Raw genomic sequence first — 54,554 nt, 5'->3', positions numbered from 1 at the left:
CGGCGGTGGGCGGCAATGCCGGATGAAGCGGCGCCGCCCGTTCGGCAATGGGGAGAGGGGTGGTGGAAAGCCCGTCCACCGCGCGTTCCAGCGCTGCGATGCGCTGCCCCGCTTCGGCGGCATTGCGGCTGGCGATGACGAGGCCGATCGTGGCGACGAGGCTGGCGAAGGTGGCGAGCGCCGCGATGCCGTAGGGCAGGGCGGCCTTCAGCCCGGAAAGCCGGCGACGGCCGGCCGTCGCCGGGCCGGCGGCTTCCGGGGTTGCGGGTTCCGGCCCGGTCGCCGGCGCATTGGCGACGATATCTGCATCGGCGGCATCGGCATTGATCGGGGCGGTGAATTCCACCGCCGTCGCCGGATCGAACGCCTTGCCATCGGTCCGCTTGTTCATGCCCGTTTCCGTCCCGACCATGGGTGGCTGAAAATAGGGAAGGGCCCCGGCGCGTGGGGTGTGCGCCGGAGCCCCGTTTCCTCCTCCCGGAAGTCCCTTTCGCTTAGCGCAGCAGGGTCAGCACGTTCTGGCTGCTCTGGTTGGCCTGGGCGAGCATCGCGGTGGAAGCCTGGGCCAGCACCTGCGCCTTGGCGAGGTTGGTCGTTTCCGCCGAGAAATCCGCATCCTCGATCCGCGAGCGCGCATCGGAAAGGTTGGTGAGGTTCGCGGTCAGGTTGTTGACGGTCGATTGCAGGCGGCTCTGCGAGGCGCCGAGCGTGGCGCGCGTGGTCGCCACCGTCGAGATGGCGGAGGTGAGCGTCGCCAGATCGGTATCCTGAAGATCGCTGACGTCGATGCTGGTGGCGTCGCTCAGGTCGAGTTCGGCGAAGTCGAGCGTCACCGTGTCGCCGGCATTGGCGCCGACCTGGATGTCGACCTTGCCGTCCGCATCCGCGCCGGCCGAACCGTCGAACAGCTTGACGCCGTTGAAGTCGGTCTTGGTGAGGATGTCGCTGATCTGGCTCTGCAGTTCCTTCACTTCGGCCTGCAGGTTGCCCTTGTCGCTGTCCGAATAGGTGCCGCTCGACGCCTGCACTGCCAGCTCGCGGATGCGCTGCAGCATGTTGCTCACTTCGTCCAGAGCGCCTTCGGCGGTCTGCGCCATGGAGATGCCGTCGTTCGCGTTGCGGACCGCCTGGGTCATGCCGCGAATCTGCGAGGTCATGGTCGAAGCGATGGCGAGGCCGGCGGCGTCGTCCTTGGCGCTGTTGATGCGCTTGCCGGTCGACAGGCGCTCCATCGCCGTCTGCAGGGAGCTGTTGGCGACGCGCGATCCGTTCTGAGCCCGGAGAGCGCTGATATTGGTGTTGATGACGGTCACGGTCGTTCCTTTCCCGCTCGATAAGTCAGGCTGTCCGGTCTCGTCCGTGCCAGCCACGATCGGGGTAACGGTGGGGTTTCGGGGAGCTTTAGGGGCGGCGCCCGCAAATTTTTTTCGGAGGCTCGGCCCGTTTTCCAAGGAAACGTCCTACGCGCGTGCGCGGGCCTGCGTAGAGGCGCGGACGGGCCGACAAAGCCATTTAATAAAATTAAGACGATCGTAACCAACCCGGCAATATTTTCCTACCTCGAGGCGCCACCGGATCGGTGGCCGGCACGGTGGGGGCTGTGATGCGGATGATCGGATTGAGCGAAGGGGCGGCGGACGCCAACCCCACGCTCGCGGGGTGGTTGAGGGGGATCGGCTTCGACGCCGCGATCGTCCCCGCCACCGATCCGCGCGAACGCGGCGAGATCCGCATCCTCGACATTTCCGAAACCGCCGCCGCCACCCATCGCGACCTGATCGTGGAATTCGCGGACGGCGCGCCTTTCTATCACCCGGCGGCGGACGGCCTGCCGGCGCGGCTGCGCTTCGGCTTCGCCGACATGGCGTTCGGCAACGCGCTGATCGCCGAGCTGGTCCGTCCCGCCGCCCGGCCCGCCTGCGGCGAGCCGGAAAGCGCGAAGTTCCTGGCGCTCGCCACCAAGGTCGCGCGATCGGATGCGACGGTGCTGGTGCTGGGCGAGACCGGCACCGGCAAGGAAGGCGTCGCCCGTTATATCCATGCGATCAGCCCACGCGCGGACAAGCCGTTCGTCGCGGTCAATTGCGCGGCGTTGCCCGAAACCATGCTGGAAGCCATGCTGTTCGGCCACCAGAAGGGCAGCTTCACCGGCGCCGGCGCGGCGAGCGAGGGCCTGTTCCGCGCGGCGGAGGGCGGCACGCTGATGCTGGACGAGGTGGCGGAACTGCCGCTCGCCCTCCAGGCCAAGCTGCTGCGCGCGCTGCAGGAGCGCGAGGTGCTGCCGGTGGGCGCGACCCGCAGCGTGACGGTGGATGTGCGAATCGTTGCCGCCGCCAACCGCGATCTGGCCGCCGAGGTGGCGGCGGGCCGGTTCCGCGCCGATCTTTACTGGCGGCTCAACGTGATGCCGCTCAACCTGAAGCCGCTGGGCGAACGCCGGCAGGATATCCGCGCGATCGCGGCGGCGCTGCTGGTGCGGCACATGCCGGCGGGCGAGGCCTTCGCCTGGCCCACGGCCGCCGCGCTCGACCGGCTGATGGCGCATGGCTGGCCCGGCAATGTGCGGGAGCTGGAGAATGTCCTCCAGCGCGCGCTGCTGCTGCGGGACGGCGATCGGATCGATGCCGGAGACCTGAGCATCGAGGCGATGGCCCCGGTGATGGCGCCCGCCGCGATGCCCGAGGCGCCGGAAGTCCGGCCGCAGCGCAGGTTCGCCGATATCGCCCGCGCGCTCCAGGCCCGCGCGATCGAGGAGGCGCTGGCGGCGACCGGCGGCCACCGCCTGCGCGCGGCCGAACGGCTGGGGATCAGCGAGCGCACGCTGCGCTACCGCCTCGCCGACATGCGTGCGGCGGCCTGAGGGGCTAGGCGATGACCAGGATAGACAGCTCCAGCCTGCTCCAGATGCGGAGCGCCATCCTCCAGCAGAATGCCGCGCTCCAGAAGGCGGCGCAGAAGCCGGCCGAACAGGCCCCGATCGCGGGGCCCGGGGCTGCCGGGCCGCAGGCGCCGGCCAACTTCACCAAGGCGTTCGGCGACGCGCTTTCCGCCGTCAACGAGCTGCAGGCGAAAGCGGGCGCCGCCTCCGAATCCTACGAACGCGGCGAGACGACCGATATCGCCGCGGTGATGCTTCAGCGTGAACAGGCCAACCTTGGTTTCCAGGCCACCCTTCAGGTCCGCAACAAGCTCCTTGCCGCATACAAGGACATTATGAGCATGCCGGTATAAGCCATGGCAGACATAGCAGTTTCCAACGATGCCGCGCCGGGACGCGCGCTCGCCATCCCCGCCGCCGGGCGCCCGCCCATGGGGCCCATGCTCGATCGGCTGAAGGGCATGATGGAGCAGCCGGCCGTGCAGCGCAGCCTGCCGATGATCGGCCTGGTCGCGATGCTGGGCCTCGCCGCGCTTGCCTGGATGGCCTTTTCGCAGGCGCCGCAGCGCGATCTGTTCCGCGGCCTCGCCGATGGCGACAAGGCGGCGGTGGCCGATGCGCTGAAATCGGCGGGCGTGGATTATCATATCGATCGCGATACCGGCACGCTCACCGTTTCGGACGGGGATTTCTACCGCGCCCGGATGCTGCTGGCGCAGGCCGGCCTGCCCAAGAGCGCGCCGGACGGCGATGCGATGATCAGCGCGCTGCCGATGGGCGCCAGCCGGGCGGTGGAGGGGGAGCGGCTGCGCGGTGCGCGCGAGCTGGATCTGGCCCGCACCATCGAGCAGATCGACGCCGTGGCCGCCGCCCGCGTGCACCTGGCCGTCGAGCAGCCCAGCGTGTTCCTGCGTGAGAGCCGGCAGACGGCGGCGTCGGTGATGCTCCAGCTCCAGCCCGGCCGGTCGCTGGGCGATGCGCAGGTGAAGGCGATCGCCCATCTCGTCGCTTCCTCGGTGCCGGGGCTGAGCGCGGAGGGCGTGTCGATCGTCGACCAGTCCGGCAAGCTGCTGTCCGGCGGGGGCGGCGACGCCGCGACCGACGCGAGCGAGCGCCAGATCGACATCCAGGCGAAGATGGAAAGCCGCTATCGCGAGGCGCTGGACAAGCTGCTGATCCCGATCGTCGGCCCCGGCAACTATACCGCCGAGGTGCATGCCGACCTGGATTTCGCCGAGGTGCAGGCCACGCGCGAAAGCTATCCCAAGGATCTCGCCACCGTCCGCGCCGAACAGGGCGGATGGACCAAGGAAGGCGGGCCGGACGGCCCCGACGCGGTGGGCGGCGTTCCCGGCGCCATCGCCAACACGCCCCCACCGGCGAGCCAGGTGGCCGCCCAGCCGAACGGCGCCATGACGCCGCCGGTGCCCGGCGCGCCCAACACTGGCGCCACGGCTGCCCAGAGCCGCACGACCGAGAATTACAACCGCACCTTCGAGCTCGGCCGCGAGGTTTCGGTGACGCGCAATCCGGTGGGCACGGTGCGCCGGCTTTCCGTGGCGGTCGCGCTGCGCGACGTGAACGGCAAGGCCCGGCCCCGTGCCGAGCTGGTGCAGATCGAGGATCTGGTGAAGGGCGCCGTCGGCTTTGATCAGCAGCGCGGCGACACTATCGCCGTCAACAGCCGCAAGTTCGCCGATACCGATGTGGAGGCGGTGGGCGCCAAATGGTGGGATGCGCCCTGGGTGGGGCTGGCCGCGCGCAACCTTTCCGCGCTGATGATCGCCGCCCTGCTGGTGTTCGGCATCGCCCGCCCGCTGCTGAAGCGCCGCATCGCCGCCGCCGCGCAGCGCGCCAAGGAGGAAGCGGCCGCCCGCGAGGCGCAGCGCGCGCTGGTGGGGCGCGAGATCGCCGCCACCATCGCCGATGAAAGCCGCATCGATCCCAATCGCACCGTGACGCTGGACATGATCGAGGCGACGCCGGGCTATGCCGAGCGCGCCGAGCTGATCCGCGGCTTCGTGCGGCAGGACCCCGCCCGCGCCGCGCTGGTGGTGCGCGACCTGATCCGTGCCGACAACCCTTCGGGAGATGCCCGCAATGGCTGAAGTCGAAACGCTGACCCGCGAGGCGGGCGAGCGCATGCCCGCCGGCTGCGAGGCCGCCGCCATCCTGCTGATGCTGCTTTCCGAGGAGGAGGCCGCCGACGTGCTGGCCCGGCTGGAGCCGGACGAGGTGCAGATGCTGGGCGGTGCGATGTTCGGCGTGGCCGATGTCAGCGAGGGGCAGGTGAACGGCGTGCTCGACCTGTTCGTCCGCCGCGCCCGCGCCCGCACCACCATCGGCTTCGGCGCGGACCGGCATATCCGGGGGATGATGGAGCGCGCGCTGGGCAGCGACCGCGCCGACAACATCATGGCCCGGATCACCCCGCCGACCCGCACCAATACGCTGGACGCGCTGAAGTGGATGGACCCGCGCACCATCGCCGCGCTGATCGAGAACGAGCATCCGCAGATCGCGGCGCTGGTGCTGGCGCATCTCGACCCGCCGATCGCCGCCGACGTGCTGCAGCTGGTGGACGAGGAGGCGCAGACCGACCTCATCTACCGCATCGCCAAGCTGGGGCCGGTGACGTCGGAGGCGCTGGAGGATCTGGAGCGCGTGCTGCTCCGCCAGCTCGGCCATACCATGCGCGGCGGCGCCACGTCGCGGCGCGGCGGGACGAGCGAGGCGGCGAAGATCGTCAACAATACCCGCACCACCGCCGAGCAGCGCATCATCCGCTCGCTCAACAAGCTGGATCGCACGCTGGCCCGCACGATCGAGGACGAGATGTTCGTGTTCGACAATCTCGGCGCGCTCGATGAGAAGAATATGGGCACGCTGCTGCGCGCGGTGGACAATTCCATCCTGGTCGTGGCGCTGAAGGGCGCGGAGGAGAAGCTGCGCGGCAAGATGCTGGGCTGTATGTCCAGCCGCGCCGCCCAGTCGATCATGGACGAGATGATCGAGCGCGGCCCGATGCGGCTGACGGAGGTGCAGGACGCGCAGAAGGAGATGCTGGCCATCGCCCGCCAGCTTGCCGACGCCGGCACCATCAACCTCGGCGGCAAGGACGGCGACTATGTCTGACATGTGGAGCGCCGCCACCGGCATCGCCGCCGCCCGGCTGGGCACCGTCACCCGCGATCCCGCGCTGGCCGTGTTCACGCCGTGGGCGGCGGTCGCCACGCCCACGCCCTTCGTGGCGGACCGGATGGTCTGCCCCTCCAACGACGCGGAGCCGGAACCCGCGATCGATACGGCCGCGCTGGAGGCGGATGCCTTCGCCCAGGGCTTTGCCGAGGGGCGGCGGACGGCGGAGATCGAGATTGCCGAGGATCGCGCCGCGCTGATCCGGCTGGCCGAAAGCCTGCAGGCGCTGCGGCCCGAGCCGCATCACGAGCTGGGCCTGCTGCTGGCCGAGACGGTGGAACGGCTGGTGCGGCAGATCGTGGGCGAGGTGGCGATCGACAGCGCCGCCGTGCTGGCGCGCGCCAATGCCGCCGCCGCGCTGATCGCCGAGGAATCGCGCCCCGCGCGGATGCGGCTCTGTCCCGAGGACCATGCCCGCCTGGCCGATGCCGATCTGCCGGTGGAGCTGATCGCCGATGCCACGCTGGCGCCGGGCACGGTGCTGGTGGAAACCGGCGAGGGCTGGATCGAGGACGGGCCCGAGGCGGGGCTGGAAAAGCTCAGCGCCGCGCTCGACAAGATGGGCGTGCCGCGATGACGGGGATGCTCGCGGGCCGCGCGGCGGCGCTGCTCGATACCATCGATATCGCGCAAGGCGGGCCGCGCCGGATCGGCCGGCTGGCCGCCTATGACGGACTGATGCTGGAGGCGACCGGATTCCACCAGCCGATCGGATCGGGCGCGCGCGTGATCGATGCGGAAGGCAATGCCTGCCGGGCCGAGGTGGTGGGCTTTCGCGGCAACCGCACGCTGATGATGGCATTGGACAGCGATGCCCCGCACATCACCGGCGCGCGCGTGGAGCCGGACAGTCGGGGCGGATCGGTGGCGGTGGGCGCGGAGCTGCTGGGCCGCGTGGTCGATGCGCTGGGCGAGCCGCTGGACGGGCTGGGGCCGATCGCAGCCGCCCATCGCTGGCCGCTGGCCGGGCGTCCGGGCAATCCGCTCAACCGCGCGCGCGTGACCGAGCCGTTCGACATGGGCGTGCGCGCGATCAACGCGCTGCTTACCGCCGGCGTCGGCCAGCGCATCGCCATCGCCGCCGGATCGGGCGTCGGCAAATCGGTGCTGATGGGCCAGATGATCGCCGGCGCCGAATGCGACGTGATCGTGGTGGGGCTGGTGGGCGAGCGCAGCCGCGAAGTTTCCGATTTCCTCGCCACCAAGCTATCCGGCGCCGTGCGGCAGAAGAGCGTGGTGGTGGCGGTGCCGGCGGATCATCCGCCGCTCCTGCGCCTGCGCGCGGCGATGCGGGCGACCGCGATCGCGGAATTCTTCCGCGAGGCGGGCCTGCGCGTGCTGCTGCTGATCGACAGCCTGACGCGCGTGGCCCATGCCCAGCGCGAGATCGGCCTTTCACTGGGCGAGCCGCCGACGATGAAGGGTTATCCGCCCTCCGCGCTTGGCCTCATCCCCCGCCTCATCGAACGTGCCGGCGCCGACGCCCGCACCGGCGGATCGATCACGGCCATCTATACCGTGCTGGCCGATGGCGACGATACCGACGATCCGGTCGTCGATACCGCGCGCGCCATCGTCGACGGGCATATCATCCTTTCCCGCAGCCTGGCCGAGCAGGGCGTGTTCCCCGCCATCGACGTGGGCAAATCGCTGAGCCGGGTGATGCCCGACGTGGTCGAGCCGGATCATCTCCGCGCCGCCGCCAATCTCCGCCGGCTGTGGGCGGCCTATGAGGAGAATCGCGACCTGATCCTGATGGGCGCCTATCGCGAGGGCAGCGATCCGCGCATCGACGAGGCGGTGATGCGGCAGGCGGATATCCGCGCCTTCATCTCCCAAGGCCAGAAGGAACGGGTGGACGGCGGCGAATCCGTCGCCCGGCTGATCGCGGAGTTCGGGGCATGAAGGCGGCGGTGCGGCGGCGCGAGCGGATCGTCCGCGCGCGGACCATCCAGCAGCTTGCGGCCGAAGCTAGGCTGGCGCAGGCCGAGGGGCGGCTCGCCTCGCTTACCGACAGCGCGGACCGGCTCGGCCAGTTGCGCGACAGCCTGGGCCTCGGGCCGGGCGGGTTCAGCGCGGCGGTGCTCGCCAATGCGGGCGAGATGGCGATGCGGCTGGACAATGCCCGCGCGGGGCTGGCCGACGCGATCGTCGGCGCCCGCGCCACCGTGGAGACGTGCACCGCCCAGCGGCTCGAGGCGCGCATCCGCAGCGAAAGCGCGCAGCGGCTGGCGGATAAGGCGGCGGTGGCGCTGGAAGCCTGGCGGGAAAAGCGGCAGGCGGTCGCCTCCCGGCCCCGGTCGCGCCTGGGTGAAGGAGGCGTCGCATGATCGGCGCGGCGATGCCGGCTGTGGCGCAGCCGGCCGCGATTGCAGGGGGGCGGCCCGGGGGGACCGCGCCTTCCGACATGTTCGACGCGCTGATCGCGAGCGTGTGGGCGATCACCCCCGGCGCCGTCACCGCCGTGCCCGTAGGGGGCGCGATGCCGGTGGCGCCTGCCGGGGGTGATATGGCCCCGCCGGGCGAGGATGCGGACGCCGCCCTGCTGGAGGCGTTGCCGATGCTGGCGCCGGGCCGTGGCGGTCCTGCGGGGGCCGTCATCGGCGGCAAGCCGGTTTTCCCGCCGACGATGCTCCCCGTGGGGGAGGGCGTATCGGTCGATGGCGACGGCATGACGCAGGCCGCCGTTCCGGCCCCCGTCGGCATCGATCAGCCGCAAAGCGCGATGGACGCACCGCCGCCCCTGGCCGTCCGCCTCGCGGCCGGCCGGCCGGCCACGGCGATGCCGGTCCTGCGCGTGGCCAAGGACACGGAGGCCGGGCCCGAAAGCGAGCCGGACGCCGAGGGGGACGATGACGGGGCCGATGCCGCTCCCGTCCCGGCCACAAAAGCGGAGCAGGTGGCCCAGCCGGCGGCGCTGCCGATCGCGGCGCTCGCGCCACCGGCGCCGGCCGCATCGTCGCCCGCTGCGCCTCCGATGGAAACGGTCGCGCGCGCGGCGACGCCGCGAGTGCAGCCCCCGGTCGCCGGCCCCGATGCGCCGGAGGCCGGGCCGGTCGTGCAGGAGAAGGTCGCGGTGCCAGCAACGGCCTTCGCCGATCTGCCGGTGCCGGACGATGCGCCCGAAGCGACGGCCGCCGCCTCGCCCGCTGGCGATGTGGCGGAAACGCCGGCACCGGCGCTGCCGCGTGACGCCATGGCTTCAGTGGCGCGGATGCCGCCGCCGACGCTTGTCCCATCGTCACGGCCCGAAACGGCAACCGATGTTCCGGCCGAGCCGCCCATCGCCGCACCCGCGGCGGAGAAGCGCGACGCCGTGGCTCCATCCGCAACCTCGCCGGTCGATAGCGTCACCCCCTTGCCGCCGGCGGACCCCCGGATCGCACCCGCCGTTTCCCCGGCTCCCGCAACGGCCGCCCCGGCCGCTTTCGGGCTGGTGGATGGCGGCGCGGTGGTGGTCGCCCGGCATCTCGATCTCGCGCGGGACAGCGCCTGGCTCGATCAGCTTGCCCGCGATATCGTCGCGGCGGGCGACGGCGGCACCCGGCTGCAATTCCGGTTGAATCCCGAGCATCTGGGCTCGCTGCATGTCGAGCTGACGCGCGGGGACGACGGCGCTTCGGTGCGGTTGACGGCGGAGACCGAGGCGGCGCGCACCGCGCTGGCCGATGCGCAGGGGCGGCTGGTCGCCGAGGCCCGCAGCCACGGCATGAAGATCGCCGAAACCCATGTCGACCTGGGCCAGCAGGGCAGCGGCCAGCGGCAGGCCGGCGACGGCCAGCCCCAGCAGCAGCCGGCCTGGCAGCAGAGGCAGGCCCAGCAGGCCGAAGCCGCGCCCTCCACGGCGCGCGGCCTGCCATGGGATCGAACCGAAGGGCGGGATGCCGCCCATGAACGCTACGCATGACGGGAATTGGAACAGTGAGCGAGGAAAAGAAGCCGGCGCCGGCGCCCCGGAAGGGCAAGCTGAAGATCATCCTGATGGGCGGGCTGGGCGCATTGCTGCTGGTGGGCGGCGGCGTCGGCGCCGGCCTCTATGCGGCGGGCGCGGGGCTGGCCGGCGGCCACAAGGCGGAGCCGGAGGACCCCAACCAGCCCAGGCTCGTCCCCCGCGAGGGCGCGGACCAGACCGCGCATGCCGGCGGCAAGAAGCCGCGCGCGATCGAGGAAGCGCTCGATCCCGGCCGCTACAAGGCGAGCTATTATGATCTCGCTCAGAATTTCACGTCCAACCTGCGCGATTCCGATGGCTTCATGCAGGTGTCGCTGGGCATCTCCACTTATTACGACCAGCGCGTGATCGATCGGGTGAAGGCGCATGAGATGGCGATCCGGTCCGCCGTGCTGATGACGCTGGCCGATCAGGACAGCTTCGTGATTTCGACGCCGGCCGGAAAGAAGCAGCTTCAAAAATCCCTGAAGAACGCCATAAACGAAGTGCTTGTCCAGAAAGAGGGCTTCGGGGGCGTGGACGACGTGTATTTCACCAATTTCATCATCCAGTGACGTCATGACGGATGACGGCAAATCCCTGCTGGGCGACGACGCGCTGGGCGCGTTGATGGCGGAGCTGACGGAGGTCGACGATGCCGGCGGCGGCAACGGCGCCGTGCGGGATTCGGTCGTCCGCCCCTATACGTTCGGGCAGGACGGCTATGCCTCCGCCGACAGGCTTTCGGGCCTGGCCCGCATGGCCGAGCGGCTGGCGCGGCACCTGCGCTCGGTGATCGAGCCTTTCGCCGGCACCAAGGTGCAGGTGGCGGCCGAGCATCACCAGACCATGCTGTTCGATCGCTGGCGGGCCGAGCTGCCGAGCTTCAGCAGCATCAGCCTCTATCGCCTTCGCCCGCTGAAGGGCGGCGTGCTGGCGGTGATCGAGCCGGAATTCGTGACCGCGATGGTCGATGCCTTCTACGGCGGCAGCGGCGTGGCGGTGAAGCACCGCGCGCGCGAATTCACGCCCACCGAGGAACGGCTGCTCGGCCGGCTGACCGACGGGATCATGGAAGGCGTGGCCAGCGTCTGGTCCGATGTCGGCTCCTTCCTGCCGTCCTTCGTCTCGCGCGAAACCAACGCCGCTTATGCCAGCCTGGTGCGCGCGGACGAGCCGGTGGTGGTGCAGCGCTTCATCGTGACGCCCGGCACCGGCCGCTCCTCCGTGGTGGCGATCGTCTATCCGCTGGGGTCGCTCCGCCCCTATGAAAGCCAGCTCGCCGCCAAGGTGCATGCCGATCCCGGCCCGGTGGACGGCGAATGGCGCGGCCGCCTGGCCCGCGCGCTCACCCATGTGCGCCTGCCGGTGCGCAGCGTGCTCGCCCAGCCGGAACTGACCGTGGCGGAACTGATGGCGCTGAAGCCGGGTGACGTGATCCCGATCACGCTGGCGCCCAAGGTGCCGCTGATTGTGGCGAACCGCAGGCTCGCTTATGGGACGATCGGGGAACAGGAAGGCAGGGCGGCCTTGATGGTCGAGCATGTCGAACAGGGGACTATGAAATGAGCGAGACCAGCGAGACCGTGCCCGCCGCGGCCGATCCGCTTGCCGGCCGCAACCTCCGGCTGCTGGCGGATATCCCGCTCAGGCTTTCGGTGGAGGTGGGATCGACGTCGCTGAAGCTGAGCGAGCTTCTCGACATTGCCGAGGGCAGCGTGGTGGAGCTGGACCGGCAGGCCAACGAACTGCTCGACATCCTCGTCAACGGCACGCTGGTGGCCAAGGGCGAGGTGGTGACGGTGAACGGCCGCTTCGGCATCCGCATCGTCGATGTCGTCGCCGCCGACGCGCGGCTGGCGGGGATCGAACGCCGGGCATGATGACCGCCTATATCCTGCGCCTGCTGGTGCTGCTGCCGCTGGTGGCGGGCATGGCCTTCGCCACCCTCTGGCTGTGGCGCCGCTTCCAGCCCGGCATGACGATCGGCCCGCGCGACCGCGCCGTGAAGGTGGTGGATGCCGTGCCGATGGGCACGATGGGCCGCCTCGCGGTCGTCGAATTCGATGGCAAGCGCTATCTGGTCGGCGTGTCGCGCGGCCGCATGGACCTGCTCGCCGAAAGCGACCAGCCGGCGGGGTCGGGCCGTGAGGGCTGAGGCGGGGCGTTCCTCCCTCCCTTGTCACCCTGAACCTGTTTCAGGGTCCACCGTGCCACAGGCGCCGTCGCTCTCGTGGAGGGGTGGATGCTGAAACAAGTTCAGCATGACGGCGGGAATATGGGGTGCTGGCTGGCCCCTGCATCTCAGCGGGGGAAAGCCGTGGGGAAGGTCGGGCATCATTCCCTTCGTCACCCTGAACCTGTTTCAGGGTCCATCGTGCCACAGGCGCCGTCGCTCTCGTGGAGGAGTGGATGCTGAAACAAGTTCAGCATGACCGCGGGAATATGGGGTGCTGGCTCGTCCCTGCATCTCGGCGGGGGAAAGCCGTGGGGAAGGTCGGGCATCATTCCCTTCGTCACCCTGAACTTGTTTCAGGGTCCACCGTGCCGCAGGCGCTGTCGCTCTCGTGGAGGGGTGGATGCTGAAACGGGTTCTGCATGACGGCGGGAGCATAAGGCGCTGGCTCGTCCTCGCAGTGATAGCCTTGCTGGCGATGCTGCTATGGACGCATCCGGCCTTCGCGCAGGCGGCGCCCGTGCCGCCGCCGGCCGGCCCCGGCGCGCTCGATCGCGCGCTCACCACCATCTCCGGCGACGGGCGCCCGCTTTCGCTGTCGCTCCAGATCCTCGTCCTGATGAGCCTGCTGACGGTGCTGCCGTCGCTGGTGCTGATGATGACGAGCTTCACCCGCATCATCATCGTGCTGTCGATCCTGCGCCAGGCGCTGGGCCTGCAGCAGACGCCGCCCAACCAGGTGCTGGTGGGCCTCGCGCTCTTCCTGTCGCTGTTCGTGATGCGGCCCGTGATCGCGGAGATCAACACCAGCGCCTACACGCCCTACGGCGCGGGCCAGATCGGCATCGAGGATGCGATCAAGCGATCGGGCACGGCGCTCCACGGTTTCATGGTGAAGCAGACGCGGGAGACCGACCTCAAGCTGTTCGCCGATCTCGCCAAGGTGCCGCCCTTCGCCAGCACGGCGGAAATCCCCTTCTCGATCCTGCTGCCCTCCTTCGTCACCAGCGAGCTGAAGACGGCCTTCCAGATCGGCTTCCTGATCTTCCTGCCCTTCCTCATCATCGATCTGGTGGTGGCCTCCACCCTGATGGCGCTGGGCATGATGATGCTGTCGCCGTCGATCGTCTCGATGCCGTTTAAGCTCCTGCTGTTCGTGATGGTCGATGGCTGGGCGCTGACCATGGGATCGCTGGCGGGATCGTTCGCGACATGATCGCCGATGCCGATTATTTCATCGGCGTCGCCCAGCAGGCGCTGTGGGTGCTGGCGCTGGCGGCCGCGCCGATCCTGATCCCGGCGCTGGCGGCCGGCCTGATCCTGGGCATGGTGCAGGCGGCGACCTCGATCAACGAACAGACGCTGAGCTTCGTGCCCAAGCTCATCATCGTCGGCCTGGCGCTCGCCATCTTCGGCGGGGCGATCATGCTGCTGGTCGCCGATTTCACCCGCGACATCTTTGCCCGCATCCCGGATCTGATGCGATGATCCCCGCCGGCTTTGCCGGGGTGGAGGCGCAGCTCTGGCTGTGGATGCTGGCGATGATCCGGCCGGGCGCGGCCTTCGTGGCGGCGCCGGTGTTCGGCAGCCCGCAGGTGCCGGTGCAGCTCCGGCTGATCATCGCGCTGGCCGTCGGCATTCCGGCCACGGCCGCCGTGCCCTTCGCGTTGCCCGATGGCGGCATCGTCTCGCTGGAAGGCTTCGCCCTGATTGCGGGCGAGGTGCTGGCGGGCCTTGCTTTGGGCTTCGCCGTGCAGATCGGCTTTTCGGCCGCGCTGCTGGCGGGCGAGGTGATCGGCAATGCGATGGGGCTGGGCTTCGCCGGCATGGTCGATCCGCAATCCGGCCAGTCGAGCCCGGCGATCGGCCAGTTCCTGTCGATCCTCGGCACCTTCCTATTCCTGTCGATCGGCGGCCACCTCGCGCTCGCGGGGCTGGTGTTCGAAAGCTATGTCGCGCTGCCGCCGGGGCAGGCGTGGCTGGGGGCGGAAAGCATCAAGGGCCTGGTGGATTTCGGCGGCATCGTCTTCGCCGCCGGCGTGGCGATCGCGCTGCCCGTCGCCTTCGCCATCATCCTCGTCCAGATCGTGATGGGCATGCTCTCCCGCTCGGCCCCGGCGATGAACCTGTTCGCGGTCGGCCTGCCCGCCGCCCTTCTCGCCGGCCTGATCCTGCTGGCCATCGCCGCGCCCGTGATGGCGGATGCGGTGCTGGGCGCGATCCAGCGCGGGCTGGAAATGGCCGGGCAACTGGCGCGGGGCGGGTAGAACAGGGCCGTCGCATATCGGTTCCCGATGCGGCCTAACGGACTGTTAACCTTGTTGGCGCACTGCTTTCCATCACGATCGTGGGGGGAGCGGACGGCTTGGCGGAAGGCGCGGACAAGGACCAGAAGACGGAGGCCCCGACCGAGAAGCGCAAGCGCGAGGCGGTCGAGAAAGGCGATGTCCTCCAGTCCCGCGAGCTGGGCACCGCGCTGGTGGTGCTGGCCGGGGCCGGCTGGCTGGCGCTGGCGGGGCCGTGGGCGGTCGGCGCGCTGGAGGATATGCTGCGCGCGGCGCTCAGCTTCGATCACGGCGCGGTCGCCGATTTCGATCCGGGCCGCGCAATCCTGACCCTGCTCGTCATGGTGGCCTTGCCGCTGGCCGCTTTGTTCGGCCTCACCCTGCTGGCGGCGATCGGCACGCCGGCCGCGCTCGGCTCGCTGGGTTTCCGTTGGGGGGCGGTGGCCTTCAAGGGCGACAAGCTCAACCCGCTCAACGGCGTGAAGCGCATCTTCGGCCTGCAGGGGCTGGTGGAGCTGGGCAAGTCGCTCGCCAAGGTGGCGCTGCTGGGCGGCGTCGGCTGGTGGCTGCTCTCGCATCAGGCGCGGGGCATAGCGGGGCTGGGCGGGCAGGATATCCGCCATGCGATCGGCGAGGTGGGCGGCAGCTTCGTGATGGCGGTGCTGGTGATGGCGCTGGCGCTGGTGGCGATCGCCGGCATCGATATCCCCGCCCAGATCATCCAGCGCGGCCAGCGCCTGCGCATGACCAAGGACGAAGTGAAGCGCGAGCATCGCGAGAGCGAGGGTTCGCCCGAGCTGAAGGCCACCATCCGCCGCAAGCAGCACCAGATGAGCGCATCGGGCCGCAAGGCGGTGGCCGAGGCGACGGTGGTGCTGACCAACCCGACCCATTTCGCGGTGGCGCTGCGCTATCGCCCCGGCTTCGATGCCGCGCCGGTGGTGGTGGCCAAGGGCCGCGGCGCCACGGCGGACGCGATCCGCGATCTGGCCCGCGAAAATGCGGTGCCGATGCTGAGCTATCCGCTGCTCGCCCGCGCCATCTATTACACGTCGCGCGCCAACCAACAGATCCGCGACGATCTCTATCTCGCGGTCGCGACGATCATCGCCTTCGTCTTCAACATCGATCGCGCCATGGTCGAAGGCATCGCCCCGCCCGTGGTGGAGGTGCCGGCCGGCGCCCGCTTCGACAGCGAGGGCCGCGCGACGGACTGAGGAGTGTGCGGCCCGACGGGCGCGTGCCACCGGCCGACGCCCCGTGCGGGAAACCCGCGCCCCGTCACTCCGCACCTATCGTCATCCCCGCGCAGGCGGGGATCCATTGTGTCGGGAGCTGGCGGCTTCATCGCGCCGCTTGCTCCCGCCGGCGCGGGAACGACGATGCGGGTATGGCTGGCGGGCGCCGGGGAAAGCGGAAGCGCCGTCCTTACGGCGCCAGCACTTCCAGGGTGGTGATGTAGCCCAGCCGGCGCTGGGCCGCGCCCGGCACGCTGGCCTTGTCGTCGGTGGCGGTGGCGTTGAGCCAGTACATGCCCGGCTCCTTCCAGTCGATCTTCACCTCGCCCTTGGCGTCGGTGGTATATTCCACCTCGTTCAGGCTGTTGCGATAGCGGATGCCGCCGGGGATCACCGCCACCTTGAGGTTTGCGGCGGGCTTGCCGTCGATCACGAAGCGGAAGGTGGCCTGTTCGCCCACCACCAGATCATTGGGGTGGGTGACGGGCACCAGTTCCAGCCCCTTGCCGGTGGGCTTGAGCACGGTATCGGTGGGCTCGCCCGACGTGACGAAGATCTCGTTGCGGTTCCAGCCCTCGCTCAGCTTCACGTCGGTGGCGCCGGCGGGGATCAGGCTGGCGACCTGATCGGCCGTGGCGCCGCGCGGCAGGCGCTTCTCCTCGCCGTTCAGCTTGTAGCTGCCCATGATGCCGCCGCCGGAATTGGCGATCTTGTAGGTGCCCTTCTGCGTCAGGTGCACGTCAAAGGTGCTGCGATAGCGGCCGGTGGAGCCATTCTCGATCTTCACCTCGCTGCCGTCCGGCGCCCAGGCCTTGATATTGTCGAGCCGCAGCGGCTGATGCTCGAAATAAAAGAGGTCGTTGGAGACGGCGGCATCCACCGTCACCCACACGTCGTCGCCCGAAAGCACGGTGGCGGAAGGCATCATCCACTGGCGGTGCGCGGTGGCGGCGGTGGCGGCCAGGCCGAGGGCGGCAGTGGCGATCAGCAGGCGGGGCAGGCGAAGGCGCATCGGGCGGGTCCTCTCGTTTCGCGGATCAGGGCTTGAAGGTGGCGACGACCTGGCCAAGCTCGGTCGAGCCGGCGGCGCGGACGCTCTGGCCGGGCTTGGCGGGCCAGGAGAAGGGAAGCTGCACGACCTCGCGCCCGCCAACCTCGCGGGCGGCCTCGACGAACAGCACATATTGGCCGGGGGCGAGGTTGGGCAGGCCGCCCTTGCCGGCGGTGAAGCTGATCTTCTGCGGGCCGGGCGCGCGGGTGGCGCCGCTGATGCCGGCGGCCGGGAAGGTCATCGTCCGGCCGGACTTGCGCCACCAGGTGCGCATGTCGCGCAGCCATTTGGTGCCTTCGTTGGCCTTCATGTCGTCATCATACCAGACGGCGATGGTGTGGGCGGCGGGCTGGCCCACCGGCTCGATCCACATCGCCACATAGGGCCGGTGATATTCGGCGACCTTGAGCTGGGGGATGTCGACGGTCACGTCGATCCCGGCGGCGGCGGCCGGGGTGGCGAGGGTGGCAGTGGCCGCGAGGCTGAGGGTGGTGGTGCGCATCATGGACCTCAGTGGATGAAATAGAGGGCGAGGATCGCCGGGATGACCAGACCCGCGCCGACGATCGGCCAGGTGCTCGGCCGCTTGGACGCATGGAGCTGGAGGAGGAACAGCCCGGTGATGGAGAAGACCAGGCAGGCCCCGGCGAAGATGTCGATGAACCATTTCCACGTGCCGCCGGCATTGCGGCCCTTGTGGAGATCGTTGAGCCAGGCGATCCAGCCGCGGCTCGTTTCCTCGGCGGTGACGGCGCCGGTCGCGCGGTCGATCGATACCCAGCCATCGCCGCCGGGACGCGGCAAAGCGAGGTAGATTTCGTCCGCCGACCATTCGGCGATGCCGCCCGCCGGGACCTTCAGCTCCGCGCCCAGCCATTGGGCGATGGGGGCGGGCAGGGGCTTCTTCGCGTCGGCGGCGTCATCGGGCGCGACGGCGGAAAGCAGGTTTGCCGGCAGTTGGGCGGATCGTTCGGCGGTGACGGGCTGGGCCTCGATCTCGGCCGCGTGGTTCAGCGTGATGCCGGTGATCGTGAACAGCAGCAGCCCGATCAGGCAGAGCGCGGAGCTGACCCAGTGCCAGGTATGGAGCTGCTTCAGCCAGAAGGTGCGCGCGCTGCGGCCGCGACGTGGCTTGGCCACGGGCTTTTCCCCCTTCAAGGGCGTTCGGGCGGCGGGTGGATATTCCTGCATGCCCGGCCCGCATAACGCGAACGATTCGCGTTAACAACGAGATTTTGCGAATGGATCGCATGTTCTTCCCCCTCCCGGCGGGGGAGGGGGAAGATATGTCGCGATCAGCGGCCCAGCAGGCCGCGCGCCTGGCTGGCGATCTGGGCCAGCATCGCGGCGGTGGGCGCCGGCGCGGTGCGCGCGCGATCGACCAGCGAGCGGAACTGGGCGACGCGCGGCTCATGCGTCTTGAGCCACGTCTCGACCGCCGCCGCCGGCTCCTTGCCGCCCGCACGGTTGAGGAAATCGAGGCGAAGCTGCTCGAAATCGCGGGCGAGGCCGGCGACGAGCAGGCGTTCCCACGGATCGGACGAGACGAAGCGGATCGCCGCCGCCTTCGCCCAGTCGAGCCCCAGCACCTCGCCCAGCCGCACATAAGCGGTGGTGGCGGCCACCTCGTCCACGCCGAGCGCCTGGGCGAGGCCGGCGGTGCCGACGGCACCGTCCAGCTCGTCCAGCCGCACGATCCGCTTCACCAGCGCCTCGTCGGCGCCGGTGGCGAGCAGGCGATCGCGCAGCGCATCGGCCTGCACGCGGGCTTCCTGGCGCAGCAGCATCTCGGCCGCGGCATCGAGCCGGCGCACGCCGTCGCCGAACTTCTCCGCGATCTCGCTGGCCTTCATCTGCGTGCCGCCGGCCCGGATCAGATCGGCGATATGCAGGCGGGCGGCGGCGGATGTCGCCTCCAGCAGCTGGAAACGGGCGTCCTCGGAAATCGCCGCCTGCTCGATCGCCTCGTAGATCGCCTCCAGCCCGAACATGGCGTCGGCGGCGAAATAGGCCGAGGCGACATGCGCCAGGCTGATCCCCTCCTCCTCCGCCAGCTCGAACGGGGCGACCAGGCCCAGTCGGTTGACGACACGGTTCGCCATCTTGGTGGCGATGATCGCGCCGCGCAGCCGGTGCCGGTCGATCGCCTCGCCGAAGCGATCCTGCATCGCCTGCGGGAAGGCGGCGTGCAGCAGGGGATCGAGCATGCGATCGTCGGCAAGGTCGGTCTGTTCGATCGCGGCCTGCAGCGCCAGCTTGCCGTGGCTCAGCAGGATCGCCAGCTCCGGCCGGGTGAGGCCGCGCTGGTCCTGGGCGCGGCGGAGCAGCTCGTCCGAGCTTTCCAGCCCCTCGACCGCGCGGTCGATGCGGCCGGCCGCCTCCATGATCTCGATCACGCGGACCTGCGCCGGCAGCGCGCCCGCGCCGCCGCGTTCGGCGAGCGAGAGGCCCAGCGTCTGCAGCCGGTTGTCCTCCAGCACCAGTGCCGCGACATCGTCGGTCATGCTGGCGAGGAAGGCGTTGCGATCCTCGAATCCCAGCCGGCCTTCCATCATCTCGCGGTTGAGCGGGATCTTGATGTTGACCTCATTGTCCGAACAATCGACGCCGGCCGAATTGTCGATGAAGTCGGTGTTGATCCGCCCGCCCTTCAGCGAGAAGGCGATGCGGCCCGCCTGGGTGACGCCCAGATTGGCACCCTCGCCCACCGCCTTGCAGCGCAGGTCCTCGCCGTTCACGCGGTGTGCGTCGTTGGCGGGATCGCCCACCTCGGCGTTATTCTCGTCGCGGGCCTTGATGTAGGTGCCGATGCCGCCGAACCACAGAAGGTCGACCGGGCTCTTCAGGATCGCCGCGATCAGCGTGGAGGGATCGTAGGTGCCGGCCGCGATGCCGAGCACGACGGCCGCCTCCTGCGAAACCGGAATCTCCTTCTGCGTGCGCGGGAAGATGCCGCCCCCCTTGGAGATCAGCTTGGCATCATAATCCGCCCAGGACGAGCGCGGCAGCGCGAACATGCGCGCGCGTTCCTCCCAGCTTGCCGCCGGATCGGGATCGGGATCGAGGAAGATGTGGCGATGATCGAAGGCGGCGACCAGCTTCAGCGCCTTCGACAGCAGCATGCCGTTGCCGAACACGTCGCCCGACATGTCGCCGCAACCCGCCACCGTGACCGGCTGGGTCTGCACGTCCACGCCCATTTCCAGGAAATGGCGCTGCACCGAAACCCAGGCGCCGCGCGCGGTGATGCCCATGCCCTTATGGTCGTAGCCCTGGCTGCCGCCCGAGGCGAAGGCATCGCCCAGCCAGAATTTATGTTCCAGCGCGATGGCGTTGGCGACGTCGGAGAAGCTGGCCGTGCCCTTGTCCGCCGCAACCACGAAATAGGGATCGTCCCCGTCGCGGACGACCACCTTTTCGGGATGGACCACCTTGTCCTCGACGATATTGTCGGTGACGGAAAGCAGCGCGCGGATGAAGATGCGGTAGCTTTCGGTGCCTTCCGCCAGCCACGCATCGCGGTTGAGCGCGGGCGAGGGGAGCTGCTTCGGATAGAAGCCGCCCTTGGCGCCCGTCGGCACGATCACCGCGTTCTTCACGAGCTGCGCCTTCATCAGGCCCAGGATTTCGGTGCGGAAATCGTCGCGCCGGTCGGACCAGCGCAGCCCGCCGCGCGCGATCGGGCCGCCGCGCAGGTGGATGCCCTCCACGCGGGGGCTGTAGACCCAGATCTCGCGCCAGGGGCGCGGCGCCGGCAAGCCGGGAATGGCGGCGCTGTCCAGCTTGAAGGCCAGCGCCTCGCGCCCGCCGGGGGCGAAGGCGTTGGTGCGCAGCGTCGCCTGCACCAGCGCGCGGATGCGGCGCAGGATGCGATCGTCGTCGATCGCGGCGACATTGGCGAGGGCCGCGTCGATCGCCTCCTCGGCGGCCTGGGCCTCCTTGGCGCCGGCATGCTTCGGATCGTGGAGCGCGCAGAACAGGTCGATGATCCGCCGTGCCGCCACCGGCGCCTTGCGCAGCGCCAGCGCCACCGTGTCCAGCCCGTAGGACAGGCCCGTCTGGCGCAGGTAGCGGAACCAGGCGCGGAACAGCACCACCGCCTGCGGATCGAGGCCGACGGCGATGATGAGCTGGTTGAAGCTGTCATTTTCCGCATGGCCTTCCAGCACGGCGGCGATCGCCTGCTCGGCCACCTCGGCGCGGATCATCACCGCATCCGCGTCGATCGCCTCGTCCAGCTCGAGCAGATATTCGTGGATATAGCCGAGCTTGCCGCCGTCGAGCGGGGTGGGATTTTCCTCCAGCACGCGGAAGCCGAACGCCTCCAGCACCGGCACCGCATCCGAAAGCGGGATCAGGCCGCCGAGCCGGTAGGTCTTGAGGCGGAGCTGGCGCGCGCCGTCGGTCGGCAGGCGGTAGAGCCGGGCGCCGCGCTGCTCCGGCGTGTCCAGCGCGCGCAGGCGCAGCATGTCGCGTCCGGCTTCCTCCGCCGGATAGCGGCTGCGATAGGATTGCGGGAAGGCGGCGCCGAAGGAGAGGACCAGGCGGGTGGCCTGGGAGGCGCCGACCTGCTCGGCTAGCGCGGCTTCCACCGCCGGGTCCCAGCCGCGCACCATATTTTCCAGCCGCGCGTCGAGCGCGCGGGCATCGGGCAGCGGTGCGCCCGGCTTCAGATCCAGCGTGTAGCGGATGAAGGCGAGCTCGCCGTCGCCCAGCTCGATCGCCCAGCTCGATATGGTGGCGCCGGCCTGTTCCTCGATCATCCGGCCGATGGCGGTGCGCCGCCCGGTGGAAAGCTCGTCGCGCGGCAGCCAGACGAAGGCGAAAAGGTGGCGTTCCAGCGCCGAGGGGGCGAGCACCAGCTTCGGGCGCGGGCGATCGGCCAGCGACATGGCGGTCAGCGCCAGCTCCTCCAGCCCCGCCGCGCTCACCGCCACCAATATGTCGTGCGGCAGCGAGGAAAGGGCGTGGCGCAGCGCCTTGCCGGCATGGCTGAGCGGATCGAAGGCATATTTCTCGTCCAGCGCGTTCAGCCGGGCGCGCAGGATCGGCACCTTGTCCGAAGGCGCGCGCAGCGCCGCGCTGGTCCAGAGGCCGGCGTGGAGCGAGACGCCCTCGATCGTGCCGTCCACCCGGCGGGGCAGGGCCAGCAGGTCCATCGGCACGCGGCGGTGGACGGTGGCGATGCGATCGGCCTTCAGGATCAGCGGGGCATCGCCGCCCTTGCGGAAATGGCCGAGCGCGGATTGCAGCGCCTCGGCGCTCCACACCTCATGCGCCGGGTTGGCGAGGATGCCCAGGCCGTCGCGATGGGTGCCGTCCGGCAATTCGATGCGGTGGCCCAGCAGGGTGAAATGGCGATCGCCGAACCAGCGCATCAGCGCCGCGCCCTCGCCGTCGGGCAGGCGTTCGGCATCCTCGCGCAGCGCGATCTGCAGGCGTGGCCAATCGCCCACGGCGGCGCGCACGTCGGCCAGCACCGCCTCGATCTCCTCCGCCAGCGCCCGGCGGGTGCGGGCGTCGGCGCGCTCGATCTCCATATAGATCATCGATTCGCGGCGTTCGCCGCTGGCGTCGTCCGGCAGGATGGCGGTCAGCTTGCCCTCGCCGTCGCGGCGCACCGAAAGGATCGGGTGGAGCAGGCGGTGGATGGCGAGCCCGTGCGCGCCGACCGCGCCGGCCACCGAATCCACCAGGAAGGGCATGTCGTCGTTGATCACCGCCAGCCGCATCCGCCGCCGGCCTTCCTCGCCGCCCGCCGATTCCAGGCGGATGGCGGGGTGGCCGTGCGCGCGTTCGGCCGCGGCCTGCGCCACGAAGGTGCCGGCGGCCGCCAGCGCCTCCTCGCCAAGATCGTTGGTCTCGCCCGGCAGGGCGCCGCGCATCAGCGCCTGGGACAGGGCGATGGCAATGGAATCATTGACGTTATCGGCAGGCGCTTGGCTCGTGGCCGGCATATTCCGCTCCTCGGCAGCGGCTGGGGATCGCCGCTTCTGGCTATTCCAAAGGGTCATATGCTCCCCCCCGCCGGCCGGGGCAAGGCGCGAGGAATCCGCGCAATTCGCGGGCGGGAAGCGGCAATGAAGCGAGCCGGGGGCGTCGGCCTTCCCGCCTTTCCGGTAATATTATTACGCAGATGGAAAAACGAATCGGCGATCAGCGCGCGGCGTGGCGCAGCACCCGTTCCAGCAGCTTGCCGTCCTGGGCGGCGGGCTGGAGGATCGCCACCGATCCGTCCGCCTCGCGCCGGCCGACCAGCAGCAGATATTCCTCGCCTGCCGTGGCGGACGCATCGCCTTCCAGCCGCACGCGCGCGGCGGCGGCAACGGCGCGCAGGGCGGCGCGCGGATCGGCCCTGGGGGGCAGCGCGGCCGGCCGGCGGGCGGCGCGTTCGGCCGCGACCATGCCCTTCAGCCCGCCCTCATGCGCCTCCAGCGCCGCGCGCAGCCCGCCGAGTGCGATGCCGGTGCGCCGCGCATGGGAAAGGGCGGCCGCGAATTCGGTAAGGCGGGTCTTGTCGTAATCGACGCCGAAGACGAGCTTCACCACCGGGGTCATCGGCGCGCGGGCCTGCGCCTTCATCCCGCAATCGGCGAGCAGCTCGGCATATTCGTCCGGCCGCGCCTCGGCGACCAATGCGAAGTCGTAGGCGAGGCCCAGCGCGCGATAGAGTGCCGCGCGCGTGCGGGCGCGGGCGGATCGCACCGCGTCCGCCGTCTCCCGCGCCAGCGCCAGCCGGTCGGCCAGGCCGATATCGGCGGCGGGATCATAGCCGTCCCGTCCCGGCGCGGCATCGAACCAGTCGCCATCGGCATCGTCGTCGGCGATGGGGAAGGGGGATGCGGCGTTGGGGCCATCGGCCCAGGCCGCGGCGGCGCCCGGCGCCGCGAACATCGCGCGCGCCATCTCCTCGGCCAGCAGGGCGGATTGCTCCACGCTCGCCACTTCCTTCCAGTTGATCACGCCATAGACGAAATCGATGCTGTCGCCGCCGGAGGAGAAAGGCATCAATATGCCGCGATAGAGCGTGTTCGTGCCGCCCCGGCTGGTGAATTCCGCCTCGAAGCCGATCGGCGCGCGGTTGGCGATGATCTCCAGATAATGATCGGTCAGCCGCGACAGCAGCGTTCCGCCCGGCACCTCCGCGATGGTCGCGAGATCGGCGTCGTGGCCGCTTTCCGCCCGCAGCGCATGGCCGAGGAAAACGATCGCCGGATTTTCGGGATCGCCGCTGAAATCGAGCAGCACGCTGTGCGGGCCGAAATCGGCGATTTCCGAGGGCGTCAGATCCTGGATGGCGGGGAAGGGCCGGCCGGCCAGCAGCGATACCCAGTAATTATAGGCGCGCACATGCATGCGCCGCTCGTCCGCGCCGATCGCGGGCGGGGCATCCATGCCGGCATCGGCCTCGGCCGCCTCCATCGCCGCCTCCCCCTCGATCGGCCGCATGCTTTCCATGATTCGTCGCCCCAACCGGGAATGCCTGAACCCGGCACATGGCGCGGTTGTGGTTTAATTTCGGTAAATCATTGCCGCCGCCGACAAAGCGAAGGAACGCGCTTGTCAGGCCCGATAGGCGCTGGTAGAGGGCCGCCCACCTGCTGCGCCGCTTTAGCTCAGCTGGTAGAGCATCGCATTCGTAATGCGAGGGTCACAGGTTCGAGTCCTGTAAGCGGCACCACCTTCAAGCCTTTGATTATCCGGCGTTAGCGGCAGATCGCTTGCCGCGGCTGTTGGCCGGATCAACGATGCTGCTATCGCGCCGGGATCGCAATAGCGCAGCGCATTGGCTTCCACCCCTACGGCGCGGACCTCGCAGAATTGTGGACAGGAACGCACGTTTCTCGCGCCGCCTGTCGTCGCGGATCACCGGAGCGCGCCGGTCAACGCCCTGGGCTATCTCCGCGTCATGTCCGCCGTGGACGACATTGACGAGACGCTCGAAAGGCTCCGCACGCGCGGCGCGCAACTCGTGGGCGAAGTCGTCCGGTATGAAGACGCCTATCGCCTCTGCTACATTCGCGGGCCGGAGGAGCTTCTCGTCGGACTCGCCCAGGAACTCGGCTGAACGCAATGGGGAGATGAACGGCGAGGAGCCGCGCGTCCGGGGGTGTCCCGCTCAGGCGGCTTCGCGGAGCGGCGTGCGATGCGACGGGGCGGCCGGCCCGTCGAGGCCAAGCGGCCGCAGCGGATCGCCGATCAAGCCGCTGACCATCGCGGCCTGTATCCAGGTTGCGGGCCATAGCCTGGACAGCGGCCCGACGAGCCGGTCGCGGATGAAAGGCAGCATATGGCTGTCGGATTGGTAGACCGGCGTGAACAGCGCGGTGAGCCGTTGGTAGAGATGCACGTGCCGCCGCCGCCGCTCGACCGCGCGGGCAATGCCTTCCGCAACGTCCGCGGTTTCGCGGAGCCCCTTCGCGAGCGCCCAGGCATCGAGCAGCGCCATGTTGGCGCCCTGGCCCAGTTGCGGGCTCGCCGAATGCCAGGCGTCGCCGATATGGATCAGCGCGGGTTCGGCCGGGTGTCGCAGCGTCCGATGGGCATAATGCGCGAAGGTAAGCTGGTCGGGATCGACGATCTGATCGAGCAGGCGCGCGCAGGCCGGCCAGAGCGCCAGAACCTCGGCCTTCCAGGCATCCAGCCCGGCGTCGCGCCATGCCTCCAGCCGATCGGCGCGCAGCGACCAGAAGAAGGCGGCCTGCGCGCGTCGGGCATCGGGCGGCGTGCCGATCGGGAGCACGCCGACCATCATGCTCGCCCGGCGATAGCGTTGTTCGAGCGCCGTCTCGTCGAAATCCGGCGCGTCCGGCCAATCGAGGCTGGCCCACAAGGCGCCATAAGCCAGCGCCCGCCCGGTCGGCGGGGCGAGCGGGGTCCGCGTTCCCAGCGCATCGACAACCAGATCGAAGGGGCCGGCTGCATCACCCCCGGAGAAGCGGAGACGGCGGCGCCCGGCCGTGTCCAGATCGCTTCCGGCTATGGTCCGTCCGGTCGCGATCGGTATGCCGGCCGCCGTCACCGCATCGTGGAGCAGCGCGAACAGGCGCGCGCGGTGGATGCCGATCCCGAAAGCAGTTTTCCGCCCGAGCGCGGCATAATGGACGTCGAGCACGATCGAGCCCCTGGGGGCCGCCTGTCCCGTCAGCCTGTCGATCCGCGCGCCGTTTTGGATGACTGCATCGGCGAGGCCCATCCGTTCCAGCACGGCAAGGCCGGTCGGCTGGATCATCAGGCCCGATCCGATCGGGCGGGGAGCCTCGAACCGGTCGAACAGCGTCACCCGATGGCCGTCGCGCCGCAGCAGCAGCGCCGCGGCCAGCCCCGCCGGTCCACAGCCGGCCACGGCGATGTCGATACCCCCCATGCGCCCATCGCTAGCGCGAAAATCCGGTCCGGCCAATGGCGGACGCTGACGGATGCAGGGTTTGGGAAAGGCGCTTCTCGTGCCGGGAGCAAGGGGCGGGCGGGGCGACGTGGGTGGCCGTCGCCCCGATCCTTCGCCGCGTGCGAGGGACGCGGATCATGGTAAATGGCGGCCGGCGGCACGCTGTGATCCGGGTCACGATGGGCTGACGGCAGAGCGCGGAAAAAGTGGGCGGCCGATGCTCGCTGCTCCGGGAAGGGGGCCTCCGTCCTGCCATCGACGGCGGCCGCCCTCTCTCATATTAGAACTTTTAGAACTTCTTGGTTACGTTGAATCCAATGATTCTTGGGTCCAGATAAAATGTATTTGCCGGCATGCCAATGTCGTCGGCGCTCAAGAAAACGTCTGTGATGGGCTGATCATTGAGCGCATTTTTGACATATAACTGGAATGACAACTCATCTGCTGGTCGAGAAAATGTAAGGGATAGATTCAGATTTCCCCAACCCTTCAATCTATCGAATTCCGTATTATATACCCGTGCGTAACTTTTGGACTGCCGATAATAGTCACCTCTAAGGGTTAATTCCCAGTCATCATTGTCTACGAAAACCGTATATTGCGCGCCGACATTGAAAGTAATATGGGGCGAATTCGGTAGATCGTTCCCTGAAAGATCGGCGTCAAAGCCTCGGCCAGCATTAGGGGCCTCCGTCAGAGGGTCGTAGGTAAATCCAAGATATTGCCAATATGGAACGGTGGTTTCTGGCGGTATGTTGGGGTTATATGAACCAATACCTGTCGATCCTGGGCACAGTGCGGCGAGAGCCAGCTCGCTCGGAAAGGTGCTGATCACTTTCTCGACATATTTTGTCGGTGCAATGCAGTTCGTTGGAACTTGTAGCCAGGGGCGAACAACCGTCCAATCTGGATTTCCCTGGGTGCGATCCATCACATCAATCGATTTCGCGTTCTTCTTCAATTTTGTGTTGAGATACCCAAGGCTGCTGTTGAAACGAAAATTCCGATTAGGTTGCCAGGTTGCCTCTAATTCAAGGCCCCAAGTCTGTGCATCGAAATTTTCCGTGTATGTGATCCGATCTGTTACTTGGGATATCTGGTAATCATCATAATCGTAGAAAAATGCCGTTGCGTTCAGGCTTATTTTGTTATTTGCCAGAAGATTTTTCGTGCCAACCTCAAAGGAGGTCAGATATTCTGGCTTGTACCTGTCGGGCAGCGGAACGTATTGAACAATACGGGGATCGAAATCAACGCGCGGAGGATTGGCGCCGCCGCCTTTATATCCACGGGAGATGGATCCGTAGACCAGAGTATCATTAGTGAATGATAGGCTCGGCTTCCAATCAACTACAACGCGACCTGTGAATCGACCCCAGCTTTGATTGATATCCGGCAAAGACGGATATCCATAGTTAACGGTTCCGCCTGTTACGATAGCGCTGGTTAGAAGTAGCTGGCTAGGGATTTGCGTTTGATATTTCTTGTCGTCGGTATATCGAGCGCCAAGAGTTAACTTAAGTTCGTCGTTAAATTGCAGATAAGTTTCTCCAAATATGGCCCATGACTTTGTTTTAACGTTATTGCGACTAAGAAAGTAATTGTGGCCCTGATCATCGACTTGATCTAGGGGGTTTCTATCTTGATATAGGCCGTATATGCAAGCTGGATCCGTAGTTCCGGGCGGGCAATATAATGATGTTAAAATTGGTGGATTGCCATATTCCTTATCGGAATCGCGCAAATATGCAAATGTGGCAGTAAGATTGAACAGATTGCTGAAGGCGTAATAATCGTCTTTTGTTTTAAAATTGAGATAATTCACACCTATGTTGAAATTGATTTTGCCGGAAAAATCAGATTGAAGGCGAATTTCTTGTGTCCATTGGCGAGTGCGTGTTCGATTCAAGTCCACAGTTAAAAGCCTGTCCGATGGCCCAAGCTGAGGATCGGTATAGACGCCACCTGGAACGGGGCCATCATCCGCAAAGGGGGAGTTCAGAACATTAACGGTACCTATGCTGTCACCGAATAGAGGATTTGAAACAAATCTGTTGTAATCCTGCGATGAATACCAGCGATCGCGGCTGTATGCAGTTTGGGATATTAAAGTGAGATTTTCTGCCGCTTTCCATTCCAGATTCAATTGAACGATATCGTTTTTGGCCCGGAAGGTGGGGTCGACAGCGGTAGAAATTTTACGCGGGTCGCGCGATTGAACGATCCCCGCATAGGGGTCTCCCGGTTTTACGAGATAGATGATATCACCGGGAATCATCGTTCCGGCTGGCCCCGGCGTAAATCCGATGCCGACGCTTTGGGCATAATAGAGCGCGGTCTGGCTTGCGGCATTGGGCACGCCGAAGGCGGCATCGTCGTAAAGCGATCCAGGCAAGCAACCCTGACTTAGGCGGCTGCGCAACCGATCGGGAACAATAGTGCTGCCCACCATTTCCGGGCCTGGGTCGGTGGTGCACAGTGCCTTGCCGGTGCGGGAGCGATCGTCATCCTCGTTGAAATGTTCCCAGATGACGTTTGCTTTGAAATTGTCATCGGGTTCCCACTGGGCGGACAGCCGGGTCGACCAGAGATCGCGCCCGTTCACCCGGTTGCGGGTGAACTCGTTATAATCGAAACCCTCGCGCTTGGTGTAGGCGCCCGCGCCGCGGATCGAGAACGTATCGGTCAGCGGGATATTGAGCATCCCGCTCACCCGGCGGGTCTCATAGTTTCCCACCTCGCCTTTCAGCTCGCCCTCGAACTCGCTGGTGGGCAGCGCGGGGAAGATGTTGACGACACCGCCGGTGGCGTTGCGGCCGTAGAGCGTGCCCTGCGGGCCACGCAGAACTTCCAGCCGGGAGGTGTCGAAGAATTCCTGCTCGAACAGGCGGTTGCGGATCAGCGGCATATTGTTGTAGCTCACCGCCACGCCCGGATCGCTCGACGAGTTCAGCGCCTTGGTGCCGATCCCGCGGATGCCGATATTGTACATGCTCGAAAAGCTTTTCGAGAAGTTCAGGTTCGGCACCCCGCGCACCAGATCGGCACCGCTTTCGATCTTCTGGCGATCGAGCTGGGTCCCCGAAAAAGCCGATACCGCGATCGGCACGTCCAGGATCTTCTCCTCACGCTTCTGCGCCGTCACCACGATGTCGAGCGTCTCCGCGGGGGTGACGGCGCCCGTCGCGCCTTCCGGGCTGGCGACGATGGCATAGCCGGTCGCGGTGCGGATATAGCGCAGGCCGGTCCCTTCCAGCAGCGCGCGCAGCGCATCTTCTTCCGATCGCTTGCCCGATAGCCCGCGGCTCTTCTTGCCGGCCACGATCGCCGGATCGAAGGCAATGTCGCGTCCGGTTTCCAGCGCGAACTTGCGGATCGCGCCGCCGAGGTCCTGGGCGGCGATCGCATAATCGCGCAGGTCGGCGGCCGAAGCATATTGCAATGGAACCGATGCGCACAGGGTGGCACCCGCCATCAACGCCAATCGGAACGAGGCGCCTCGATTTCGGAACATTGACATCCCCCTCATTTTATTCCGGCATTGCTTCCGCCGGTTTCGATCGTTCGTAGTCTCAGGGACGCAACGCCGGGCGGATACCTCAATCGTCTTGGAAAATATTTTTAGGGCTAGTCGAATATCCCACGGCCGGAAGGCCCCGGGCCTCCGTGGGGGAGGCCCGGGCAGTATGGAGAGGAGGCGAGAGCGAAGCGGCCCTCGCACCATTGCGGGGACGCAGCCGCGAGCGAATACCTCAGGCCGGAACATGCTTTGCGCGAAAGAAGGCCGGATTTTCGCTGCGGAGCAGGCCGGTCGCGCCGACGCGGGGGGAGGGGGGACGGGCGGGGTTCAGCTGGCCGGCGAAAGGATGATGGTGTCCGCGCCCGAATGGGAAAGCCTGACCGGGAAGATGGCGGCCACGGTCTCGGCGAACGCCTCCGGCTGGCGGGTGTGGAAAACGCCGGAAATCTTCATCCGGCCCAGCGCGGGATCGGCCAGCACGACCTTGCGGGCGCCGTAACGGTTGATCTCGGCAACGGCCGTCGCCAGCGGGGTGGCGTCGAACATCAGCCGCCCGAACCGCCAGGCCTGCGCGCGCTCGGGATCGACCTTGCCGACCGCGACGGCGGCGGCGGCCGGCGTCAATCGGGCCTGCTCGCCCGGTTCCATCTGGACGACGGGCAGGCCTGGCTTGCGGACGGTCACTTTTCCCTGCGCCAGGAAGATGCGGGTTTCCGTCCCCTCCTGCCGCACGCTGAAGGCGGTGCCCAGCGCGCGAACCTCGTTCGGGCCGGCAAAGACGCGGAAGGGGCGGGCGGCATCCTTGGCGACCTCGAAGAACGCCTGGCCGGATATCAAGGTCAGCCGCCGTTCCCCGTCGGTCAGCCGGGCTTCGATCGCGCTGTCTGTATCCAGGGTCACCACCGATCCGTCTGCCAGCGTGACGCTGCGCTGCTCGCCGGGGGCGGTGGCATAGCTTTCCGTCCGCTCGCCCAGCATCGGCGCGCCGATCACCACGGCCAGGCAGGCCGCCGCTGCCGCCGCCAGCCCATAGCCGATGAAGCGCCGCCGCTGCGGGAGGCGAGCCTCGTCTTCGTGCGAACCTTCGGGCAGGGCGCCCTCCTGCAGGGCTGCCCGCGCCGCCGGATCGCCGGCCAGCGTGCCCACCGCATCCCACAGCTGCTGCTGTTCGGCATAGGCCCGGCGATGGGTCTCGTCCTGGGCCAGCCATGCGTCCAGCGCGGCCTGATCGCCCGGCGTGCGCTGATCGGAACCCATGCGCGCAACCCACCGCGCGGCGCGCGCGGCGGTCAGCGATTGCCCGTTCCTGTTCCCCGATTCAGCCATTTTGCCCGAATCTCGCATGCAAATGGGCGATGACCTTCATCATATGCTTTTCGACCGCGCTCACCGATATGCCGAACCGGGCCGCGATCTCGCTATAGCTCGCCCGATCGAGCCGGTTCAGCAAAAACATCTCCCGCGTCCGCGCCGGCAGTTCGGCAAGCGCCGCCGACAGCCGGGCGAGCGCCTCCCTGTCTTCAAAGACGCGCGCGGGCGTGGGCTCCTCACTCGGCGCGTCGAAATCGTCGATCGGCAGGTGCCGGTCCTCCTGGCGGACGCGTGCGCGCCGCCGCCGATCGGCGAGGACCGAGCTTGCCACCCGGAAGAGATAGGCGTCGGGATTCTGCACGTTGGCGGTGCTGCTGCCGTAAAGGCGGGCGAAGCTTTCCTGCGCGCAATCCTCGGCGGCTTCGTGATCCAGCCCGCGCTTGCGGAACCATTGCACCAGCGGCCGGCGATAGCGCGCCGCCAGGGCCTCATGGACGACGGACTCCTCCTCCCGGCTTTCGCCGCGCGCTGCCATGGCCGCCTCTCCTCCGGCGCTTCCCGGCCCCGCATGGAGGCCGGAGGTGCCGCTGCCCATTTTGTTTTTCCTGTGCGGAAAGGCAGCGCTTCCGCATGAACCCGTTACGCCGAACCCCCTGATCGCCGGGGGTTTTCTGGTGATGCAAGTTTACGCGCACGCTGGATCATGGCCGGATCGCCTCTTCCCCCAGGGACAATCCGGCCCGCCCCCGCCGCGATCCTTCCCGATGCCTGCGCCTTTGGCAAGAGGGTTTCCGATATCATTTCGGAAATTGATGATTCAGGCTTTCGCCTTGGCCGATTTCGGCCGTCCCTTCGCCGGTGCCCGCCGCCGCGCGGCGTTCCGCGCCGGCTGGTCCTCGTCCGTCGCGGCCGTCGGGGCGGGGATCTTCCGCTCCGCCCAGACCAGCGTCTCGCCGCGCTTGCGGGCGATATCCTCGATCACCGGGCGCAGCAGTTCTTCCACCATGTCCATCGGGGTGGCATAGGCTTCCACCCCCTCGCGCATCAGCGGCAGGGCGTCGTCGTCGAAATGGGTGAAGGCCTGCTGCAGCATCCGGCTGCTCGATCCGTCGCGCGCGGCCGCTGCGCGATCGCGGCAGAGGGTGATCGCGCCGCCCAGGGTGACCGCGCCGACGCTGCGCCAGGTCGCCACCGCCTCCGCGACGGTGAATCCGCGCGCGACCAGCACCGCGACGAAACGTTCGGTCAGCGCCAGCTCGCGCTCGATGCCGCCGCCGCCGTCCATCACCTGCAGGATGAGGTGCGGCTCGCTGGCCAGCACGTCGCGCAGGCTGGTGGCGTATTCGATGAGATAGTCGGCCCAGTGCTGCTCCCGGTCGCCGGGCAGGTCGACCACCGAGAGCTGATGGTCGATCGCCAGCCTCAGCAGCTCGTCCCGATTGTCAACATATTGATAGAGCGTCGATATGCTGACGCCGAGATGCTCGGCCACCCGCGCCATGCTGAAATGGTGGAGACCGATCTCGACCGCCGCGGCGATCACCTGTTCGCGCGATACGCTCCGCGGACGCCCAACGCTGCCGGACGATTTGTTGAGCCACTTCGCATTCCAGCCTCTGTTGGCCATAAAATCCTATTTACGAAAGCATTTCGAAAAAGATATTAGAATGGCCTGCCGGGCTTGTCGAGACGCGCGGGCCGATGGCGCGCGCCGTTCGGCGCTTTTGCAATCAAACATATGAAAAACAAGGAGAGTCTTGATGAGGATCGCTGAGGTCAACCCATTGCTTTTCGGCTTCCGGCGGGTCGGGTGCGGGGCAGGCGGGCGCCTGTCGGCGGCGGCGCTGCTGGCGATTCTGCCGCCAGTGGGCGTCCATGCTGCCGAGGCAACCGCGCCAGCCTCGGTGCTGGGCCTCTGGCGCTCGCAGGATCGCGGCGGCACCATCGAGCTTTACAATTGCGGCCCGGCGGTCTGCGGCCGCATCCTCGACGGTCCGACGCTCCGCGCCAATCCCGACCTGCGGGACGTCAAGAATGGCGACAAGGCGCTGCGCACCCGCCCGGTGAAGGGCCTGCGCGTGTTCGACGGCTTCACCGGCGGCCCCACCCAATATAAGGGCGGGTCGCTCTATGATCCCGAAAGCGGCTGGGGCACCAAGACCGGCTATCTGACGCTCAAGGACCCCAATACGTTGGAAGTGAAGGGCTGCGTCGCCTTCTTCTGCCAGTCCGAAATCATGCTGCGCATTCGTTGACGCCGGGCGCCGCGCGGGGAATGGGGTAGGGATGGCCGATGACCTTTTCTCCCGACGCACGCTGAGCGGCCTCGAACTCGCCGGTGCAGATATCGGGAAGCTGGCGGCCGGCTCCTCGCCTGTCCACCTTATCGATTGCGTGCTGGACGAGGCGGAGCTCGGCAAGCTCGACCTCACCGGCTGGGTGTTCGAACGGTGCAGCCTGCGCCGCGCCGATCTGGCCGGGGCGATTCTGGAAGGAACGCGCTGGCAATCCTGCCGGGGCGCTTTCGCCACGTTCGCCGGCGCCGATCTGACGGAGGCGGCCTTCGCATCCTGCGATTTCAACAATGCCGTGTTCCGCCGGTCGAACCTGACGTCGGCTTCCTTCCGGGGCTGCAAGCTCACGGGGGGCGACCTGTCCGACATCCGGGGCGTGGATGCTTCTTTCGAGGAAACGCTGCTGATCGGCGCCAAGCTGGCGGGACATTCCTTTCGCGGGCAGGTGCTGCGCAAGCTGGACCTCGCCCAGGCCGATCTGCGCAACTGCGATTTCCGCGATGCGCTGTTCGAGGATTGCAGCCTGCGGGAGGCGAACATGGCCGGATCGCGCTTCGCCGGCGCGGACCTGCGGGCGGCGGATATAAGCGGACTGCGGCTGGGCGATGCCGCCCTGTTCCGGGGCGCCACCATCTCGCGCGATCAGGCCGGGCAGCTTCTGGGCGAGCTGGGGCTCGATGTCAGATGAGCAAGCTGTGGGGCGGGGCGGTGGCGCCCCCGCCCCACACCCACGCCTCTTTCCGGTCAGCTTCGGACGAAGGCCAGCAGGTCCGCGTTGATGATGTCGGCATGGGTGGTGCACATGCCGTGGGGCAAGCCCTCATAGGATTTGAGCGTGCCGTTCTTCAGCAGCTTGGCCGAAAGCGGGCCGGCATCCGCATAAGGGACGATCTGGTCGTCGGTGCCGTGCATCACCAGCACGGGCACGTCGATCTGCTTCAGGTCCTCGGTGAAGTCGGTCTCGGAAAAGGCCTTGATGCAATCATAATGGGCCTTGGCGCCGCCTGCCATGCCCTGTCGCCACCAGTTCCAGATGACGCCCTGATCCACCTTCGCGCTGGGGCGGTTGAAGCCGTAGAAGGGGCCCGACGGCACATCGACATAGAATTGCGCGCGATTATCGACCAGCGCCTTGCGGAAGCCGTCGAAGACCTCGATGGGCAGGCCGCCGGGATTGGCATCGGTCTTCACCATGATCGGCGGCACCGCGCCCACCAGCACCGCCTTGGCGACGCGGCCCGGTTCCGCGCGGGCGACATAGCGCGCCACCTCGCCCCCGCCGGTGGAATGGCCGATATGGATGGCATTCTTCAGGTCCAGCGCCTTGGCCAGCGCGATCACGTCGGCGGCATAGGTATCCATCTCGTTGCCGGTATCGGTCTGGGTCGACCGACCATGGCCGCGCCGATCGTGGGCGATCACGCGATAGCCATGGCCGAGGAAGAACAGCATCTGGTTGTCCCAGTCGTCGGCGCTCAGCGGCCAGCCGTGATGGAAGACGATCGGCTGCGCGTCCTTCGAACCCCAATCCTTGTAGAAAATCTCGGTGCCGTCGCTGGTAGTGATCGTGCCCACGATGGATTCTCCTCGCTAGCGGGGCGCCGGGATCGTCACCCTCGCGGCGAGTTTCATACACCGTCCACGCCCTTCGCCGAACGGGGAAACCGACCGCGATCGCGAAATCCGGGGCGAGGGCGATCGCGGGCCGGAGCCTGTCGGAAGCGACGGCGCAACGCGCCCCGATTCAATCGGGGGTGCCGGCGCCCTTCCTCGCCATCGGCCATTCGCCGGTGGGTTCCGCATAGGCTTCCAGCTCGCGCCAGTGGCGGTCCCAGCCGGGGCCACGCCGTGCGACGGGCACCTCCTGCTCCACCCGCAGCCGCGCGCGGGTGACCGGATTGGCGATAGGGTGGCGCAGGCGATCCACGATATCGCCCACGCCGGCTATCGGGTCCCCGGCATTATCGGTCGGCGGTTCGGGATCGGCATCGGTCATTCCCGCTGCCTATCGCCTGTCGGCGGGCCGGGCAATGTGAAGGGTGGCTTCCGGGTAAGGGAAATCGCGCGGCGGCTGTTTCGCCGGGGGGCGATCTCGTCCATGCGGGGCCGGCACGGCGCGAATCGGAAGGCAGGCACATGCAGCAGCGCGAACTTATCGGAACGGCGATGGTGCCGGGCGGCGAACAGTTGCGGCTGTTCCGGCGCGGCGGCGATTTCATGATCGTGCTCGACCGCAACGAGCTGATGAGCAGCCGGATGAGCGGATCGGAAGATGCGCTGGCGGTGATGACGTGCGATCGGCTGGGCAAAAGGCCGGCGCCCAACCTGCTGATCGGGGGCTATGGCATGGGCTTCACCCTGCGCGCGGCGCTGGCGGTGCTGGGCCGCGACGCGCGCGTCACTGTGGCGGAGCTGGTGCCGGAAATCATCGAATGGGCGCGCGGGCCGATGGCCGATCTCGCCGCCGGCTGCCTGGATGATCCGCGCGTCAGCCTGTTCCAGGGCGATGTCGCGGCGCTGATCCGCAATCCGCCCCGCAAGTGGGATGCCATCCTGCTCGATGTCGATAACGGGCCCGATGGCCTCAGCCGGGTGGGCAATGACTGGCTCTATTCGATGCCGGGGCTGGCCGCCGCGAAGGCCGCGCTCGCGCCGGGCGGCATATTGGCGATATGGTCCGCCGCACCCGACAAGGCCTTCACCCGCCGGCTGGGGGAGGCAGGTTTCGCCGTCGACGAAGTGGTCGTCCGCGCGCGCGGCAACGGCAAGGGGCCGCGCCACGTGATATGGTTCGCCAAGACGGCGGGGCAGAAGCGGGCGCCTGCCGGACCGCGCTGATCGGCGCGCGCACTGGAAAATCCCGGCCGCCTGATCCGCTCCGCACATCCCCGGCGGCCACGCGCCCGTTTGGCACCACTATATCTCCACGGCCGCTATATTCCCATAATATGTGGCAGGATTGAATATTCGCTCGATTTCCCGCTTGTACTTGCTACGACTTGAATCTGCCGGGGGGCAGCATGAATAGTGAGATCGGCGTCTTTCCGGCACAGCGACCTGCGTATCAACAAGCCGAGATCAGGACGGGCGAGCGGCGGATCATCCAGTATCTGCTCTCGCCGATTGCGCAGAGTCTGGATGAGGCGGGGAGGGAACGGTGAGCCTGGAAGCAGCCGGGATGCGTGGAATATTGTCGGCGGGCCTGCTTCGATGCGGGGGAGGCGACACAGGTGGATATGGTGTGGGTCGAGCCATCAGAGGGATGGTGATGCTCAGCCTGATCAACCTGGGCGGTTGCGCAGCCTCCGAGCAGAATGATCGGGCGGCTGCCGTGCCGACATTGCGGCAGCTCTGCTCGAGGGAGGCGGCACGGGCGAGCTATGGATTCCCCGATCGGGCGGAGCCCTTTCAATCGGGTGGCGCCGCGAAGGCGGCGGGGGCATCGACGGGAGCCATGATCGGCCAGGCGCTTGCGGAACGACGGATATTTAAGGCCTGCATGGCGGAGCACAAGAATGTTGAATAATGTCGTGGGCCGGATATCGGCTGGTATATTGCTGATATTGGCGGGATGTGGTGCTTCCGCACCGCCGGAGGCGTCCTCGCCGATCGAATGGCTGGCAGATCAGTATTTTGGGACGCGGACGTCGACGATCCTGCCTGATCTGGTGAACAAGCGCACTGCTGGGCCGAGTTTCTGGTTGGATATATGGACAGCCAATATATCCGAGGGCCAGCCCGGTGATCGCGCCAGTATTATAAGTGGCGAGCCAGTTCGAGGGTATTTTCCATTCTTACAGACAAATGGTTCTGGAGGAATGCCTGCGAATTACATATCGCCGGATAATTACAAAGCTATATTACAGTATAAGCTATCGCAATATAATGAATCCGTAGGTAGAGAGATATATAAGAACTACGGATATATTCCGAATAGACTCTCGATAAGTGCGGTGGATAAGGATGCCATTGCAGAAATAAGGCGGGGAATTGACAGAAAGAAAGCGTCGATAATATATTCCAACTCCTCCTGTATCGTGATGCGGTTCACCCGTAAGGAAGACGAGCCTCGTTTCGCCAATGCGTTCGTCGGCAGTAGCACTGGTCGATGGGGATTGCGTGATCCCGAGCAGGAGCGGTGCGTCCTGGCCTCGATACTTGAGGTGATGGGCATGGATGTGGGCTATGTCATGCCGCGCGCTTATTATTATTATCCACGCGGGATGTCGCCGGCCTGGACCGACGAATGCCTGTTCGCCATGGTTCAGCCGGGCCTGACCAAGGCGGATCGGAGCAAGGTCGAGCCAAACTCGCAGTGCAGAACGCGGGCTCGTGCCGCCTGGCCGTATGATTTGCTCTGGACGGCGTTTGGGATCGGCCGATTGAAGCCGGGACCGGTGACCCGCGACGAGTTCGTCAGGGTACTGAGCCAGATGGCGCAGGATATGCGCCCCCAGTATAAGCGCGATCTCGAGCGCAGGGAGGAACTGGCCATCCATAATGCCGAGCTCGGCAATGCCTATGTCCCACCAGTACCGATCATCGTGACGACGGACTAAACCTTGACGACAATATTGTGGACTTGGGAGGCGTGATAGTCCATGCGGACACGCCGCCATGATGAATGGCGGAAAACCGCTTCGGATGAACTATGTTATCAATAGGGCACTGATTGCGGCTCATCCAGAAGGGGCGGCTATCCTTCCCTACCCGTCATGCTCGAAACCCAGCCGGGTAGGCAGCGGCAGTGGTTCGCCCCGATCGTTGAGGCGGATACCTGCGCCCGCGGTGAAGGTGCCGACCGGGCTGATCGGCAGGCCGGCTTGCTCGGCCGCCGCCCGGATCGCTTCCTCCGCCTCGACAGGGGCGGCGATCAGGAGTTCGTAATCGTCGCCGGCCGATGCGGCGGCGATGCGGGCCTCGCGGCCGTCGCCGGCGGTGGCGCGCAGCGCGGGGGAGAGGGGGATGGCCTCCAGCGCGATCTCGATCGCGACGCCGCTGGCCGCGGCCATGCGGGCGGCGTCGATCAGCAGCCCGTCCGATATGTCGGCCATGGCGTGCGCCAGTGGGGCGAGGGCCGCGCCGATGTCGAGGCGCGGCGCGGGCCGGCGATAACGTTCGATCAGCACCGCCGGGCCGCTCGCCCGGCCGCGGGCGATGGCAAGGCCGATGCCGGCGTCGCCCACGCTGCCCGTCACCCACAGCCGGTCGCCGGGCCGCGCCCCCGCACGGGATGGCGCGCCCGATGCCGGGGCCTGGCCGATCGCGGTCAGCCCCAGCGTGCGCGGGGCGGTTGCCGGCATAGCCACGGTGTCCCCGCCCAGCAGCGGCAGGCCGAAGGTCGTCAGCGCCTGCGCCAGCCCCTCGGCAAAGGCCGCGTCCCAGCCGGGATCGCCGGTGAAGCCATATCCCATCAGCGCGCCGATCGGCCTTGCGCCCTTGGCGGCGAGATCCGAAAGATTCACCGCCACCAGCTTCCACGCCACGTCGCCTGGCGGATCGGTGGGCAGGAAGTGCACGCCTTCCACCAGCATGTCGTGGGTCAGCACGATTTCGCCGGAAAGCGGCAGCACGGCGGCGTCGTCCGCCAGCCCGCGCGCGGCGGGGTGGGTGGCGATCGCGCGCAGCCGGGCGATGAAATCGGCCTCGCGGGTCATGCGCCCCGCCTCCCTCCCTGCTGCGGGAGGGCGGGGATCATCCCCGCGCCGCCTTGGCCACCGCGTCGAGCAGGCCGTTCACGAAGCCCTTTTCGCGCTTGTCGTAGAAGGCGTCGGCCACGTCGACATATTCGCTGATCACGGTCGCGGTCGGCACGTCGATGCGGGCGATCAGCTCATAAGTGCCGGCGCGCAGGATCTGGCGCATCGGCTTGTCCAGCCGTTCCAGCGACCAGCCGGCGGCCAGCTTGGCGGTGATCGCCGCGTCGATCTCTTCCCGCCGCGCATCGACGCCGCGCACGAGATCGTCGAAGAAATCGGTCTCGGCGTGCGCATAGGTCACGTCCTCGATCGTGCGGCCCAGCCGGTGCTGGTGGAACTCGTCCAGCAGCTTGGGGATGGGGGTCTTCTCCATCTCATGCTGGTAGAGCGCCTGCACGGCGAAGAGCCGGGCGGCGCTGCGGGCGCGCGAACGCTCGTTGGTCTTGGCGTTGGTCTTGGTCATAATCTCACAGCTACAGATCGGGCGTGGGCGGGCAAGCCCTCGGCTTCGGCCAGCGCCACGGCGGCGGGGCCGATGCGGGCGATGGAGGCGGCGTCGCAGGCGAGGAAGCTCGTCCGCTTCATGAAGTCGAGCACGGAAAGCCCGGATGAAAAGCGCGCGCGGCGGCCGGTGGGCAGCACATGGTTCGGCCCCCCCACATAATCGCCCACGGCCTCCGGCGTGTAGCGGCCGAGGAACACCGAACCGGCATGGCGCACGGCGGCGAACAGCGGCTCGGGATCGGCCAGCGCCAGCTCCAGATGCTCGGGCGCCAGCCGATCGATCAGGGGAGCGCTTTCCAGCAGGTCGCCAACAAGGATGATCGCGCCATTGGCCGCCCAGCTTGCGGAGGCCGTGGCGCCCGTGGCAAGCGTGCCGAGCTGCCGTTCCACCTCGGCCGCCACCGCATCGGCGAAGGCCGCATCGTCGGTGAACAGGATGGACTGGCTGGTCGGGTCGTGCTCCGCCTGGCTCAGCAGGTCGGCGGCGATCCAGGCCGGATCGTTCGCGCCATCGGCCACCACCACGATTTCCGACGGGCCGGCCACCATGTCGATGCCGACCACGCCGTAAAGCTGGCGCTTCGCCTCCGCCACCCAGGCGTTGCCGGGGCCGACCACCACGTCCACCGGCGCGATCCGATCGGTGCCATAGGCCAGCGCCGCGACCGCCTGCGCGCCGCCCACACGCCACACCTCGTCCACGCCGGCAATCTCGGCGGCGGCCAGCACCAGTGGGTTGGTCTCGCCCTTGGGCGTCGGCGTCACCATCGCCAGCCGGCCGACGCCGGCCACCCTGGCGGGAATGGCGTTCATCAGCACCGAGGAAGGGTAGGCGGCCCGCCCGCCGGGCACGTAGAGACCGGCGGCATCCACCCCGCGCCAGCGCGCGCCCATGCGGACGCCGGCGGCGTCCACCGTCTCGCTGTCCGCCGGGCGCTGGGCGGCGTGGTAGGCGCGGATGCGCTCGGCTGCCAGCTCCAGCGCGGCGCGCAGATCGGGGGCGAGGCCGGCGAGGGCTGCCTGCCGTTCCGCCTTCGGCACCTGCCAGCCGGTGACGTCGAGGTCGTGGCCGTCGAACCGGCGGGTCAGCTCCGCCAGTGCGGCATCCCCGCGCGCGCGGACATCGGCGCGGATCGCGGTGACGGCGCGGGATACGTCCTCATCCGCCTCGCGCCGCGCATCGACCAGCGCATCGAAGGCGGCGGCGAAGCCCGCATCGCGGCTGTCGAGCCTAAGCGGCATCCTGCTGCCCTTCCTCCGCCACCAGCGCGCGGAACGCTTCGACCAGCGGCGCGATCTCCTCCGCGCGGGTCTTGAAGGCGGCGCGGTTCACGATCAGCCGGGCGGATACCTCGCAAATCGTCTCCACCTCGACCAGGCCGTTTTCCTTGAGGGTGCGGCCGGAGGAGACGAGGTCGACGATGCGGCTGGCGAGGCCCAGCACGGGGGCGATCTCCATCGCGCCGTTCAGCTTCACGCATTCGGCCTGCACGCCGCGCGCGGCGAAGTGGCGGCGGGTGAGGCCGGGATATTTGGTGGCGACGCGGACGTGGCTCCATTCGCGCGGATCGTCGCCGGCGGCCATCTCCACCGGCTCCGCCACCGAAAGCCGGCAGCGGCCGATGCCAAGATCGACGGGGGCGTAGATCTCCGAATAATCGAACTCGTCCAGCACGTCCGATCCGACGATGCCGATCTGCGCCGCGCCATGGGCCACGAAGGTCGCGACGTCGAAGGCGCGCACCCGGATCAGCCCGATATGGGGCTGATTGGTGGCGAAGCGCAGCGCGCGGCTGTCCTCGTCCGAAAAGGCGGCTTCGGGCACGATGCCGACGCGCGCGAGCATCGGCAGTGTCTCCACAAGGATGCGCCCCTTGGGAATGGCAATGATGATCGGATCGGCCATGGCGCGGGCGGGCTTAGTCGCTCGGGCGCGTCTCCGCAAGGAAGGCGCGGATCGCGGCGGTTACGGCGGCGGGCCTTTCCCACGGCACGAAATGGCCGGCATCCTCGATCGGCACGATGCTGAGATCGGGCACCAGCGGGCCGAGCCCTTCGATCTGGCAGGGCAGCAGCGCCTTGTCCCGCATCCCCCAGATCACCAGCGCGGGCATGGCGAGCGGCGGGAAGGGGGCGTCGATCCAATCGGGCCGCTCCACCGTTTCGCCGATCGCCGGCACCACGATCCGCGACGCGCGATACCAGTTGAGCATGCCGGTGAGGGCGCCCGGCTGGCGCCACTGATCGAGGTAGATCGCCCGTTCCCCGGCATCGATGGCGCCGGCCTGCACATGGGCGGCGAAGCTTTTGTCGAAGAAGGCCTCGATCCCCATCTCCGCGACGCGCGCCTCCATGCCGGGATCGCGGAAGGCCAGCATATATTGGGATGCGGCGCGCTGGGCGGAATCGTCGATCAGGCTTTTCTGGAAGATCAGCGGGTGGGGCGCATTGGCGATGACGAGCCGGGCGATGCGATCGGGATGGCGCAGCGCCGCCGCCCAGGCCGCGGCCCCGCCCCAGTCATGGCCGATCAGGGTGAAGCGGGCGAAGCCCAGCGCGTCCGCCAGCGCGAGCAGATCGGCGACGACATGCTCGACGGCATAGTCCGCCACGTTGGCCGGCTTGGACGATCGCGCGAAGCCGCGCTGGTCGGGCGCGGCGACGGCATGATCGGCGGCGAGGTTCGCCATCTGGTGGCGCCATGTCCGCGCCGATTCGGGAAATCCGTGGAGGAAGACCAGCGGATCGCCTTTGCCCTCGCCGCCGAGCGTGACGTCCAGCTCCACCCCGGTGGGAAGCGCGAAGCGCTGGCGGCGAAGCTCCGTCACGCCGCCTCGGAGGGCGCGCGGGCGCGGATGGCGAGCGCGTGGACGCGATCGCGCAGAAGATCGGCCAATGCGGCGTTGACCGCGCGCTGGCGGGCCACGCGATTCTGCCCCTCGAACGCGGCGGCAACGATCTCCACCGTAAAGTGCGATTCGCCGCGCGCATCGTGCCCGGCATGGCCGCGATGCTTCTCGCTGTCGTCGATCACCGCCAGATGATCGGGCGACAGGGCGGCGGTCAGGCGGCTGGCGATTTCGGCGGCGACGGGGCCGGGGCGGGAGGCGGTGGGAATATCGATCATCGGGCCTATATAGCCCGATCGAGGCCAAGGGAGTGAGACGTAAAGTTGGCGGACGGCGGCGAACAGCGGCGGAGACAGGATCGGTTCCACGGGCGGATCGGCACGGGCGACAGGCCCTGCGCGCATCCCGGCTGCATGGAGCCGGGCGAGTTCCGCGTGCCCGGCATCACGCGGCCCGGTTTCGACGGGCCGGGCGAATGGCGCTGGATGTGCCTCGATCATGTGCGCGCGTTCAACGCCGGCTATAATTTCTTCGACGGCATGACCGCCGACGAGATCGAGAATGCGCAGCGCCCTTTCGCCGGCTGGGAACGGGAGACGCGCGCCTTTTCGACGTCGGCGGCGGGCGCCGGCCCGCGCTGGGCGGATTTCGTCGATCCCCTGGATGCGATCGGCGCGCGCTATGCCGAGGCGCGGACGGCGCGGCCGGACGGGCGGCCGCTGGGCGAGGGCGATCGCCGCGCGCTGCAGGTGCTGGGGCTGAAGGCCGATGCCGACCTGAAGGCGATCCGCAAGCGTTATACGGAACTGGTCCGCCGCTATCATCCTGACCGCAATGGTGGCGACAGGCGCCACGAGAAGGCTTTGCAGGATGTGATCAGCGCCTATACGCATCTGAAGGCCGCACCCGCCTTCGCCTGATTCAGTTCGAGAGTAGAGCCCGAGAGCGAGATATGTCCGATCTGCCCAACATCCAGCCCGACAGCCGCGCCGCCACGGTGCTCGATGCCCCCGACAAGATGGTGAAGGTGCGCGACCTGTTCGGCATCGACAGCGACATGGAAGTGCCGGCCTTCTCCGAGGCGGACGAGCGGGTGCCCGATCTCGATCCGGCCTATGTTTTCGATCCGGATACCACGCTGGCGATCGCGGCGGGCTTCGCCTTCAACCGCCGCGTGATGGTGCAGGGCTATCACGGCACCGGCAAGTCGTCCCACATCGAGCAGGTGGCCGCCCGCCTCAACTGGCCGTGCATCCGCATCAACCTCGACGCGCATATCAGCCGCATCGACTTGATCGGCCGCGACGCCATCGTGCTGCGCGACGGCCAGCAGGTGACGGAATTCCGTGAAGGCCTGCTGCCCTGGGCGCTGCAGACGCCGACCGCGCTCGTGTTCGACGAATATGATGCCGGCCGCCCGGACGTGATGTTCGTGATCCAGCGCGTGCTGGAGACGGAGGGCAAGCTGACCCTGCTCGATCAGAACCGCGTGATCCGCCCCAATCCGCATTTCCGCCTGTTCGCCACCGCCAACACGGTGGGCCTGGGCGACACGACCGGCCTCTATCACGGTACCCAGCAGATCAACCAGGGCCAGATGGACCGCTGGAACATCGTCGTCACGCTCAACTATCTGCCGGCGGCGACCGAGGCGCAGATCGTGCTCGCCAAGTCCGGCGAATATGACAAGCCGGACGGCAAGAAGGTGGTCGACAACATGGTGAAGGTGGCGGACCTGACCCGCCAGGGCTTCATCGCCGGCGATATCTCCACCGTCATGTCGCCACGCACGGTGATCAGCTGGGCGCAGAACGCGCTGATCTTCAACGATGTCGGCTTCGCCTTCCGCCTGAGCTTCCTCAACAAGTGCGACGAGGCGGAACGGCCGCTGGTGGCGGAATATTATCAGCGCGTGTTCGGCAAGGACCTGCCGGAAAGCGTGGTGGGCAAGGCGTGAGGACGCCCCGCCCATCCGTGGGCCGGTGGAGGCGCGGATGACCCAGCAGACCCCGCTCGAAGCCTTCCGCCAAGTGCTGGGGGGCACGGCGCGCGCGCTTTCGCACGAGCCGGAGGCGGAGGTCGGCTATGCCGCCGATGCGCCGCAGGCTTATGGCAAGGCCATCAAGGTGCCGATGCCGGCCCGGTCGCTGCCGGCCGAGCAGGTGGCCGAGGCGCGGGGCTTCGCCGATGGGGCGGCGCTGCGCCTCCGGCACCATAATACCGCATTGCACGCCCGCAACGCGCCGGCCGAGGCGGTCGCCCGCGCGGCCTTCGATGCCGTGGAGCAGGCGCGGGTGGAGGCGATCGGATCGCGCGCCATGGAAGGCGTGCGAGCGAACCTTGCCCATGCGCTGGACCTGCGGCTGAAATCCGATCCGCTGGTCCGCGCGCGCAGCCGGGACGAGGTGCCGCTGTCCTCCGCGCTGGGCCTGCTGGTGCGCGAGCGGCTGACGGGCCAGCCCGTGCCGGAATCGGCGCGGCAGGGCCTGGCTTTGGTGCGGGACTGGATCGAGGAGAAGGCCGGGCACGATCTCGACGCGCTCGGCCTGGCGCTGGACGACCAGGCTGCCTTCGCCCGGCTCGCCACCCGCCTGCTCGAGGATCTCGAGCTGGTCGAGGGCGAGATGACGCCCGATGACGAACAGGAGGCCGGCGAGGAAGGCGAGGGCGACGATCAGGACGAGGGCGAGGACGGCGAGGACCAGCAGGACGACGGCTCCGGCCAGTCCGATGCGCCGATGGAGGCCCGCGCCGAGGCGAGCGAGGATGCCGAGGACGACGGCGAGAGCGTCGACATGGACGAGGATTCGCTTTCCGAGATGGAAAGCGACAGCGGCGACGAAGGCGAGCAGGGCACCATGCCCGTGCGGCCGAACCGCCCGTTGGCCGATCTCGGTCCCCAGTTCGACTACAAGGCCTATACCGAGGAATTCGACGAGGTCGTCGCCGCCAACGAGCTGTGCGACGAGGAGGAGCTGACCCGGCTGCGCGCCTATCTGGACCAGCAGCTCGTCCACCTGCAGGGCGCCGTCACCAAGCTCGCCAACCGGCTGCAGCGCCGGCTGATGGCGCAGCAGAACCGGAGCTGGGATTTCGACCAGGAGGAAGGGCTGCTGGATGCGGCGCGGCTGGCCCGCGTCATCATCGATTCGGCCCATTCCCTGTCCTACAAGGTCGAGCGCGAGACCGATTTCCGCGATACGGTGGTGACGCTGCTGATCGACAATTCAGGTTCGATGCGCGGCCGGCCGATCTCGATCGCGGCGATTTCCGCCGATATCATGGCCCGCACGCTGGAACGCTGCGGCGTGAAGACGGAGATATTGGGCTTCACCACCCGCGCCTGGAAGGGCGGGCAATCGCGCGAGAAGTGGCTGGCCAATGGCCGCCCGCCCGCGCCGGGGCGGCTCAACGATCTGCGCCACATCGTCTATAAGCGCGCGGACGAACCCTGGCGCCATGCCCGCAAGTCGCTGGGCCTGATGATGCGCGAGGGGCTGCTCAAGGAGAATATCGACGGGGAGGCGCTGCTCTGGGCGCACAACCGGCTGATCAGCCGGGTGGAGGAGCGCAAGATCCTGATGGTCATCTCCGACGGCGCGCCGGTGGACGATTCCACCCTTTCGGTGAACAGCGGCGCCTATCTGGAAAAGCATCTGCGCCAGGTGATCGGCTGGATCGAGAACCGGTCGCCGGTGGAGCTGGTCGCGATCGGCATCGGCCATGACGTGACGCGCTATTATGCCCGCGCGGTGACGATCATGGATGCGGAGCAGCTCGGCGGCACGATGGTGGAGCAGCTCGCCAGCCTGTTCGACGCCGCGCCTCGATAGGGCACCCGGACAGAATAAGGGCCGGAGCTCTACAGGAGCCCCGGCCCACCCCTCTCACGCTACACGAGGGATACGCAGATGCGGTTGTCGATCAGCAATCGCGGTCGATCGCGCGGCCGGCGAGCGCACCCACGCCAGCGCCGATGATGGCACCGGTGGTGCCGTTGCCGCGATCGTAATAGCCGCCCGTATTCTTGCCGACCTCGTTGCCCAGCAGGCCGCCGGCGATGGCGCCGATGATGGTGCCGCCGGTGCCGCTGTCGCGGCAGCGGCCGCGATAATAGCCGCGATCGGCATAATAGCCCCGGCCGCCGCCATAATAACGCTGGCCGCCATAATAACGGGGAGAGCCGCGATAATAAGCCGGCCGGCCGCGATAATGGTTGCCGCCGCCGCGATAGTGGCCCTGGTTGCCATAGCCGTGATGGCCGCGATCATAGCCGCGCGCCTCGGCGGCGGCGGGGACCATGGTGGCTGCCGTCAGCGCCGCGACGGCGGAAAAAGCGATCGTCTTGAACATGTCTCTTTTCCTTGTCCTTGCCGCTGGCGCCTGGAGCGGGATTGCGTCCCGCGGCTGGCCGTCTTCGACATGCTGCCCTTATGCCGCGATTCGCGTGAGTTGTGGCTGAACGGGCCGGTTAGGTGGCGTTCAGCTTGGCGCGCGGGACACTCGGCATGGCGATTGCCCGGCGCGGGGCGCGGACGATTCCTTTCGGCGGGGATCGGGCCTAGGAAGGCTGGCGATGCGGAAGATATTGATCCTGTGCGCGATGTTGCTGGCTGGCGGTTCAGTCGGGACGCCGGCGATGAACGAGGGCGGTGCCGAGATCGTGGCGAAGGCGGTGCCGCTCAACCCGCGCGATCCCGCGCACACCCGGATCGGCGGGCTCGCCTATCTGGGCGGCTGGGTGCTGACGAGCGCGGACCGGCGCTTCGGCGGCATCTCCGCGCTGGCCGCCGACGGTGAGGACCTGATCGCGCTGGGAGACCGGGGCGGCATCTTCCGGATCAGCCCGCGCGGCAACCTGCCGCCGGCCGGCCGGGTGATCGGCATGCTGCCCGATGGGCCGGCGGGGCGCGGCCGCGACAGCGAATCCCTCGCGTGTGGGCCGGGCGGCGCCTATTGGGTGGGGTTCGAGGGCGCGAATGCGATCTGGCGCTATGATCCGGGCCTTGGCCGCGCCACCGGCCATGTCGCGCCGGCGGCGATGGCGGAATGGCCGCGCAATGGCGGGCCGGAGGCGCTGGTGCGGCTGGCGGACGGCCGCTTCCTGGTCTTTTCGGAGGAGGCGAAAGGGCGGGTGGCCGGCAGCCGGGCGGCCCTGATGTTCGCGGGCGATCCCGTGGCGGGCGCGCGGGCGGACCGCTTCGATTATGTGCCGCCGGATGGCTATGCCGTGACGGACGCGCAGGCGCTGCCGGACGGGCGGCTGATCGTGCTCCACCGGCGCTTCACGCTGATGGACGGCGTTTCGGCTGTGATTTCGATCGTCGACCTTGCCGCCGTCCGGCCGGGGGCCGTCGTGCGCGGTCGGGAGATCGCCCGGCTGGCATCGCCGATGACGGTCGACAATATGGAGGCGCTGGCGATAACGCGGGATGCGCGCGGGGCGATCTTGTGGATCGCCTCCGACGACAATTTCAGCAGCATCCAGCGGACGCTGCTGTTGCGCTTCCGTCTCGATAAGGAGACCGCCCCTGAAGCGGGGCGGTGACGCGGGCGGGGGTGCCGCCCGCGCGGAAGATCAGGCCGCGGCCTTCTTCGCGATCTCGCGCTTGAGGCGGCGAGCGCGCAGCGACAGCTTGTCGTCGCTGGTCTTCAGCAGCCAGTTGTCCAGGCCGCCGACATGCTCGACCGAACGCAGGCCGTGCGTCGAAACGCGCAGCTTGACGCCTTCGCCCAGCGCATCGGAGATCAGCGTGACATTCTGCAGGTTCGGCAGAAAGGTCCGCTTGGTCTTGTTGTTCGCGTGGGAAACATTGTGTCCCACCTGCCGGCCCTTGCCGGTCAGCTCGCAGATGCGCGCCATGTCATTTCGTCCTAGGTGTTCGGTTGCCCGGAAAGTGGGCGCGGATAACTGCGATCGAGGGATTCGTCAACCGCAATGACCCTTGCGGATGCCCATGTCGTGCGAATGCATGGAATGCAACCGCCCGTCGCGCCCCTGCGTTGACCACCGGAACGGCATCGAAGGGAAGTGAAACATGCGGGCCCTTATCATAATCGGGATCATCGTCGTGCTGGCCGCGATCGGCGCTCTCGCCACCGGGCTAGTGGATATCAGCCAGACGCAGAAGGGGCAGCTTCCCCGTATCGCGGTGGAGGGCGGACAGGCGCCCCGGTTCGACGTGAAGACCGCCGACGTGAAGGTCGGCACCACGACGAGGGACGTGGATGTGCCCCGGATCGATGTCGGCACGCGCAAGGAGGAGGTGAAGGTGCCGACGGTGGACGTCGATAAGAAGGACTGAGCTTTTCGATCCGACATCGCTCGCGCATTGGCTGCGGCCGGGCTACAGGCGGGCGATGAGCTTTCCCTTGCCCGAACCGATGCGCCTGGCGCTCGATCTCGCGCACGCCGCCGCCGAGGCGGGGGAGGTGCCGGTGGGCGCGGTGATCGTGCGGGAGGGCGAGGTGGTCGCTACGTCTGCCAATGCGATGCGCGGCGAATATGATCCCACCGCCCATGCCGAGATGCTGGCCATCCGCCGTGCCGCCGCTGCGATCGGCAACGAGCGGCTGGGCGATTGCGACCTGTGGGTGACGCTGGAACCCTGCGCCATGTGCGCGGGCGCGATCTCGCTCGCCCGCATCCGCCGGCTTTATTATGCCGCGCCCGATCCCAAGGGCGGGGCCGTGGCGCACGGGCCCTTATTCTTCGCGCAGCCCACCTGCCATCACCGGCCCGAAGTCTATGCCGGGATCGGCGAGGGCGAGGCGGCGGCGATGCTCAGGGCCTTCTTCGCGGCCCGGCGCTGACCGGACAAAAAGAAGGGCGCCCCATGGACGCCCTCCCTTCGCGACCGTCAGGGCCGGCCCTGTCAGCTGCTGGTATCGGTGACGGGCACGATCTTGATCTCCACCCGGCGATTCTGGGCGCGGCCGTCCACCGTGTCGTTCGATGCGATCGGCTGGCTGGAGCCGAAGCCCTGCGTGCCGATCCGCGCCCGATCGACGCCGTGGGTGGCGAGATAGTCCGCCACCGATTTCGCGCGGTTCTGCGAAAGCGGGATGTTGATCGTGTCGTTCCCAGTCGAATCGGTGTGGCCGTACACGTCCACATAGGTCTGGTTGTAGCTCGACAGCGTCTGCGCCACCTGATCCAGCGTGGAGCGGAACTGCGGCTCGACCGCATAGCTGTTGGTGGCGAAGGTGATGCCCGACGGGATGTTGAGCAGGATCTCGTCGCCCTGGCGCTTCACCTCCACGCCGGTGCCGGCCATCTTCTGGCGAAGCTCGCGCTCCTGCCGGTCCATATAGGCGCCGATGGCGCCGCCGGCGATCGCGCCGATGCCCGCGCCCACGATCATCTCGGTGCGATTATGGTGCCCGCCGACCAGCGCGCCCGCGCCCAGGCCGACCAGGGCGCCGCCGAGCGAGCCGATCCCCGCCTTCGACATCTTCTTCTCGCCCGTGACCGGATCGGTCGTGCAGGCCGAGGTCGTCAAGGCCGCAAGCGCCAGGCTCGCTCCGGCCAACTTGGTGCTGATCCGCATGGATTGTCCCTTTCCCTTCGCTGATGGCGGCAAAACCCTTGGCCGCGGCTGCTTGTTCCGCCGCCGTGCTGAATCTTCGATGACGAGATTGTTGTCCACCAGCAAGATTCCGTTCTATGGGGATATCGCGCCATGCCGCCGGATATTCCCCTCCAGCCCTTCCCTTGGATCGATTGCGTGATCATCATCGCGCTGGTCGCCCTGAATGGCGTGTTCGCGATGTCCGAGCTGGCGATCGTTTCGTCGCGCAAGCCGCGGCTGGAAGCGATGGCGCGGGCCGGGCGCCGGGGCGCGCGCCGCGCGCTCGATCTGGCGGCCGATCCCGGCAAGTTCCTGTCGACGGTGCAGATCGGCATCACCCTGATCGGCATCCTGGCGGGCGCCTATTCGGGCGCCAGCCTGGGCGGGCCGGTGGGCGAGCGGCTGGCCCGGCTCGGCGTGCCGGCGCGGATCGCGGGGGAGGCGGGCTTCGGCCTCGTCATCGTGCTCACCACCTATGTCTCGCTCATCATCGGCGAGCTGGTGCCCAAGCAGTTCGCGCTGCGTTCGCCCGAGCCGATCGCCGCGATCGTGGCGCCGCCGATGCACTGGCTGTCGCGCGTCACCGCGCCGCTGGTGTGGCTGCTCGACCGGTCGAGCGCGCTGATCTTCCGCCTGTTCCGCATCCGCCGCGAATCCGAAACCCATGTGACGGCGGAGGAACTGCACCTGATCGTCGCCGAGGCGTCCAATGCCGGCGTGATCGAGGAGAGCGAGCGGGCGATCATCTCCGGCGTGGTCCGGCTGGCCGATCGCCCGGTCCGCGAGGTGATGACCCCGCGCACCGAGATCGAATGGATCGACGCCACAGCCGATCCCGCCGCCATAGCGGAAAGGCTGCGGGCGATGCCGCACAGCCGGATGCCGGTGGCGGAAGGATCGGTGGATGCGATCTTCGGGGTGGTGCAGGCGCGCGACATCGTCGCGGCGCTCCTGGCGGGCGAGGCGACCGACGTGCGGGCGCTCGCCCGGCCGGCGCCGATCGTGCCCGATCAGATGGACGCGATGAACGCGCTGGAGACGCTGCGCGAGGCCGCGGTGCCGATGGCGCTGGTCCACGACGAATATGGCCATTTCGAAGGGGTGGTGACGCCCGCCGACCTGCTGGCGGCGATCGGCGGCGTGTTCGCGTCCGACCGGGAGGAAGGCACCGATCCGCCCTTCGTGGAGCGCGAGGACGGAAGCTGGCTGATCTCGGGATCGGCGGCGGCGGACATGATGGCCGACCGGCTGGCCCTGCCGCTGCCCGAGGATCGCGATTACGCGACCTGCGCGGGCTTCGCCTTGTCCGTGCTCAAGCATCTGCCCACGGTGGGCGAGAGCTTCGTCGAGGATGGCTGGCGTTTCGAGATCGTGGACATGGACGGCCGCAAGATCGACAAGATGCTGGCGAGCCGCGCCGGCGACTGAGGGGAAAACCGGCCGGGCGGGCGGGGGAGACCGCGCCGCCCGCCACGGCCCTTCAACCCCGGTCAGCTTTCGTGCGCGGGCTCCGACTGGAGCTGGACATAGTTCTGGATGCCCATGCGTTCGATCAGGTCGAACTGCTTTTCCAGCGCATCGACATGGTCTTCCTCGCTGTCGAGGATGTCGCGTAGCAGATCGCGCGTCACATAATCGCGCACCGTCTCGCAATGGGCGATGGCGTCGCGCAGCAGGGGGATGGCCTCGTTCTCCAGCGCGAGATCGGCCTTGAGGATCTCCTCCACCGTCTCGCCGATCTTCAGCCGGCCGAGCAGCTGGAAGTTGGGCAGGCCATCGAGGAAGAAGATGCGTTCCGCCAGCTTGTCGGCGTGCTTCATCTCGTCGATGGATTCGCCATATTCGAACTTGGCGAGCTTGGTGACGCCCCAATGCTCGAGCATGCGGTAATGGAGGAAATATTGGTTGATCGCGGTTAGCTCGTTCTTGAGCACCTCGTTCAGATAATCGATGACCTTGGGGTCGCCCTTCATGATGAATCTCCGGCTATACGCCGAAGATCATAGCCGGAATGACTTGGAAAATCACCGGAAAATGGCGGATTTCCGCCGATTTTTAGTTGCGGCTGCTAAGCAGTCGCACGTTCGGAGGCGATGATTTCCCGTGCGAATGGGACGCATTGTCCGCAGCGTGCGCGGCGGCCCAGCGCCGCATAGGCCTGGCAGGGGGAGCTATGTCCGGCCCGCGCGGCTTCCCGCACATCCTTCTCGCGAATCGCGTTGCAAACGCAAACGACCATCAATGCCTCTCCGTCTTCGGAAGGAGAGATAGCGCTACTGAGAGTGCCTCGCAATATCCTGCCTGCGGATCGGCTGCATTTTTCCACGGGCCAGCGATCGCCACAGCCATTCGAAGGGGCCGTAGACGAAGCGATCGAGCCAGAATCGACTCCAGACCAGCATGATCGCCCAGGTCGCGACGACGATGCCGAGCAGGGCGAATCGATCGAGCCGGCCGTAAAGACCCAGGCCGTAGCCGTAGAAGAGGCCGGTCATCAGCAGGCTCGACCCGAGATAATTGGAAAGCGCGACCCGCCCGGCGGCGGCCACGCGATCGCGCAAGGCCGATCGTCCGCCCGTCAGCCAGATCATGGCCAGCGCGATATGGCCGAGCGCCATGAACGGCCGGCCCGGCAGCCCCAGCGGCATGGCGGCGCCGAACATGATGAGCGCGTCGAACCCCCGCCACCAGCAGAATGCGGCGAGCAGCAGCGAGAGCGGCAGGCCGGTGCCGTAGCCGATCAGGGCGGCGCGGACGTAGCCGGCGCGGCTCCAGCCGCCTGTCAGGAAGCCGCTGCGCAGGCCGGCCATGCCGAGCAGCATCAGGCCGAGCGTCTCCGGCCCGAACATCAGCATCTGCACCAGCGGCACCATCGTCGAATCCGTCAGCCGATGGACGACCTGCGGGAGATAGGGGCCGCGATGGAGCGTCAGCTCCCGGGCGATGGCATCGGCCGGGGGGATGCCATATCCCTGCTGCAGGTCGATCCAGGACGCGCCGTCCGGCGCCCCGCCGGCCACGGCGGCGAACAGGATCGCGAACATCGCGCCCTGCAGGACCAGCAGCAGCATCCCCCAGCGGACCAGATCGCGCGGCGGCGCTTCCGCGAAGAACCATGCCGCGCAGCCGGCGACGGCATAAAGCGACAATATGTCGCCATCCCAGATGAAGTAGAAATGGGCGAGGCCGATGGCCAGCAGCCAGCCCATCCGGCGGAAATGGATGCGCTCGCCATCCGCGCCGGCCGCCCTGGCGCGATCGAGCACGATCAGCAGGCTGGCCCCGAACAGCAGCGAGAAGATCGCCCGCATCTTCCCGTCCACGAGGATGAACTCCACCATCCACAGCGCGATCTCGGCCGGGCCGGCCGCGCCATAGGCCAGCGGGTTGAAATAGGCCGCAAAGGGCATCGCGAAGGCGGCGATGTTCATGAGGAGGATGCCCATCACCGCCAGCCCGCGCAGACCGTCTAGGGTGGGGAGGCGCTGGGGCGTGGCGGTCATGGCCCCGCCATGTCCCGAGCCGGCGATGCGGTCAATCGCGGAACATGCGTCCCTGCCGGCGGTTGAGGAACAAGCACGTAGCTGCATGCACGCGAACAAGCATAAATCATTGAAGGAGCGTCACATGGCCACCACGGCACAGGGCGATCGCGGCCGCACGTCACATGCCGCCCGATCCCAGCCCCGTTCGCAATCGACCGGCAAGTTCACCGCGCGAAGCGCGCGCGGCGCCGTCGATCGATCGAGCAATCACCGGACCAGCACCGCGACGATCATCGGCGTGGCGGCGGCGGGCCTGGCGACCGGCCTTCTCGCCAATTTCGGCCGCAGGGCGGCGATGCAGGCGCCGAGCGCGCTGACCGGCGACTGGTTCGAGGCGCTGAAGGCGGAGCATCGCGCCGCACTTGCGCTTTTCGATGCGCTGCAGGCGACCGACGGCGATCAGGTGCGCCGCCGCGCCATCCTGCTCGCCCAGCTTCGCCACGCGCTGGAGAAGCATACCTTCACCGAGGAGACGGTGATCTACCCGGCGCTGCGCGACTGGGGCGACAAGGCGGATGCGGACAAGCTCAACCACGATCACGGCTATGTGAAGCAATATCTCTTCACGCTGGATCGGATGGCGAAGGACGCGCCCGAATTCGCGATGGAGATCGCCGAATTCCGCGACATGCTGGAAGCGCATATCCGCGAGGAGGAGGAATCGATCTTCCCGCAGCTCCACGCCGCCCTTTCCGAAGAGAAGAACAAGGCGCTGACCTCGGCCGCCAATTGGGAGGGGTTCAAGCTCGCCTGATATCCGGCCGGCGCCGGCCGGCTCGGATGGTCAGGGGACGGGAGCCACCGCCGCCACCGGCTCGGCCGGGACGGCGGCGGGCTTCTGCCGGAGCTTCCGCCGCGACCATTGCTGGGCGGGATGCTCGATCCAGCGATAGCTGAGATAGGCGAAGCCGATCGTGATCGCGAGCATCAGGATCGACATGAAATCCCCGAACAAGGGCGATCCGCCGACCTGGTTATGGCCGTCGATGGTCGTCACCAGATCGAGCCTGCCGTGCGACAGCTTCTCGATGATGCCGAGTGCGCGGCGACAACTACGATGGCCGGTTGAGCGGCGACTATGATGGCCGGTAGGATCGGTTGTCTGGTCTGATCGTA

The 54,554-nt window shown here is 67.8% G+C and carries 57 protein-coding genes, 1 tRNA gene and 1 pseudogene (1 of these 59 running past the window's edge); 32 read left to right on the top strand and 27 right to left on the bottom strand.

The genetic code is table 11. The features are described from left to right. Together CV103_RS02035 and CV103_RS02030 are read right to left on the bottom strand one after the other, a co-directional pair. Nucleotides 1-391 carry the 5' portion of a hypothetical protein gene (locus CV103_RS02035; RefSeq protein ID WP_146163367.1) on the bottom strand. The gene continues 257 nt to the left of window position 1, outside the view, so only the first 391 of its 648 coding nucleotides appear in the window; its start codon is at nt 389-391; the stop codon falls past the left edge of the window. 103 nt (nt 392-494) lie between these two features. Next, the gene (locus CV103_RS02030; RefSeq protein WP_015457930.1) at nt 495-1,313 is read right to left on the bottom strand and encodes a flagellin N-terminal helical domain-containing protein; all 819 of its coding nucleotides are present in this window, start codon (nt 1,311-1,313) and stop codon (nt 495-497) included. Nucleotides 1,314-1,603: 290 nt separating this feature from the next. On the opposite strand from CV103_RS02030, the gene CV103_RS02025 reads away from it, so the two are divergent. The 16 genes from CV103_RS02025 (at nt 1,604) to CV103_RS01950 (ending at nt 15,685) form a co-directional block, all read left to right on the top strand. Then, entirely contained in the window at nt 1,604-2,860 is a 1,257-nt protein-coding gene (locus CV103_RS02025; protein WP_107393828.1) for a sigma-54 interaction domain-containing protein, read from the top strand. Between the two features lie 11 nt (nt 2,861-2,871). Next, nucleotides 2,872-3,231 (top strand): flagellar hook-basal body complex protein FliE, encoded by a 360-nt coding sequence (gene fliE, locus CV103_RS02020; protein ID WP_107393827.1) that lies wholly within the window; start codon nt 2,872-2,874, stop codon nt 3,229-3,231. Nucleotides 3,232-3,234: 3 nt separating this feature from the next. Next, nucleotides 3,235-4,986 (top strand): flagellar basal-body MS-ring/collar protein FliF, encoded by a 1,752-nt coding sequence (gene fliF, locus CV103_RS02015; protein ID WP_107393826.1) that lies wholly within the window; start codon nt 3,235-3,237, stop codon nt 4,984-4,986. Continuing rightward, nucleotides 4,979-6,013 (top strand): flagellar motor switch protein FliG, encoded by a 1,035-nt coding sequence (gene fliG, locus CV103_RS02010; RefSeq protein ID WP_107393825.1) that lies wholly within the window; start codon nt 4,979-4,981, stop codon nt 6,011-6,013. Before fliF ends, fliG begins: the two co-directional genes overlap by 8 nt. Next, on the top strand, nt 6,006-6,653 hold the full coding sequence (locus CV103_RS02005; RefSeq protein ID WP_041864819.1) for a FliH/SctL family protein: 648 nt from the start codon (nt 6,006-6,008) through the stop codon (nt 6,651-6,653). Before fliG ends, CV103_RS02005 begins: the two co-directional genes overlap by 8 nt. Nucleotides 6,654-6,658: 5 nt before the next feature. Next, entirely contained in the window at nt 6,659-7,981 is a 1,323-nt protein-coding gene (locus CV103_RS02000; protein ID WP_236626894.1) for a FliI/YscN family ATPase, read from the top strand. After that, on the top strand, nt 7,978-8,406 hold the full coding sequence (locus CV103_RS01995) for a flagellar export protein FliJ (protein WP_015457923.1): 429 nt from the start codon (nt 7,978-7,980) through the stop codon (nt 8,404-8,406). The genes CV103_RS02000 and CV103_RS01995 overlap by 4 nt, the downstream gene beginning before the upstream one ends. After that, nucleotides 8,403-9,983, top strand: a complete 1,581-nt coding sequence (locus CV103_RS01990) for a flagellar hook-length control protein FliK (RefSeq protein ID WP_146163366.1) — start codon at nt 8,403-8,405, stop codon at nt 9,981-9,983. The genes CV103_RS01995 and CV103_RS01990 overlap by 4 nt, the downstream gene beginning before the upstream one ends. Nucleotides 9,984-9,997: 14 nt before the next feature. Continuing rightward, nucleotides 9,998-10,582 (top strand): flagellar basal body-associated FliL family protein, encoded by a 585-nt coding sequence (locus CV103_RS01985; RefSeq protein WP_015457921.1) that lies wholly within the window; start codon nt 9,998-10,000, stop codon nt 10,580-10,582. A gap of 4 nt (nt 10,583-10,586) precedes the next feature. Beyond that, on the top strand, nt 10,587-11,576 hold the full coding sequence (locus CV103_RS01980; RefSeq protein WP_015457920.1) for a flagellar motor switch protein FliM: 990 nt from the start codon (nt 10,587-10,589) through the stop codon (nt 11,574-11,576). Next, entirely contained in the window at nt 11,573-11,890 is a 318-nt protein-coding gene (gene fliN, locus CV103_RS01975; RefSeq protein WP_015457919.1) for a flagellar motor switch protein FliN, read from the top strand. The genes CV103_RS01980 and fliN overlap by 4 nt, the downstream gene beginning before the upstream one ends. Beyond that, nucleotides 11,887-12,165 (top strand): FliO/MopB family protein, encoded by a 279-nt coding sequence (locus CV103_RS01970; protein ID WP_211314329.1) that lies wholly within the window; start codon nt 11,887-11,889, stop codon nt 12,163-12,165. Before fliN ends, CV103_RS01970 begins: the two co-directional genes overlap by 4 nt. A gap of 421 nt (nt 12,166-12,586) precedes the next feature. Then, a complete protein-coding gene (gene fliP, locus CV103_RS01965) occupies nt 12,587-13,399 on the top strand; it encodes a flagellar type III secretion system pore protein FliP (RefSeq protein ID WP_107393860.1) in 813 nt (270 codons plus the stop codon). After that, nucleotides 13,399-13,671, top strand: a complete 273-nt coding sequence (locus tag CV103_RS01960) for a flagellar biosynthetic protein FliQ (protein WP_041865189.1) — start codon at nt 13,399-13,401, stop codon at nt 13,669-13,671. The genes fliP and CV103_RS01960 overlap by 1 nt, the downstream gene beginning before the upstream one ends. Further along, nucleotides 13,668-14,450, top strand: coding sequence for a flagellar biosynthetic protein FliR (gene fliR, locus CV103_RS01955; RefSeq protein WP_015457915.1), 783 nt, complete (start codon nt 13,668-13,670; stop codon nt 14,448-14,450). Before CV103_RS01960 ends, fliR begins: the two co-directional genes overlap by 4 nt. A 98-nt stretch (nt 14,451-14,548) precedes the next feature. Beyond that, a complete protein-coding gene (locus CV103_RS01950) occupies nt 14,549-15,685 on the top strand; it encodes an EscU/YscU/HrcU family type III secretion system export apparatus switch protein (RefSeq protein ID WP_107393823.1) in 1,137 nt (378 codons plus the stop codon). Nucleotides 15,686-15,896: 211 nt separating this feature from the next. Here the strand turns inward: CV103_RS01950 and CV103_RS01945 are convergent, their stop codons facing one another. The 5 genes from CV103_RS01945 to CV103_RS01925 all read right to left on the bottom strand — a co-directional run bounded on the left by CV103_RS01945 (nt 15,897) and on the right by CV103_RS01925 (nt 24,215). After that, on the bottom strand, nt 15,897-16,718 hold the full coding sequence (locus CV103_RS01945; RefSeq protein WP_107393822.1) for a DUF4198 domain-containing protein: 822 nt from the start codon (nt 16,716-16,718) through the stop codon (nt 15,897-15,899). A gap of 25 nt (nt 16,719-16,743) precedes the next feature. Beyond that, nucleotides 16,744-17,262 carry a DUF2271 domain-containing protein gene (locus CV103_RS01940; RefSeq protein WP_107393821.1) on the bottom strand — a complete coding sequence of 173 codons (519 nt, stop codon included), beginning with the start codon at nt 17,260-17,262 and terminating at the stop codon, nt 16,744-16,746. Between the two features lie 5 nt (nt 17,263-17,267). Further along, nucleotides 17,268-17,948 (bottom strand): PepSY-associated TM helix domain-containing protein, encoded by a 681-nt coding sequence (locus CV103_RS01935; protein ID WP_015457911.1) that lies wholly within the window; start codon nt 17,946-17,948, stop codon nt 17,268-17,270. A 104-nt stretch (nt 17,949-18,052) separates the two neighbouring features. Then, complete coding sequence (locus tag CV103_RS01930; RefSeq protein WP_107393820.1) at nt 18,053-22,714, bottom strand: NAD-glutamate dehydrogenase; 4,662 nt, start codon at nt 22,712-22,714, stop codon at nt 18,053-18,055. 199 nt (nt 22,715-22,913) lie between these two features. Beyond that, the gene (locus CV103_RS01925; protein WP_107393819.1) at nt 22,914-24,215 is read right to left on the bottom strand and encodes a PAS domain-containing protein; all 1,302 of its coding nucleotides are present in this window, start codon (nt 24,213-24,215) and stop codon (nt 22,914-22,916) included. Nucleotides 24,216-24,362: 147 nt separating this feature from the next. On the opposite strand from CV103_RS01925, the gene CV103_RS01920 reads away from it, so the two are divergent. Together CV103_RS01920 and CV103_RS01915 are read left to right on the top strand one after the other, a co-directional pair. Next, a tRNA-Thr gene (locus CV103_RS01920) sits at nt 24,363-24,438 on the top strand. A gap of 105 nt (nt 24,439-24,543) precedes the next feature. Further along, nucleotides 24,544-24,825, top strand: a complete 282-nt coding sequence (locus tag CV103_RS01915) for a VOC family protein (RefSeq protein ID WP_211314328.1) — start codon at nt 24,544-24,546, stop codon at nt 24,823-24,825. A gap of 51 nt (nt 24,826-24,876) precedes the next feature. Here the strand turns inward: CV103_RS01915 and CV103_RS01910 are convergent, their stop codons facing one another. The 5 genes from CV103_RS01910 to CV103_RS01890 all read right to left on the bottom strand — a co-directional run bounded on the left by CV103_RS01910 (nt 24,877) and on the right by CV103_RS01890 (nt 32,603). Continuing rightward, nucleotides 24,877-26,124 carry an FAD-dependent oxidoreductase gene (locus CV103_RS01910; protein WP_107393818.1) on the bottom strand — a complete coding sequence of 416 codons (1,248 nt, stop codon included), beginning with the start codon at nt 26,122-26,124 and terminating at the stop codon, nt 24,877-24,879. 310 nt (nt 26,125-26,434) lie between these two features. Next, on the bottom strand, nt 26,435-29,620 hold the full coding sequence (locus tag CV103_RS01905; protein WP_245896610.1) for a TonB-dependent receptor: 3,186 nt from the start codon (nt 29,618-29,620) through the stop codon (nt 26,435-26,437). A gap of 372 nt (nt 29,621-29,992) precedes the next feature. Beyond that, complete coding sequence (locus CV103_RS01900; protein ID WP_015457896.1) at nt 29,993-30,991, bottom strand: FecR family protein; 999 nt, start codon at nt 30,989-30,991, stop codon at nt 29,993-29,995. Further along, nucleotides 30,984-31,511, bottom strand: a complete 528-nt coding sequence (locus tag CV103_RS01895) for an RNA polymerase sigma factor (RefSeq protein WP_015457895.1) — start codon at nt 31,509-31,511, stop codon at nt 30,984-30,986. Before CV103_RS01895 ends, CV103_RS01900 begins: the two co-directional genes overlap by 8 nt. A 282-nt stretch (nt 31,512-31,793) precedes the next feature. Next, on the bottom strand, nt 31,794-32,603 hold the full coding sequence (locus CV103_RS01890; protein WP_070934481.1) for a TetR family transcriptional regulator: 810 nt from the start codon (nt 32,601-32,603) through the stop codon (nt 31,794-31,796). Nucleotides 32,604-32,736: 133 nt separating this feature from the next. Here CV103_RS01890 and CV103_RS01885 point away from each other — a divergent pair, with 133 nt between their 5' ends. Next, nucleotides 32,737-33,231 (top strand): DUF2147 domain-containing protein, encoded by a 495-nt coding sequence (locus CV103_RS01885; RefSeq protein ID WP_245896609.1) that lies wholly within the window; start codon nt 32,737-32,739, stop codon nt 33,229-33,231. Between the two features lie 31 nt (nt 33,232-33,262). Further along, nucleotides 33,263-33,958, top strand: a complete 696-nt coding sequence (locus CV103_RS01880; protein WP_107393815.1) for a pentapeptide repeat-containing protein — start codon at nt 33,263-33,265, stop codon at nt 33,956-33,958. 56 nt (nt 33,959-34,014) lie between these two features. Here the strand turns inward: CV103_RS01880 and CV103_RS01875 are convergent, their stop codons facing one another. Then, the gene (locus tag CV103_RS01875) at nt 34,015-34,845 is read right to left on the bottom strand and encodes an alpha/beta fold hydrolase (protein ID WP_107393814.1); all 831 of its coding nucleotides are present in this window, start codon (nt 34,843-34,845) and stop codon (nt 34,015-34,017) included. Nucleotides 34,846-35,014: 169 nt separating this feature from the next. Then, nucleotides 35,015-35,266 carry a hypothetical protein gene (locus tag CV103_RS01870; protein WP_191225209.1) on the bottom strand — a complete coding sequence of 84 codons (252 nt, stop codon included), beginning with the start codon at nt 35,264-35,266 and terminating at the stop codon, nt 35,015-35,017. A gap of 140 nt (nt 35,267-35,406) precedes the next feature. Between CV103_RS01870 and CV103_RS01865 the strand changes: the two genes are divergently transcribed. The 4 genes from CV103_RS01865 (at nt 35,407) to CV103_RS22030 (ending at nt 37,829) form a co-directional block, all read left to right on the top strand. Beyond that, nucleotides 35,407-36,108 carry a spermine/spermidine synthase domain-containing protein gene (locus tag CV103_RS01865; RefSeq protein WP_107393813.1) on the top strand — a complete coding sequence of 234 codons (702 nt, stop codon included), beginning with the start codon at nt 35,407-35,409 and terminating at the stop codon, nt 36,106-36,108. 182 nt (nt 36,109-36,290) lie between these two features. Beyond that, a complete protein-coding gene (locus CV103_RS22300; protein WP_170112529.1) occupies nt 36,291-36,431 on the top strand; it encodes a hypothetical protein in 141 nt (46 codons plus the stop codon). Nucleotides 36,432-36,538: 107 nt separating this feature from the next. Next, nucleotides 36,539-36,796, top strand: a complete 258-nt coding sequence (locus CV103_RS01860; protein ID WP_146163365.1) for a hypothetical protein — start codon at nt 36,539-36,541, stop codon at nt 36,794-36,796. Next, nucleotides 36,786-37,829, top strand: a complete 1,044-nt coding sequence (locus CV103_RS22030; protein ID WP_146163364.1) for a hypothetical protein — start codon at nt 36,786-36,788, stop codon at nt 37,827-37,829. Before CV103_RS01860 ends, CV103_RS22030 begins: the two co-directional genes overlap by 11 nt. A 147-nt stretch (nt 37,830-37,976) precedes the next feature. Here CV103_RS22030 and thiL read toward each other — a convergent pair whose 3' ends face one another. From thiL to CV103_RS01825, 6 genes are read right to left on the bottom strand one after another with little or no spacing between them, the layout of a single operon-like run. Further along, a complete protein-coding gene (thiL, locus tag CV103_RS01850; RefSeq protein ID WP_107393810.1) occupies nt 37,977-38,927 on the bottom strand; it encodes a thiamine-phosphate kinase in 951 nt (316 codons plus the stop codon). 37 nt (nt 38,928-38,964) lie between these two features. Continuing rightward, nucleotides 38,965-39,432, bottom strand: a complete 468-nt coding sequence (gene nusB / locus CV103_RS01845; protein WP_015457887.1) for a transcription antitermination factor NusB — start codon at nt 39,430-39,432, stop codon at nt 38,965-38,967. After that, nucleotides 39,429-40,715 (bottom strand): histidinol dehydrogenase, encoded by a 1,287-nt coding sequence (gene hisD, locus CV103_RS01840; RefSeq protein WP_107393809.1) that lies wholly within the window; start codon nt 40,713-40,715, stop codon nt 39,429-39,431. The genes nusB and hisD overlap by 4 nt, the downstream gene beginning before the upstream one ends. Next, complete coding sequence (gene hisG / locus CV103_RS01835) at nt 40,705-41,379, bottom strand: ATP phosphoribosyltransferase (protein ID WP_070934475.1); 675 nt, start codon at nt 41,377-41,379, stop codon at nt 40,705-40,707. Before hisG ends, hisD begins: the two co-directional genes overlap by 11 nt. A gap of 13 nt (nt 41,380-41,392) precedes the next feature. Beyond that, entirely contained in the window at nt 41,393-42,301 is a 909-nt protein-coding gene (locus tag CV103_RS01830) for an alpha/beta fold hydrolase (protein WP_070934474.1), read from the bottom strand. Further along, the gene (locus tag CV103_RS01825) at nt 42,298-42,600 is read right to left on the bottom strand and encodes a BolA family protein (protein ID WP_070934473.1); all 303 of its coding nucleotides are present in this window, start codon (nt 42,598-42,600) and stop codon (nt 42,298-42,300) included. The genes CV103_RS01830 and CV103_RS01825 overlap by 4 nt, the downstream gene beginning before the upstream one ends. A 45-nt stretch (nt 42,601-42,645) precedes the next feature. On the opposite strand from CV103_RS01825, the gene CV103_RS01820 reads away from it, so the two are divergent. From CV103_RS01820 to cobT, 3 genes are read left to right on the top strand one after another with little or no spacing between them, the layout of a single operon-like run. Further along, nucleotides 42,646-43,242: a J domain-containing protein gene (locus CV103_RS01820; RefSeq protein WP_107393808.1), complete on the top strand. Its 597-nt coding sequence runs from the start codon at nt 42,646-42,648 to the stop codon at nt 43,240-43,242. Between the two features lie 32 nt (nt 43,243-43,274). Continuing rightward, nucleotides 43,275-44,279 carry a cobaltochelatase subunit CobS gene (gene cobS / locus CV103_RS01815; protein ID WP_015457881.1) on the top strand — a complete coding sequence of 335 codons (1,005 nt, stop codon included), beginning with the start codon at nt 43,275-43,277 and terminating at the stop codon, nt 44,277-44,279. Between the two features lie 37 nt (nt 44,280-44,316). Continuing rightward, a complete protein-coding gene (cobT, locus tag CV103_RS01810; protein WP_107393807.1) occupies nt 44,317-46,155 on the top strand; it encodes a cobaltochelatase subunit CobT in 1,839 nt (612 codons plus the stop codon). Nucleotides 46,156-46,246: 91 nt separating this feature from the next. On the opposite strand, the gene CV103_RS01805 is transcribed toward cobT, so the two are convergent. Then, nucleotides 46,247-46,675, bottom strand: coding sequence for a glycine zipper 2TM domain-containing protein (locus CV103_RS01805; RefSeq protein ID WP_107393806.1), 429 nt, complete (start codon nt 46,673-46,675; stop codon nt 46,247-46,249). 223 nt (nt 46,676-46,898) lie between these two features. On the opposite strand from CV103_RS01805, the gene CV103_RS01800 reads away from it, so the two are divergent. Then, a complete protein-coding gene (locus CV103_RS01800; RefSeq protein WP_107393805.1) occupies nt 46,899-47,870 on the top strand; it encodes an esterase-like activity of phytase family protein in 972 nt (323 codons plus the stop codon). Between the two features lie 30 nt (nt 47,871-47,900). Here CV103_RS01800 and rpmB read toward each other — a convergent pair whose 3' ends face one another. Beyond that, nucleotides 47,901-48,185: a 50S ribosomal protein L28 gene (gene rpmB / locus CV103_RS01795; protein ID WP_015457877.1), complete on the bottom strand. Its 285-nt coding sequence runs from the start codon at nt 48,183-48,185 to the stop codon at nt 47,901-47,903. Nucleotides 48,186-48,360: 175 nt separating this feature from the next. Between rpmB and CV103_RS01790 the strand changes: the two genes are divergently transcribed. Both CV103_RS01790 and CV103_RS01785 read left to right on the top strand, forming a co-directional pair. Beyond that, a complete protein-coding gene (locus tag CV103_RS01790; protein WP_015457876.1) occupies nt 48,361-48,627 on the top strand; it encodes a hypothetical protein in 267 nt (88 codons plus the stop codon). Between the two features lie 79 nt (nt 48,628-48,706). Continuing rightward, nucleotides 48,707-49,135, top strand: coding sequence for a nucleoside deaminase (locus CV103_RS01785; protein ID WP_245896618.1), 429 nt, complete (start codon nt 48,707-48,709; stop codon nt 49,133-49,135). 62 nt (nt 49,136-49,197) lie between these two features. Here the strand turns inward: CV103_RS01785 and CV103_RS01780 are convergent, their stop codons facing one another. After that, nucleotides 49,198-49,872: a YiaD family glycine zipper/OmpA-like lipoprotein gene (locus CV103_RS01780; protein ID WP_015457874.1), complete on the bottom strand. Its 675-nt coding sequence runs from the start codon at nt 49,870-49,872 to the stop codon at nt 49,198-49,200. Between the two features lie 132 nt (nt 49,873-50,004). Here CV103_RS01780 and CV103_RS01775 point away from each other — a divergent pair, with 132 nt between their 5' ends. After that, on the top strand, nt 50,005-51,321 hold the full coding sequence (locus tag CV103_RS01775) for a hemolysin family protein (protein ID WP_107393803.1): 1,317 nt from the start codon (nt 50,005-50,007) through the stop codon (nt 51,319-51,321). Between the two features lie 62 nt (nt 51,322-51,383). Here CV103_RS01775 and bfr read toward each other — a convergent pair whose 3' ends face one another. The 3 genes from bfr to CV103_RS01760 form a co-directional block, all read right to left on the bottom strand. Then, nucleotides 51,384-51,866 (bottom strand): bacterioferritin, encoded by a 483-nt coding sequence (gene bfr / locus CV103_RS01770; RefSeq protein ID WP_015457872.1) that lies wholly within the window; start codon nt 51,864-51,866, stop codon nt 51,384-51,386. Nucleotides 51,867-51,961: 95 nt separating this feature from the next. Continuing rightward, nucleotides 51,962-52,132, bottom strand: a complete 171-nt coding sequence (locus tag CV103_RS01765; protein ID WP_015457871.1) for a (2Fe-2S)-binding protein — start codon at nt 52,130-52,132, stop codon at nt 51,962-51,964. 34 nt (nt 52,133-52,166) lie between these two features. Continuing rightward, entirely contained in the window at nt 52,167-53,396 is a 1,230-nt protein-coding gene (locus CV103_RS01760; RefSeq protein WP_107393802.1) for a DUF418 domain-containing protein, read from the bottom strand. Nucleotides 53,397-53,520: 124 nt separating this feature from the next. Here CV103_RS01760 and CV103_RS01755 point away from each other — a divergent pair, with 124 nt between their 5' ends. Further along, entirely contained in the window at nt 53,521-54,192 is a 672-nt protein-coding gene (locus CV103_RS01755; RefSeq protein WP_107393801.1) for a hemerythrin domain-containing protein, read from the top strand. Between the two features lie 30 nt (nt 54,193-54,222). Here the strand turns inward: CV103_RS01755 and CV103_RS01750 are convergent. Further along, a pseudogene (locus CV103_RS01750) lies at nt 54,223-54,554 on the bottom strand (hypothetical protein); the annotation flags it as partial.

Origin of the sequence: Edaphosphingomonas fennica (assembly GCF_003034225.1) — a bacterium.
GTDB classification, from domain to species: domain Bacteria; phylum Pseudomonadota; class Alphaproteobacteria; order Sphingomonadales; family Sphingomonadaceae; genus Sphingomonas_E; species Sphingomonas_E fennica.
Note: the sequence above shows the minus strand (reverse complement) of the source record. Positions and strands in the feature narration are given on the sequence as shown.

What these genes read in the sequence shown, in the direction of transcription:
- bfr (WP_015457872.1), bottom strand. Translation starts at nt 51,866, where the DNA reads ATGAAGGGCGACCCCAAGGTCATCGATTATCTGAACGAGGTGCTCAAG.
- CV103_RS01940 (WP_107393821.1), bottom strand. Translation starts at nt 17,262, where the DNA reads ATGATGCGCACCACCACCCTCAGCCTCGCGGCCACTGCCACCCTCGCC.
- CV103_RS01995 (WP_015457923.1), top strand. Translation starts at nt 7,978, where the DNA reads ATGAAGGCGGCGGTGCGGCGGCGCGAGCGGATCGTCCGCGCGCGGACC.
- CV103_RS01925 (WP_107393819.1), bottom strand. Translation starts at nt 24,215, where the DNA reads ATGGAAAGCATGCGGCCGATCGAGGGGGAGGCGGCGATGGAGGCGGCC.
- CV103_RS01860 (WP_146163365.1), top strand. Translation starts at nt 36,539, where the DNA reads ATGCTCAGCCTGATCAACCTGGGCGGTTGCGCAGCCTCCGAGCAGAAT.
- CV103_RS01800 (WP_107393805.1), top strand. Translation starts at nt 46,899, where the DNA reads ATGCGGAAGATATTGATCCTGTGCGCGATGTTGCTGGCTGGCGGTTCA.
- fliN (WP_015457919.1), top strand. Translation starts at nt 11,573, where the DNA reads ATGAGCGAGACCAGCGAGACCGTGCCCGCCGCGGCCGATCCGCTTGCC.
- CV103_RS01865 (WP_107393813.1), top strand. Translation starts at nt 35,407, where the DNA reads ATGCAGCAGCGCGAACTTATCGGAACGGCGATGGTGCCGGGCGGCGAA.
- CV103_RS22030 (WP_146163364.1), top strand. Translation starts at nt 36,786, where the DNA reads ATGTTGAATAATGTCGTGGGCCGGATATCGGCTGGTATATTGCTGATA.
- CV103_RS22300 (WP_170112529.1), top strand. Translation starts at nt 36,291, where the DNA reads ATGAATAGTGAGATCGGCGTCTTTCCGGCACAGCGACCTGCGTATCAA.
- CV103_RS01945 (WP_107393822.1), bottom strand. Translation starts at nt 16,718, where the DNA reads ATGCGCCTTCGCCTGCCCCGCCTGCTGATCGCCACTGCCGCCCTCGGC.
- CV103_RS01970 (WP_211314329.1), top strand. Translation starts at nt 11,887, where the DNA reads ATGATGACCGCCTATATCCTGCGCCTGCTGGTGCTGCTGCCGCTGGTG.
- CV103_RS01785 (WP_245896618.1), top strand. Translation starts at nt 48,707, where the DNA reads ATGCGCCTGGCGCTCGATCTCGCGCACGCCGCCGCCGAGGCGGGGGAG.
- CV103_RS01935 (WP_015457911.1), bottom strand. Translation starts at nt 17,948, where the DNA reads ATGCAGGAATATCCACCCGCCGCCCGAACGCCCTTGAAGGGGGAAAAG.
- CV103_RS01980 (WP_015457920.1), top strand. Translation starts at nt 10,587, where the DNA reads ATGACGGATGACGGCAAATCCCTGCTGGGCGACGACGCGCTGGGCGCG.
- CV103_RS01910 (WP_107393818.1), bottom strand. Translation starts at nt 26,124, where the DNA reads ATGGGGGGTATCGACATCGCCGTGGCCGGCTGTGGACCGGCGGGGCTG.
- CV103_RS01775 (WP_107393803.1), top strand. Translation starts at nt 50,005, where the DNA reads ATGCCGCCGGATATTCCCCTCCAGCCCTTCCCTTGGATCGATTGCGTG.
- CV103_RS01765 (WP_015457871.1), bottom strand. Translation starts at nt 52,132, where the DNA reads ATGGTCGTTTGCGTTTGCAACGCGATTCGCGAGAAGGATGTGCGGGAA.
- CV103_RS01990 (WP_146163366.1), top strand. Translation starts at nt 8,403, where the DNA reads ATGATCGGCGCGGCGATGCCGGCTGTGGCGCAGCCGGCCGCGATTGCA.
- thiL (WP_107393810.1), bottom strand. Translation starts at nt 38,927, where the DNA reads ATGACCCGCGAGGCCGATTTCATCGCCCGGCTGCGCGCGATCGCCACC.
- CV103_RS01930 (WP_107393820.1), bottom strand. Translation starts at nt 22,714, where the DNA reads ATGCCGGCCACGAGCCAAGCGCCTGCCGATAACGTCAATGATTCCATT.
- CV103_RS01900 (WP_015457896.1), bottom strand. Translation starts at nt 30,991, where the DNA reads ATGGCTGAATCGGGGAACAGGAACGGGCAATCGCTGACCGCCGCGCGC.
- CV103_RS02000 (WP_236626894.1), top strand. Translation starts at nt 6,659, where the DNA reads ATGCTCGCGGGCCGCGCGGCGGCGCTGCTCGATACCATCGATATCGCG.
- fliP (WP_107393860.1), top strand. Translation starts at nt 12,587, where the DNA reads ATGCTGAAACGGGTTCTGCATGACGGCGGGAGCATAAGGCGCTGGCTC.
- nusB (WP_015457887.1), bottom strand. Translation starts at nt 39,432, where the DNA reads ATGACCAAGACCAACGCCAAGACCAACGAGCGTTCGCGCGCCCGCAGC.
- CV103_RS01760 (WP_107393802.1), bottom strand. Translation starts at nt 53,396, where the DNA reads ATGACCGCCACGCCCCAGCGCCTCCCCACCCTAGACGGTCTGCGCGGG.
- CV103_RS01805 (WP_107393806.1), bottom strand. Translation starts at nt 46,675, where the DNA reads ATGTTCAAGACGATCGCTTTTTCCGCCGTCGCGGCGCTGACGGCAGCC.
- CV103_RS01870 (WP_191225209.1), bottom strand. Translation starts at nt 35,266, where the DNA reads ATGACCGATGCCGATCCCGAACCGCCGACCGATAATGCCGGGGACCCG.
- CV103_RS01890 (WP_070934481.1), bottom strand. Translation starts at nt 32,603, where the DNA reads ATGGCCAACAGAGGCTGGAATGCGAAGTGGCTCAACAAATCGTCCGGC.
- rpmB (WP_015457877.1), bottom strand. Translation starts at nt 48,185, where the DNA reads ATGGCGCGCATCTGCGAGCTGACCGGCAAGGGCCGGCAGGTGGGACAC.
- CV103_RS01885 (WP_245896609.1), top strand. Translation starts at nt 32,737, where the DNA reads ATGAGGATCGCTGAGGTCAACCCATTGCTTTTCGGCTTCCGGCGGGTC.
- CV103_RS01755 (WP_107393801.1), top strand. Translation starts at nt 53,521, where the DNA reads ATGGCCACCACGGCACAGGGCGATCGCGGCCGCACGTCACATGCCGCC.
- cobT (WP_107393807.1), top strand. Translation starts at nt 44,317, where the DNA reads ATGACCCAGCAGACCCCGCTCGAAGCCTTCCGCCAAGTGCTGGGGGGC.
- hisD (WP_107393809.1), bottom strand. Translation starts at nt 40,715, where the DNA reads ATGCCGCTTAGGCTCGACAGCCGCGATGCGGGCTTCGCCGCCGCCTTC.
- fliF (WP_107393826.1), top strand. Translation starts at nt 3,235, where the DNA reads ATGGCAGACATAGCAGTTTCCAACGATGCCGCGCCGGGACGCGCGCTC.
- CV103_RS01880 (WP_107393815.1), top strand. Translation starts at nt 33,263, where the DNA reads ATGGCCGATGACCTTTTCTCCCGACGCACGCTGAGCGGCCTCGAACTC.
- CV103_RS02005 (WP_041864819.1), top strand. Translation starts at nt 6,006, where the DNA reads ATGTCTGACATGTGGAGCGCCGCCACCGGCATCGCCGCCGCCCGGCTG.
- CV103_RS01895 (WP_015457895.1), bottom strand. Translation starts at nt 31,511, where the DNA reads ATGGCAGCGCGCGGCGAAAGCCGGGAGGAGGAGTCCGTCGTCCATGAG.
- CV103_RS01780 (WP_015457874.1), bottom strand. Translation starts at nt 49,872, where the DNA reads ATGCGGATCAGCACCAAGTTGGCCGGAGCGAGCCTGGCGCTTGCGGCC.
- CV103_RS01825 (WP_070934473.1), bottom strand. Translation starts at nt 42,600, where the DNA reads ATGATCGATATTCCCACCGCCTCCCGCCCCGGCCCCGTCGCCGCCGAA.
- hisG (WP_070934475.1), bottom strand. Translation starts at nt 41,379, where the DNA reads ATGGCCGATCCGATCATCATTGCCATTCCCAAGGGGCGCATCCTTGTG.
- fliR (WP_015457915.1), top strand. Translation starts at nt 13,668, where the DNA reads ATGATCCCCGCCGGCTTTGCCGGGGTGGAGGCGCAGCTCTGGCTGTGG.
- fliE (WP_107393827.1), top strand. Translation starts at nt 2,872, where the DNA reads ATGACCAGGATAGACAGCTCCAGCCTGCTCCAGATGCGGAGCGCCATC.
- CV103_RS02025 (WP_107393828.1), top strand. Translation starts at nt 1,604, where the DNA reads ATGCGGATGATCGGATTGAGCGAAGGGGCGGCGGACGCCAACCCCACG.
- fliG (WP_107393825.1), top strand. Translation starts at nt 4,979, where the DNA reads ATGGCTGAAGTCGAAACGCTGACCCGCGAGGCGGGCGAGCGCATGCCC.
- cobS (WP_015457881.1), top strand. Translation starts at nt 43,275, where the DNA reads ATGTCCGATCTGCCCAACATCCAGCCCGACAGCCGCGCCGCCACGGTG.
- CV103_RS01905 (WP_245896610.1), bottom strand. Translation starts at nt 29,620, where the DNA reads ATGGCGGGTGCCACCCTGTGCGCATCGGTTCCATTGCAATATGCTTCG.
- CV103_RS01790 (WP_015457876.1), top strand. Translation starts at nt 48,361, where the DNA reads ATGCGGGCCCTTATCATAATCGGGATCATCGTCGTGCTGGCCGCGATC.